This is a genomic window from Bacillus sp. FJAT-25509, from assembly GCF_001420605.1.
Classification (GTDB): domain Bacteria; phylum Bacillota; class Bacilli; order Bacillales; family Bacillaceae_G; genus Gottfriedia.
The window spans coordinates 115,343-173,013 of sequence record NZ_LJIZ01000038.1 but is presented as its reverse complement, the minus strand read 5'-3'; the positions used below and the strand labels follow the sequence as shown (position 1 = coordinate 173,013).

Sequence of the window (57,671 nt, the reverse complement as noted above, 5' to 3'; positions counted from 1 at the left end):
ATCTTCTGCTAAAGAAGCAAATACTTCTTGTGCATTTTCTGATAATTTTTTTGATAAAGGTAAAATTGCTGCTTTATATGGTGCTAATGCAGGATGTAGACGCATTACTGTACGTGAAGTACCATCTTCTAAAGCCTCTTCTTCATAAGCATCAATTAAAAATGCTAATGTAACACGATCTGCACCTAATGATGGCTCGATACAATATGGTACGTATTTTTCATTTGTAATTGGATCATGATATGTGAAATCTTCTGTTGAATATTCCATATGTTGTTTTAAATCATAATCTGTACGAGACGCAATGCCCCATAATTCGCCCCAACCAAATGGGAATTTATATTCAAAGTCAGTTGTCGCGTTACTATAGTGTGATAATTCATCTGCACTATGTTCACGTAGACGAAGATTTTCTTCATTCATACCCAAAGCTAAAAGCCATTTATTAGCAGTTTCTTTCCAGTAATTATACCACTCTATCTCTTCACCAGGTTTACAGAAGAATTCAAGCTCCATTTGTTCAAATTCACGAGTACGGAACGTGAAATTTCCTGGAGTAATTTCGTTACGGAAGCTTTTACCGATTTGAGCGATACCAAATGGAACTTTCTTTCTCATTGTACGTTGAACATTTTTAAAGTTTACGAAGATACCTTGTGCTGTTTCAGGACGTAAGAAAATTTCATTCGTACTTGACTCTGTAACACCTTGGAATGTTTTAAACATTAGGTTAAATTGACGAATATCTGTAAAATCATGGCTACCACAATCAGGACAAGCAATTTTATGTTCTTCAATTAATTTAGCCATTTCTGAAAATGGAAGACCATCAACGATAATTTCCATACCTTTTTCTTCAAGTGCATTTTCAATTAATTTATCTGCACGATGACGAGCTTTACAATTTTTGCAATCGATCATTGGATCATTGAAGTTACCAATATGACCTGAAGCTTCCCATGTACGTGGATTCATTAAGATTGCTGCATCTAATCCAACATTATATGGACTTTGTTGAACAAACTTTTTCCACCAAGCTTTTTTCACATTATTTTTTAATTCAACACCTAGTGGACCATAATCCCACGTATTTGCTAAACCACCGTAAATTTCAGAACCTGGGAATACAAATCCTCTGTGTTTAGCATGACTTACTACGACATCCATCGATTTTTCTGACATTTCATTTACCTCCAATTTTCAATTGTTTTTTGAAAATGCAAGAATGAAATAAAAAAGCTCTCATCCTTAGGCATTTTCTGCCTAGGGACGAGAGCTGTATATGCACCCGCGGTTCCACCCTAGTTGACAATTAAAAAAATTGTCCACTTTAAAAATTAACTCAGGAATGCCTTTCGCTAAAGGTTTTGATTGAGCTCACACCATCCTCAATTCGCTATACAAAATAATCTTTAGGTACTTCTTTCCGTCAACGTTATATGTAATAAATAATATGTTGTTATTTTAACAAAGTGACATTGATTAAGTCAAATATTATTATGAACATTTATGATAAAAAAATACGGTGAATTTTTTGAATATTTTTGGAAAGCAAACATGTAAAGATAAAACCTTTACAGTATGAGCATTAATTGGTATGATAGAAAAGTTGTTTTATTTATATACCTATACTATCAGAAGGGAGTGCTAGTTTTGAGTAGCAGCATTTTTTTAAAGAAAAAGAAACGTTCAGCAGTATTGCTTGATAAACATCATTCCATTCGTTTATTAAAGACAAACAAAAAGCGAATCGTGAACAAAAGAAACAATAAAATAAAAGGGTTCGAACAATTACTTGTTAGAGAATTAAACGAGGAAATGATTTCAACTTCAAACAGTACGGTAAATGAAATTTCTAAAAATGTAAATGTAAATACAGTAGTGATCGAAGGACTTCCAGTAACATTTCTTCTAAAGCTTGGAAAAGAGTTTTTCTCAGATTTAGAAGCAGTGAAGTACTATTATAATAGTAAACATGAAGATTTTTACAAGAATCGTAGTTTACTAGAGGAATCACTTCAAACTTCAATTAACAATGCTTCAAGTGAAGAACAATTAAAAGTTTCGGAATTTATTTCTAATAAATAATAATTTCATATTAATGAGGGAATCCTTAAGGGGTTCCCTCTTTTTATTAGTGTTGAGAAAATCGTAGTTAAAATCCAACCGATCGAACTGCAAATAAACCTTAGGGAGCAGCAAATAAGTGACTTATCTACATCCATTTACATCAAAAAAGGGATGTTCACTTGTCAGTTGACCTGACTTATGAAACACCCCCTATTTTACTTAATCTATTTTTGATAGTTCGTATTGATTAATTGCAGATTCATTATGCTAAATATGCTTTTTTCACTTCTTCATTATTCATTAATGTCTTACCTTCACCAACCATTTGAATCTCACCAGTTTGAATTACATAGCCACGGTGGGCAATTTGTAATGCTTGGTATGCGTTTTGTTCGACTAATAAGATTGTCATTCCTTGTTTGTTTAGTTGCTCAATGATTTCAAATATTTGTTCAACGATAATTGGCGCAAGACCCATGGATGGTTCGTCTAGCATTAGCAATGATGGTCCCATCATCAGTCCTCTGCCAATCGCTAGCATTTGTTGTTCTCCTCCACTCATCGTACCCCCTTTTTGGTTTAAACGCTCTTTTAGTCTTGGAAAATAATCAAATACCATTTCCATACGTGCTGCGATTAGTTTTTTATCTTTAACTGAGAAAGCACCCATCTCTAAATTTTCTTTTACACTTAATTTAGAAAAGATCCTTCTTCCTTCAGGTACATGTGCGATTCCCTTTAAGGCAATTTCATGTGCTTGTAGCTTTATAATTTCTTCGCCTTTGTAAATCAGCGTTCCAGATTTTGGTTTAACTTGGCCACAAATCGTTTTTAGAGTAGTAGATTTTCCAGCACCGTTACTTCCTATTAGTGTTACAATTTCACCTTCATTTACTTCTATGTTAATATTTTTCAGTGCTTGAATACCACCGTAAAAAGAGTTAATATCTTTTAATTGTAATAGCGTCATCTTTTCGTACTCCTTTCACTATGCAGTAGTCACTGCACTTTTTCCTAAATATGCTTCAATTACTTTTTGATTATTTCGAATTTCGAGTGGTTTTCCTTCTGCAATTTTTTCGCCATGATCAAGTACAAATAGATACTCGGAAATTTCCATAACAAGCTTCATATCATGCTCGATTAAGACGATCGTTAAGTTAAGGTCATCTCTCATTTGATAGATTAAATCTGTCAATTCTTTCGTTTCTTTCGGATTCATTCCTGCGGCTGGTTCATCTAAAAGTAAAATTCTTGGTTGTGATGCTAATGCACGAGCGATTTCAAGTCGTCTTTGTGCACCGTATGATAGACTCGATGCTTCCTCATTATATACATCAGCCAATCCTACGTATTCTAACCATTTATATGCTTCTTTCATCGCCGATTTTTCTGCTTTTTTAAATCTAGGTAAATGGAATATTGTTGAAAAAACACCATACTTTATATGCTGATGCATTCCTACCATGACATTTTCTAGTGCAGTCATACTACTAAATAAACGAATATTTTGGAATGTACGCGCGATCCCTTTTTTATTAACTGTATGTGGCTTTAGCCCAACTAAACTCTCATTGCCTAGCAAAATCTCACCACTACTAGGAGTATAAACACCTGTAATCATATTAAAAAATGTTGTTTTCCCAGCTCCATTCGGTCCAATTACCGCTGTAATTGAGCCTTCTTTAATGTCAATATTTACATTATTAACAGCTGTTAAACCGCCAAAGTTTTTCGTTAAATTCGTTGTTTTTAACATTTAATAACCTCCTTTCTTATAATGAAACTGTGCGTGAATTTTCTTCGACTACAGTTTGATCTACGACGTCTTCTTTTGGAACAACCTTATTTTTGGCAGGCAATAATCCTTTTGGCCTGAAAATTGCTGCAAGTACTAAAATAAGCCCAAAAATCATACGCTGCATTTTAGAAGGCGATAGAGCCGGTGGTAAATTAATGACTCCATCTAATGTTAATTGGTTTAAATAGTTTGTTACTTCTGTTAATACTTGTAGATTTAAGATCGTTACAAGTGCTGCTCCAAGGATGACACCTGGAACACTACCCATTCCGCCTAAAATAACCATTACTAAGATCGTAATCGATTCAAGTAACGTAAAGCTTGTTGGGTCAATGAACATTTGCTTTGCAGAGAATACTACTCCCATCATTCCTGAGAAAGACGCACCGATTGCAAATGCAATTAATTTCGTACGTACTAAGTGAATACCTGATGCTTGTGCAGCGATTTCATTCTCACGTACCGCCTTCCAAGAACGTCCAAGTTTAGAATCTTGTAATCTAGTAACAGCTAAAATGACGATTGCTAAAACAACTAACACGACATAATAAAATTGACCAGAACTATCAATCTCTAATCCAAAAATAGTTGGAGCTGGAATAGAAGAAATCCCTTGTGCTCCTCCAGTAATATTTACCGGTTTATCTAAGTTATTAAATACAATTCGTATAATTTCTCCAAATCCAAGTGTTACAATTGCTAAATAATCACCTTTTACACGAAGTACTGGAATACCTAATAATACACCTGCAATTGCAGCGATAATTCCACCGATTATTATAAATACCCAGAATGAGTTTCCTGAAAAAGGAAGGAAATCAAAATGTAAGAAATTCGTAACTTGTTTAGTCGAAAAAATTGCATAAGTATATGAACCGATTGCAAAGAAGGCAACGAATCCTAAATCAAGTAGACCCGCTAAACCAACTACTACATTTAATCCAAGTGCCATTGCTACATAAATTCCAACTAAAGTAGCTACACCCATATATGATTCAAAAGCTGTACCTTGTGATGCAACATACGGCATGATCACCGTTAAAACTAGTATTCCAATGCTCCATTTTAATTTGACTGGAAAATTAGTTTTATATAATAAGTAAAGTGAGAACAAGATTAATAGAAATGCCGTTACAGATTCTTGCAATAGGTATAATCCTAATGATGTAACAACAATATACGCTCCTAAGAAAATTCCTTGAAGTTTGTTTGATTGTTTCAACCCACTTAATAAGCTCTTCATCTAATTCACCTACACTTTCTCAGCTACAGGTTTACCTAATAAACCTTCTGGCTTGAATATTAGAACTAGAATTAAAATTCCAAATGCAACTACATCTTTATATTCTGACGGGAAAATGCCATGTGTTAAAGTTGATAAATTTGTTGCTGCAAACACCTCAATTACACCGATTAATAAACCGCCAAACATCGCGCCACGGATATTTCCGATTCCACCTAATACTGCAGCTGTAAATGCTTTTAGCCCTAAAATAAAACCGATGTACGGATCAATTGTGTTGTACTGTAATGCAAATAGGACACCAGTTGCACCACCTAATCCAGAACCTAAAAAGAATGTTAATGAGATGACTTTGTTAACATTTACAGACATTAATGATGCAGTTTCACGATCCTGTGCAACTGCACGCATTGCTGTACCCCATTTTGTTTTATTGATGAAGTAATCTAATGAAATCATCATTACAACTGCAACGACTAAAATAATAATTGATGCTGATTTAATTTGTGCATTTCCAAATGAAGAAAGAATTGAGCTAGTTTTAATTTGGTGTTGTCCTGAAAATAGTGATGGGCCAGTAATAATGTAATTTCCTTCTTTTAATTCAGCAATAAAACGGACGATATCTTGTAGTAAAAATGAAATACCGATTGCTGTAATTAATGTAATTAATTTTGGTGCTTTTCGTAATGGGCGATACGCTACTCTTTCAATCCCCATTCCAAGGAACCCAGTTGCTAATGAAGCGATAATTAAAACAATTGCTAACACGATAATTGCAGGTAAACTACTTAATAAACCTAACCCAGTAAATGTAATTAATACTGCAGTACCAATAAATGCACCCGCCATGAATATTTCACCATGTGCAAAGTTAATTAGTTCCAATATCCCATAAACCATCGTGTAACCGAGTGCTACGATTGCATATACTGCTCCTAAAACAAGACCGTCTATTAGTACTTGAGGTAGAGTTTGGATTACTTCATTCATGTATTAGACCTCCTATAAATAATATAGTTTATTTCAACTTCCAAAATTTTACAATTTTCTCACCTTAATTAGAGAAAAAGAGTATCACGTTTTACGGGATACTCTTTTTTTGACTGGTAGGGTTTGTTTCTAATTATGGTTTAGTAACTTCCCCTTCTTGAGTACCAGGATATTTAGCTTCTTTAAACGTATAAATAAATACTTTCGCGTATTTGTTGTCACCTTTATCGTCGAAACCAACCTTAGTTACTACACCATCATAATCTTGGACTGCACGTACTGCTTTTTCAACTTGTTCACGAGTTGGCGTTTTTCCTTTGTTATCGTTAATCGCATTTTTTAATCCTTCTAATAAAACGCCAGCAGAATCATATCCGTAAGATGAGAACGATTCGATGTTTTTATTAAATTTCGATTTGTATGCATCAGCAAAAGCTTTACCTTTATCTGTTTTTAACGTGTCACCAGCTACTGAAGTATAGTAGAAGTTTTTAACAGCATCTCCTGCGATGTCAACTAAACCTGAAGAATCCATTCCATCTCCACCCATGAATGGGATGTTCAATCCTTTTTCACGAGCTTGCTTTAATAAAATTCCTCCTTCAGCATAAAGTCCACCAAAGAATACTAAATCAGGCTTTTTCGCAATCGCATTATTTAATACACCACTAAAGTCTTTATCACCGACTGAGATCCCTTCTTCACCTACAATTTTAACGCCTAATTTCACCGCAGCAGCTTTGAATTCATTTGCTAAACCAGTTCCGTAAGGTGTTTTATCTTGTATGATAAAAATATTTTTAGCTTTTAAAGTTTTAACAGCGAAATTTGCACCTGCAGGACCTTGGAAGTCATCACGAGCACAAATTCGGTTAACTACCCCTAATCCACGATCAGTTACTTCATTTGCAGTATTTGAAGGAGATACCATTACGATATGGTCTTTCTCATACTTAACAGAAGAAGGAATTGCTACACCAGAGTTTAAGTGTCCTACAACACCAAGGATTTTATTGTCTGCAGCTAACTGCTCAGCATTTGCTACACCTTTTTTCGGATCCCCTTGGTCATCATAAGGTACAATCTTTAAATCAAAGCCTAATTTTTTGAAAGCTGCTTTTTGATCCTCTAATGCAAGCTGAGCTCCAAGTTTAATGGATTCACCTAAAATTGCATTATTACCAGATAATGGAGTATTTGTAGCAATTTTAATGACTTGGTTTCCATCCTTTGAACTACTAGTACCACAGCCTGCTAAAATACCCGCAGTTAACGATACTGATGCTAAAATTGCAAATCCCTTTTTAAAAACCATATGTACGCCCCCTTAACAACCTATTTTTTTGAAAATTTAAAATTCTTAAGAAAATAGTAAGCTATATTTTTTCGTTAGACAAGTTCTTTTGATTCAAAATATTTCGACAATTCTGTCGATTCTCTGTTATTATAGGCAATTATTACCATTAAATAATCAATAAAAAACTTTTTTCCTTATTTTCGAAATATAAAATTAATAGATTCTAATGTGTTTTCTTTGGTTTATTCCTAAAAAATCATTTTACTAGTATCATTTTACTTTTTTCGACAAATTCGACAAAAAAACCTATTCCAAATAGCTTGGAATAGGTCTTTTTTTTAATTATTTTCTTCTTTTTTATATCGAATGATTGTCTTTATTTCACCAGAATCATCTGTATCCATAACAAATGAACCATTACTATACTGATCACTATTTCTTAAATCAGTTGGGTCAACTGTCTCAAATTGTCCGGATTTACTTAATAAAGCAAACATATCATTTTCATTTATTGCATATACCCCAATTAACATATGAGGATTATTTTTTAAATCTCGAAGTACTTTAACACCACGTGTACCTCTAGAACTTTGAGGAATCGTATCGAGTTTCATCTTTTTAATTGCCCCTCGATGTGTTGCACAGAATATTTCTTTCACTTCATTACTAATCTTGTCTGCAGAAACAACAAAATCATTATCCTTTAAGTTAATCCCTTTAACTCCACCAGCTCTTAAGCCTTGAATACTAATCTCTTCTGCATTAAATATCAATGTGTATCCTGAATTTGTAGCCAACAACACTTGATCAGTTTCTGAAATGACACCAGCAAAAATTAAGGAATCATCAGACTTAATTGACATACCGACAAGTGGTTTAGAATATCGTTGTACTTTTAATTGCTGTATACTTGTACGTTTTACAACACCATTTTTAGTGACAAATAAAATAAAATCTTTATTTTCTTCAAAATTATTTACGACTGTAGCAGAAAGAATTGCTTCATCACGCTCAATAGGAATAATATTAGCAACATGTTGCCCCATATCTTTCCATCTGATATCCTGCATTTCATGAATTGGTAAATATAAATAGTTACCTTTTGACGTAAATAAAATTAGTGTATCTGTCGTTGTACTTTCTATTTGGTAAATTAAACGGTCGCCTTCTTTCATACCGTAATCTTTACCATTTGAAGCTGAAAAAGATCTTGGACTTGTTCGTTTAACGTATCCTTCACTTGTAACAGTGACAATCACGTCTTCTTGAGCAATTATATCTTCTCTAGCAATTTTAATTTCTTCAATCTCTTCTTGAATTGTCGAACGTCTGTCGTCTGCATATTTTAACTGAATTTTCTTTAAGTCTGTTTTTATAACTGACAATAATTTTGCTTCACTGTTTAAAATTGCTTCAAGCTGTTTAATCTTTTTATCTAACTCATCTGCTTCTTCTTGTAATGCAGTAATATCAGTATTTGTTAAACGATATAACTGTAACATTACAATCGCTTCAGCTTGTTGTTCAGTAAACTCAAATTGAGCGATTAACTTATCTTTTGCATCGCGTTTATCATTTGCAGAACGGATTGTTGTAATCACTTCATCTAAAATCGATAAAGCCTTCATTAAGCCTTCTACAACATGTTGGCGAGCTTTTGCTTTTCTTAAATCAAAGTTTGAACGATTTGTAATAACTTCTTTTTGATGTTCAATATAAGCATCAAGAATTGCAGGTAATGACATCTGTTTTGGTGTACGATTATAAATCGCAACCATATTGAAGTTATAAGGTATTTGAAGCTCAGTATTTTTATATAAATAATTTAAAATTGCTTCATTATTTGCATCTTTTTTCAGTTCAATGACAATACGTAGTCCAGTACGATCTGTTTCATCACGTACTTCCGTAATTCCATCAACTTTTCGATCAAGACGAACCTCATCCATTTTCTTTACTAAATTCGCTTTATTCACTTCTGAAGGAATTTCTGTAATGATTAATGCCTGTTTTCCACCGCGTAAATCCTCGGTATGAACACGACTTCGAATAATGATTTTTCCTTTTCCTGTTTCATAAGCTTTTTTTATTCCATCTACACCTTGAATAATCCCTCCAGTAGCAAAATCAGGACCGTGAATTACAGTCATTAATTCATCTACTGTACAGTTTTTATTTTCAATGCGCATAATCGTCGCATCGATAACTTCTCCAAGGTGGTGCGAAGGTATTTCTGTTGCATATCCAGCAGAGATTCCCGTGCTACCATTAACCAATAAATTTGGAAACATTGATGGTAAAACCACTGGTTCCATACTTGTATCATCAAAGTTGGGCACAAAATCAACTGTTTCTTTATCAATATCTCTCAATAGTTCACTTGCTATAGATGATAACCTAGCTTCCGTATAACGCATAGCTGCTGGCGGGTCTCCATCAATACTACCGTTATTCCCATGCATTTGAACTAATACATTTCGTAATTTCCAATCTTGACTTAGACGTACCATCGCATCATAAACAGAAGTATCACCATGAGGATGGTAATTACCAATTACGTTTCCGACTGTTTTAGCAGATTTACGGTAAGGCTTGTCTTGCGTGTTTCCTTCAACGTGCATTGAATACAAAATACGACGTTGAACTGGCTTTAATCCGTCACGAGCATCCGGTAATGCTCGTTCTTGAATAATATATTTACTATATCGACCAAAACGGTCACCTATTATATCTTCTAAAGGGATATTATATAATTTTTCCGATGATTGCATCAGACATTGCTCCCTTCTGATTCTACTTCAACTTGCTCATTGTTTAAAATTTTATCTTCTTCATCTAAATCAAATACTACATTTGATTCAATCCACTTACGTCTAGGTTCAACTTTGTCGCCCATTAAAGTAGTTACACGACGATCCGCTCTAGCGGCATCATCAATTTTCACACGAATAAGCGTTCTAGTTTCTGGATCCATCGTTGTGTCCCAAAGTTGGTCAGCATTCATCTCACCTAGTCCTTTATAACGCTGAATCATATACCCTTTACCAACTTTTTTGATTGCATCTTGTAGGTCTACCTCTGACCAAGCATATTCAATTACTTCTTTTTTTCCAGTACCTTTACTTACTTTGTATAAAGGAGGTAAGGCAATATACACTTTACCAGCCTCTACTAATGGCTTCATATAACGGTAAAAGAAAGTTAATAAAAGTACTTGAATATGCGCTCCATCTGTATCAGCATCGGTCATAATAACAATTTTGTCATAGTTAACATCTTCAATGTCAAAATCACTACCTACTCCTGCACCAATCGCATGAATAATTGTATTAATCTCTTCATTTTTCATTATGTCCGCTAGTTTTGCCTTCTCGGTATTGATTACCTTACCACGTAAAGGCAAGATTGCTTGAAAACGTCGATCACGACCTTGTTTAGCACTACCACCGGCTGAATCACCCTCTACTAGGTATAATTCATTTTTCTGTGGATTACGTGACTGTGCAGGTGTGAGCTTACCGCTTAAAGAAGTTTCTGAACGCTTTCTCTTTTTACCACTTCTAGCTTCTTCTCGTGCTTTTCTTGCAGCTTCTCTTGCTTGGTAAGCTTTTATCGATTTTTTTACTAATGAAGTTGCAATGTCTGGATTTTCCTCCAAGAAATACGCTAATTGATCTGAAACAACTGAATCAACAGCTGATCTTGCTTCACTAGTACCTAATTTACCTTTTGTTTGTCCCTCAAATTGAAGCAGCTCTTCAGGAATTCTTACAGATACAATTGCAGCTAATCCCTCACGAATATCCGCTCCATCTAGATTTTTATCTTTTTCTTTTAAAAGACTCACTTTTCTTGCATATTCATTAAATGCTCTTGTTAATGCGGTTTTTGCACCAACTTCGTGCGTACCACCATCTTTTGTACGAACATTGTTTACGAATGAAAGCATCGTTTCTGAATACCCATCGTTAAATTGGAACGAAAATTCAACTTCTATTTTATTTTGTAATCCTTCAAAGAAAACAACAGGATGTAATGCTTCTTTTTCTTCGTTTAAATACGATACGAATGCTTCGATACCGTTTTCATAATAAAACTCTTCGAACGCATCATGTCGTTCATCTTTAATTGTAATTTTTAAACCTTTTAATAAAAAAGCTGACTCTCTAAGTCTTTCACATAAAGTATCAAAGTTGAAATTTGTTGTACTAAAAATAGTCGGATCTGGTTTAAAGTGGATCGTCGTACCAGTTCGTTTTGTCTTACCAACGACTTCTAATGAAGTTACTGCTTTACCTCCATTTTCAAAACGTTGCTTGTAAATTGCTCCCTCACGGTGAATTTCAACTGTTAACCATTCTGATAAAGCATTAACTACTGATGCACCAACACCATGTAGACCACCACTTGTTTTGTAGCCGCCTTGTCCAAACTTACCACCTGCGTGTAATACAGTTAAAATAATTTCTGGAGTCGGTTTTCCCATTTTGTGCATTCCAGTAGGCATCCCACGACCATGGTCTTTTACGCTTAAGCTATTATCTTTATGAATAATCACATCTATTTGTGTCCCGTGACCAGCTAATGCTTCATCTACAGAGTTATCTACGATTTCATAAACTAAATGGTGCAGACCTCTACTATCTGTGCTGCCAATATACATTCCAGGTCGTTTACGTACAGCTTCTAAACCTTCTAGTACCTGTATCGCATCTTCGTTATATGTTGTTTCATTCTTTGCCAACACCATTTCTCCTTTCTAACTAAACACTTACATAAGAACATCTGTTCCATTATATCATATTATAAATAAAATGTTTCTTCTAATCGTTCATGTTAATGGTTTTTTTCCTAACTTACAAGTCGAACATGAAAAAAAAAATAGGGCAAGTTCATAAAAAGCTGGATTTTAGAATCAAGAAAATACAGGTTTAAAGTTGAAAATTGATAAATTAGCTAACAAAATTCAAATTTAAACTGGCACTTTAATTGCTTATATAATTTGAAGTTTGTCTACTCAATATCTCGGTATTTCCAAATTTTCTTAATTCCTACTCGATCTTCCGTTAAAAAAACTCACTGATTAACAGTGAGCCAAATTTTAAAACAAATTGCAAAAATTTGATTTTCAGACTGCTTGCAGGCGCAAAGGCTAGTGAGAAGCCGTGTTACATGAAACGAGAGCGTTTGGCGGCTAGTCTGAAACAGTGAGCTTTTTTAACGGCCTATCTAGTCATTGCATGCTCTACTTTAATACAACGATCCATAATGACTGTTTTACCATTTTCTTTTAACAATTGATATGCTTCTTCGTTTTCGATTCCAAGCTGTGCAAAGAAAACATCACAATCAATTTTAAGAAACTCTTGTGCTACAGGTAATAGGTGTTCAGGTCTTCTAAATACATTTACAATATCAACTTTTTCATTTATTTCTGTTAAACTCGCTACCGCTTTTTCACCTAATACAGTATCAACCGTTGGGTTTACTGGAATAATTTTATATCCAGCATCTTGCATTGCCTTACTTACCATATAGGACGTTTTAGACGGGTCTCCTGATAATCCAACAACTGCAATTACTTTACTTGATTTTAAAATTTTGCCAATTTCTTCTCTTGATGGGTATTTACTCATTCGCTAATCACCCTTTCTGTTTGCATAAATAAGCGAAAAGATAAACTTTTCGCTTATTTATTATTCTTTTATCATATTTCTTAAGTCAATTGCCTGTCAATCATTGACTAGAAGCTAATGTTAATGTTGAATTCGTTAATTTACCGTTACGGTAATAAGTAATCTTTAATTTATCTCCAACTTTTTTGTGTGAGTATAGGTATTCTCTCACAGAAATTACGTCACTTACTGGTTTGTCATCAAGTGCAACAATAACGTCTAATTGTTTCATTCCAACTTTCGCAGCAGGAGTATTTGGATCAACATGTGTAACAACTGCACCTTTAGTCACTGAACGAGGTAATTTTAATGTTTCTTCGATATTAAATTGCGGTATTTCATCAAGTGATTTTAAGCCTACACCCATTACAGGTCGAGTCACTTCACCGAATTTTTCGATTTGATCTAAAGCTGGTTTTGCAATATTCATTGGGATTGCAAATCCAATACCTTCAACAGCTTGTTCGGCAATTTTACTTGAATTAATCCCTATTACTTCACCTTTTGCATTGATTAAAGCGCCACCACTATTACCAGGATTAATCGCAGCATCCGTTTGAATTACTTGAGTTTGGTAATCTGCAACTCCATCTCCATCGATATCTTGTGGTATTTCACGAGCTTTACTACTTACAATTCCTTCTGTTACAGTACTTTCTAAAAATCCAAGTGGGTTTCCAATTGCAATAGCAGTTTCACCTACGTTAATTTTTTCTGAATCACCTAATTTTGCGATATTTGTAACATATTTTGCATCAATTGCTACAACAGCTAAATCTAATAATTCATCTGTTCCAACAAGTTTAGCATCAATTAATTGACCATCTGCCATTTTTACTTTTAATTGTTTTGCACCAGCAACAACGTGGTTATTTGTAGCTACTAAAGCTTTATTTCCGACTTTTTTATAGACAACACCTGAACCAGATCCAGCTTCTTCAGTTTCCATTGAAAATGGATTTGATGATTGATAATTATTAACGCCTACTACAAATTTACGAGCATTTTGAATCGTAGTTGTTAAATCTTCCCTTGTTACATTAATAACTTGTGTAGGTACGGTATTCGTATCATTTGATAAATTTGCAGGTTTATTTGTTAAGTTAAAAATATCTGGGGATACGATTGAGATTGTAACAGCTCCAATTATCGCTCCAATAAAGCCTGTAACAAGAGGATACCCTCCACGTCTGCTTCTCTTTTGTCTTTTATGATTATTTTCATCGTTTAAATCTGTTTCATCATAATATCCCATAATTCATTCCTCCAATATGTAGGTATCTTTAATTGATATTAATTTAACCCACGCATGTGTATTTGCTGTGAACTTTTTGATTTAATTCAAATATTTTTTCAAATTAAAAATAAATTCAACTCCATCTTTCTTATTATGAACTTTTATAGTTGAATGATGTAAGTCAAGGATTGTTTTTACGATTGCTAAACCTAAACCTGTTCCACCATTTTGTCTATTTCTAGATTCATCAATTCGATAGAATCGATCCCAAATTTTATCAATTTTGTCAGCAGGAATTGGATTACCTTCATTAAAAATAGAGATATTTACATATTCCCCTTCATCTAATAAATTCATTTTTATCTCACTACCTGGGTTACCATAATGGATTGCATTTGAAAGGATATTAATGATCACTTGTTCTACTTTTCTTTTTTCACCAATTACGAGTGTATCTTCATCTAGATTAAAATTGAAATTACAATGATTACTACTATTTTCAAACATGCGAATAATCACATTTTCGATGCAATCCACAATTAAGAAAGGTTCACTTTTAAGTGTGTATGTACCCGATTGAAGTTTGGAAAGTTCTAGCATATCGACAACTAAGCCGTTCATCCGATCAACTTCTTCAAGGATTACATCTGCATAATAACCATTTTTTTCAATATTTAATCCATCTTTTAAACCTTCTGCATAACTTTGCACAATACTCAGTGGCGTTTTCAGCTCATGGGAAACTCCACTAATAAACTCTTTTCTTGTTTGTTCTAACTGCTTTTCTTTTTCAATATCCTTCATTAATTTAACATTTGCCTGCTGTAAATTTTCAATCGTACTAGCTAAATTCTCAGATAATGAATTAATTGATTTTGATAATTGTCCAATTTCATCATCTGATTGAATATCAATTTTCTCGTTAAAATTTAACTTTGCTAATTGATCTGTTACAGAGTTCATTTTCAATAATGGCTTCGTAATCAATTTCGAATAGTAAAAAGAAACGATCACAATCAATAATAAAGCAATTATAAATGCGTAAATATAAAAATCTTTTAAAACGTACATTGCTTCATTTACTGGTTGTAGCGATGTAATCGCAAAAATAACTTCTTTTGAACCTTTACTAGTATTAATTGGGTAAATAAAAACTTTATTTTCTAATCCATTTACTCGGTCTAAATAGCGATAAATTAATGGAAAATCCTCTTGAGTATATTTAGAAAAATCTTCATTGCTCTTTGTCCAATCAGTTATCGCACCCATTAATGAGTTCATTTGAGCTGAGTATGTATATTGATTTGCAATTGGTAAATGTAAATTAACAACTTTCCCTTTAATTTCAATATTCACCATTTCCTGAAGACTATCTTTAGTTGACAATTGAATAGGGTTAGAAGGTTGATTTTCCTCTTGCCACACACCTATATTCGTTTTTATATAAAGTGGAATAAAGTAATCATCTTGAACATAACCTCGGATTGTAATCTTCGAATTTTCTTTAATATTAAGACCTAAAATACTATCTATTTGATCCGAATATAATAAATTATTTAAAGGTACATATACCTTTTTCCCTTCATTTGTAAGAACAGTTAAATCAAAATTATTCTCAGCTTTTAGTACCCCTCTTTTATCTAAAACCGCTAAAGTTGTATTGTATTTCGAATATAGTTTTGATAATTCTTGTTGAAACTGATTACTGTTAAATTTACCTGCTTTATACCCTTTAGCAAATTGTGTTAGTTCCTCTGTTACAATATTTACTTTCTTATTCGTGTAAAAAGATTGCATAAAGATTGATTGACCAACAAATACAATTAATAAAAAAATAACTAATAATAACGTTATTGATAAAAAAAGTTTACGGACTATACTATTTTTCATCTTCTTACTCCTCAAACTTATAGCCAACTCTAATAACTGTTGCTATATGCTTTGCTTTGTCTCCCAATTTATGTCTAAGTTTTTTTATATGTGTATCAACTGTTCTTCCATCACCAAAATAATCAAAGCCCCAAATATTATTCAATAATTGATCTCTTGATAAAACGATGCCTTTATTATCAATTAAATAACATAATAATTCGAACTCTTTATTCGTAAGTTGTAATATTTCATTATTAATTGAAGCTGTCCTTGATGACGTATTGATCGTAATTCCACAAATCGTTTTAGAATCTTTATCTTCTTCTTTTAGATCAGCTGTTCTTCTTAGTACACTCTTTGCTTTTGCTACTAGAATTTTAGGACTAAATGGCTTTGTCACATATTCATCTGTACCAAGATCAAACCCAAGTAATTGATCTTCTTCTTCTGAGCGAGCAGTGATCATGATGATAGGAATACTTGATTGCTCCCTAATTAACTTACAAACTTCCCATCCATCTAATTTCGGTAGCATTAAATCTAAAATAATTAAATCTACTTGATTTTCGTTAAATTTTTTTATGCCCTGTTCTCCATCTTCTGCTTCGATCACAGTAAATTGATCGTTTTCGAAATACTCTTTTACGATTTCTCTTAATCTTTTTTCATCTTCAATGATTAAAACTGTCGGGTTCATATTTTTTTCCTTCCGTTAATATTGGTATATATAAGTAATTTTACCTAAAATAAAATGTCCTTTATTTCCTCATTTGAATTAATATTCTAAAGCAACTATCTATATATTCGCTTAAAATTGTGATAAAATCATATGATACTGCACTAATTTATTATTGTTTGAAAAGGAGCTAGAAAATGAGTTTGGTCATTATTGTACTAGCCTATTTAATCGGATCTGTACCATTCGGTTTAGTAGTTGGAAAAATATTTTACGGAGTAGATATTCGTCAACACGGTAGTGGAAATCTTGGTGCGACAAATACATTCCGCACATTAGGTAAAAAAGCAGGCATTATTGTAACGCTTGGAGATATTTTAAAAGGAACACTAGCAGCTTCTCTACCTGTATTATTCCATTATCATGGAATTCACCCTTTAATTATCGGCCTAGTTGCTGTTGTTGGTCATATGTACCCAATATTTGCCGGTTTTAGAGGTGGTAAAGCGGTAGCAACCTCTGCAGGGATCTTGTTATATGCATCGCCACTACTTTTTATCTGCTTAATTATTATCTTCGCAATTAGTTTAAAAACAACAAAGTACGTTTCACTTTCGTCAATGTTAACAGCTTTTATAGGTACAATTTTAGCTTTTATAATGGAATACACAGGACTAATTAAAGACAATGGGTATATAATAACTTATATTTTGATTGTACTTACAATCTTTGTCGTATATAAACATCGTCCAAATATAAAAAGAATTAAAGAAAAAACAGAACCAAAAGTAAAATTTTAAAAGCAAGATTAGAGATTGAAGATTAATGTTCTTTTCGTCTCTAATCTTTTTTTCATTCATGCTGTTTTTGCTTCTTCTATCGCTTATTCCTGTCCCATCGCCTTCTCGTATGCTTCATACCAGTCAGGGAACATTTTCTTAAATTTAATCGGTCTAAAAGTTTCTTTATGAACAAGGACATGAGTTGAATTTCCTATACAGCAAATATCGCCTTCTTCATTAACGATTTCATATTCATAGATCACTTTAAGTGGTGTAAGTGATTTTATTTTTGTTTTTACTTTAGCAGACTGTCCATATCGTAGACTTTTCTTGTATGAAACATTCAAATCAATCACTGGAGAAATAACACCTTGTGATTCCATTTCTGCATAATTAAAGCCCAAATCTTTTATTAATTGAGTTCGTCCAATTTCAAACCATACTAAGTAGTTTGCATGGTAAACAACACCCATTGCATCTGTTTCTGCATATCTTACTTCAACTAATTTTTCTGAAATTAACATATATTCACCTCTTATTCTTCTACAGAATACTTTACCAAAAAATTAATAATTGTTCTATTTTTTAACTTATCCTAAATGTTATAATTTTCTTATAATAAATTAATAATTTTCTAACAATAGAAATTTGGAGGTCGATCTTCTTGAAGGTTCTAGTGGGCTCAATCTTAATCATCCTTCTTTTTTTATTCGGGGTATGGCTTCTTCTTTCTCCTACATTTGAAAAAATTGGTGAGAAATCAGCTAAAGTAAAAAATATTTTAAAAGATAAGGGGGACAAACATAATGGAAATTCGTCCAAATGAAAAAAGGAAATCATTTTTTAGCCGTAAACTAATTGGAGGAATCATTGCAGGTATTGCACTGATCTTAATTGTAGCAATTCCAACTTTATTTATTGAAAAAATTACACCTGGTTATGTAGGGGTTGTCTATTCACCAAATGGAGGTATTCAGAAAAATACCTTATCACAAGGTTGGAATTTTGTAGGTTTATTCGATAAAGTTACTGAATATCCAGTCCGACTTCGTACTGTAGAATATAAAGACGTTGCATTAGCTACTTCAGACGGTAAAAGGATTGAAATGGATTTATCATATACATATAAAATTGATCCTTCTAAAGTAGTATCAATGTTTAACGAGTTTGGACCTGTGTCAATCGAAGAAATTGAGGATACATATTTAAAGAAACGTTTACAAGATGCAGCCCGAATAGCCGTATCAAAATACACAGTTTTACAATTATACGGCGAGAAATCAAGTAATGCCTCAGCTGATATAGAAACAATCTATAAAGACGATGTAAAAGTACTTGGTTTCTTTGTTGAAAATTTAACACTAGGAACGCCTAAACCAGACGCAAAAACACAGGATGCAATTGATGCACGTGTTCAGGCTGCCCAAGAAAATGATCGTAAAAAAATTGAACTTGAAACGGCTAAAATAGAGGCAGAAAAGAAAAAAGTAGAAGCAAAGGCTGATGCCGATTCACAACTAATCCGAGCACAAGGTCAAGCAAAAGCGAACCAAGTAATCCAAAAAACATTAACCAATGAATTAATTGAATACAAAAAAGCAGAAAAATGGGATGGAAAACTCCCTACTGTCTCAGGCAGCAACTCAAATATCATTCAATTCCCACTTGATCCAAATAGTGATAAAGAATCAAAAAAATAAATATTTCTCCTAAAAACCTAGCTTTTGGCTAGGTTTCGGTTTGTATACGAAATCCCAAAAACTTGATTTTCAGACTGATTGCGAGCGCTTGTCTTTCGAGGCGCGAAGACTGATGAGGAGCGGAGTTACCTTTGACGGTAATGAGCACCGCAGGCAGACGAAGCAACGAAGAAAGCGAGCGTTTGTCAACAGTCTGAAAGCTAGGTTTTTTATTTTCAAAATCAATTTGCTTTTCCACCTATTCTCTTCTAATCCAAACTCTTTGGCATATATTTAATAGAGACGAATATCTACGTTTAATGGAAGGAGATAAACTTGATGCAAATTCATGTTGTAAAAAGTGGAGAAACAGTAATGAGTATTGCAGATTTTTATGGAGTTGAACGCCAAGCACTCATTAATTCAAATGCTCTTGTAGCTCCTTATAAAATAATAAAAGGTCAATCGCTTGTTGTACCAACTACAGGAAACGAATATTTTGTTCAACCCGGTGATAATTTATATGATTTAGCTTTAACCTATGGTGTAACATCAAGTCAAATTGCAACTTTAAGTGGAATTAGTCCGTATGCTTCATTAAATGTCGGCCAAAAGCTACATCTTCCACCACGGAAAAAAAGAAATATCGAATCAATTGGTTATTTACAACCTACTTCAAACCCAATAAAACCAGCACTTGAAGAATCAGCTCGAACAGAAGCTAAATATTTAACGTATTTAGCACATTTTAGCTTTGATGCAAAAAGAGATGGTACACTATCAGAACCGCCGCTTGGAAACATTCCTCAAATCGCAAAGGATAATCGCTGTATCTATATGATGGTTGTCTCAAATCTTGAAAATGGACAGTTTTCAACATCACTAGCTACCGATATATTACAAAGTCCAGCAGTTCAAGATAAACTGATAAATACAATTATAACTACTGCTAATAAATACGGATTTAGAGAAGTAAATATAGACTTTGAAGACGTTGCTTCAACTGATCGTGTAGCTTATATTAATTTTTTAAATAAAGTAAAATCAAGGCTACCACAAGGATTCATATTGAGTGCTACTTTAATACCAAAAACAAGTTCACACCAAAAAGGTAGATTTTACGAAGCGCATGATTATGCTAACATAGGTAAAGTTGTGGACTTCGTTGTAATCATGACATATGATTGGGGTTGGCAAGGCGGGCCACCAATGGCCGTATCACCGATTGATCAAGTTCGTAAAGTAATCAACTATGCAAAGACGGTAATTCCTGTACCAAAAATTGTAATGGGCCAAAATTTATATGGATTTGATTGGAAAGTTCCATTTAAACAAGGTACTATGGCTAAAGCATTAAGTGCTGAAGCTGCTACAAATTTAGCAATTCAAATGACAAACGAAATTCTTTTCGATAACAAAGCTAGAGCACCTCATTTCCGATATACAGAATCAAACGGTCAAAAACATGAAGTTTGGTTCGAAGATGCAAGATCAATTCAAGCTAAGTTTAACTTAATAAAAGAAGAGAATATACGTGGTATATCATATTGGAAATTAGGATTACCATTTATTCAAAATTGGGAGCTTCTTGAAGCTAATTTTAATATAGTTAAGAGAGCATAAGAAAAGCTAGGTATTTATGAGGCTAACTCTAAATACCTAGCTTATTTTTTTAATCAGTCATTCGTATTATTAAATGCTTGTTCGTCTTTTAGTTCACTTTCTAGTGCTGCGATAGATTCTTCGCGACGTTGATTTTTAGCTAATGCATTTTGACGATCTTGTTCATTTCCGAATTTCATTGAAGCTTCTGCTTCGTTAATATTTTCCCTCGTGTTGTTTATATTATCTTGAATTTTTTTTGCATTATCACTACGATCATCTGGCTTCGGTGTATTTGTATATTCCATCATAAATCACTCCAATTTAAAATTTGTGTTATGGATTTTACCCGTTATCTACAATTGGTTGTTTGCCAGTAGGATCTTTATACTGCATTTGTTTACCCTTATTCCCACCAGCTGCTTTGTTTTGAGTACCTATATGATTTGGTACAAAATCTTTAGGATGTTTTTTTGGATTTCCCATTTTATCGCCCCCTAGCGATAGTATGAGTTTTGTTGCTGTAAATATGTAAAAGGAAATTAAAAAATGACCGATTTTGACAACAAAAAAAGAAGGAAATAATTCCTTCTCTCAGACTGCCCGACAAACGCTCGCTTTCTTCGTTACTTCGCCTGTATGCGGTGTTCATTACCGTCTAGGGTTCCGCTCCTCACTTGGCTTCGTGCCTCGAAAGACAAACGCTTACAATCAGTCAGAAAATCAAGCTTTTAGTATTTTGTCTACAAACTAAAAGAAGGAAATAATTCCCTTCTCATTGTCTATAAATAAAATTCAATTTTCGAAAATGACTAATTTACTCCGCTTTAGCTTTTCTTTCTAAACGTTCTTCTAGTCGATCATATATTTTATTCAAAGCTTCTTCATCATTTAATAGTGAATTTTTATTTTCAAGAATTAATTCTTGAAACGATTTATGTCTTTTCTTTCTCAAAACAATCACCTCTTCTTTTTATGTTGTTAGTATTGCCAAAAAAAAGAGTTTTCTTACATTTTAGTAAATTTTTTCTTATTTTAAAAATGCATTTAATTGTTTTTCAGTTAATGGCCCAATTTGCTTAAAAACTACTTCTCCATTCGGGTTAATAAAGTATGTAGTTGGTATAGAAATCACACCATATTTACGAAAATTATCACCGTTTTCATCAATTAAAATTCTATAATTCATACTATTTTTATTAACAAAGTTCTTGATAAAACTTAAATCCTTTTTCTCACCAATATAATCTGCAACACCGATCATTTCAATATCCTTATGCTCTTGATGGAATTTCTCTAAAGCTGGTATCTCATCCTGACAAGGAGGGCACCAAGTAGCCCAAAAGTTTAAGATTACTTTCTTACCTTTAAATGAAGATAAATTAACCTTCTTTTCATCTAAAGTCATCAATTGTATATCAGGTGCCTGCTGTCCAACTTGAACACCTAATTTTTGAATTGAAGCAATATAGGCATCATTATTATTACTGACTTTTTTCTCTTCTTCTTTTTTCTCATATAATTGAAAAATTGAATATCCCAACGCAACTAAAAGTATCAGCACAGGAATTACTTTTTTCATACAAATCACCCTTTTAATGAACTATCTCTATTTAACCATAATAAATACAAAAGTGGAACAAGCTCGCCTATGTTCTTAGACAATATCTCTTGTGATTAGCTTGTATATACTTATTCCATTCAAATTATCTTAATATAGATCCACTTTTATTATATTTTTTACATGAATGCTCTATTAATTCGTAATTTTTTTATCCATTTAGTACATTTTTGTGTAGGGTTAATCGTTTCTGTTTGTTTAATTACTGATATGCAGTTTTTAATTGTGATTTTTGGTTTTTATTTGGGATTCTACAGATTTAATTGCGGTTTCTGGTTTTTATTTGGGATTCTACAGATTTAATTGCGGTTTCTGATTTTTATTTGTGATGCCATCTTTTAATTGCGATTCAACGTTTTTAATTGCGATGCCATCTTTTTAATAGCGATTCAAAGATTTTAATCGCTATCCACTTACCCAAACAAAAAAAACACGGTCCAATAAAGACCGTGTTTTCTATACAAATTAATGAGTTACTTTAGAATTATTTAATTTATCACGTAATACCATTTGTAAGATACCACCATGACGGTAGTAGTCAATTTCAACTTCGCTGTCGAAACGAGCAACTACTTCAAATTCAACAGTTGTACCGTCTTCTTTTGTTGCAGTTACTTTTACAAGATCACGTGGTTTAACATTCTCATCTACATTAACAGCAAATACTTCTTTACCATTTAATCCAAATGTTTCAGCATTTTCACCATCTTTAAATTGAAGAGGTAAAACACCCATTAATACTAAGTTACTTCTGTGAATACGTTCGAAGCTTTCAGCAAGAACTGTTTTTATACCTAAAAGATTTGTTCCTTTAGCAGCCCAGTCACGAGAACTTCCCATACCGTAGTCATTTCCAGCTAAAATCATTAATCCAGTACCATCTTCTTTATAACGCATTGCTGCATCATAAATTGACATTACTTCGCCAGTTGGCCAGTAAGTAGTGTATCCACCTTCTGTACCTGGAGCGATTTGGTTACGGATACGGATATTAGCAAATGTACCACGCATCATTACATCGTGGTTACCACGACGAGAACCGTATGAGTTGAAGTCTACAGGTTTAACACCTTTACTTTGTAGGTAAAGTCCTGCAGGAGTTGTTTTACCAATTGAACCAGCTGGTGAAATGTGGTCAGTTGTTACTGAATCACCGAATTTACCAACGATTTTTAAACCAGCTAATGGTTTAACTACGCCTGGCTCTTTTGATAATCCTTCAAAGAATGGAGGATTTGCAATATAAGTTGATTCGCTATCCCATTTGTATAATGAATCATCAGTTGTTTGAATTTCGTTCCAACGTTTGTTATCTTCAAATACTCTTTCGTATTCTTTTTTGAATAATTCAGGAGTAACTGTAGATGCAACTACTTCTTGAACTTCTGCAGATGTTGGCCAAATATCTTTTAAGAATACATCGTTTCCATCTTTATCTTGACCGATTGGCTCAACTGAGAAGTCGATATTTACATTACCTGCTAACGCGTAAGCAACTACTAATGGTGGTGATGCTAAGTAGTTACCTTTAACTTGAGGATGAATACGTCCTTCGAAGTTACGGTTACCAGAAAGTACAGAAGTTACTAACATATCATTTTCAGCAATAGCTGTTTCCATTTCAGGTGCTAATGGACCTGAGTTACCGATACATGTAGTACATCCATAACCAACGATGTTAAATCCTAATTGATTTAAGAAAGGAATTAAGCCAGCTTCTTGTAAATATCCACTAACAACTTTAGATCCTGGAGCTAATGAAGTTTTTACATAAGCAGGTACTGTTAAACCTTTTTCAACAGCTTTTTTAGCTACTAAACCAGCACCTAACATAACGTATGGGTTTGAAGTATTTGTACAACTTGTGATTGCTGCGATTGCTACTGCACCAGTTTTAAAAGTTGTTTCAGTACCGTTTTCAAATTTAACGTTTACTTCTTTATTTAATGTTTCATCAGTTAAACCGAATCCTGCATTACCCATTGGAGCAGAAACTGCTGCTTGGAATGCTTTTTTCATTTCAGATAATGGGATTAAATCTTGTGGACGTTTTGGACCAGAAAGATTTGATTCAATTTCTGAAAGATTGATTTCTACTAAATCAGTAAATGTAGGATCTTCTAAGTCAGCTGTATAGAATAAATCATTAGCTTTGCAATAAGCTTCAACTAATTGAATTTGCTCTTCAGAACGACCTGTTAAACGTAAGTAGTTAAGTGCCTCAGCATCAACTGGGAAGAATCCACATGTTGCACCGTATTCAGGAGCCATGTTTGCAATAGTAGCACGGTCTGCTAAAGGCATGCTTTGTAAACCTGGTCCAAAGAACTCAACAAATTTATTTACTACACCTTTTTTACGTAAAACTTCAGTAACTTTTAACGCTACATCAGTTGCAGTTGTTCCACTTGGTAAAGCACCGATTAATTTAACACCGATAACTTCTGGAACTGGGAAATATGATGGTTGACCAAGCATACCTGCTTCAGCTTCAATACCACCTACACCCCAACCTAATACACCAATACCATTAATCATAGTAGTATGTGAGTCAGTACCCACTAATGTATCAGGGAATGCAACAACTTCACCATCTTCATTTGCAATTGCATGTACTACATTTGCTAAGTATTCTAAGTTAACTTGGTGTACGATACCAGTTGCTGGTGGAACTGCACGATAGTTATTAAATGCTTTTTGAGCCCAGCTTAAGAATTGGTAACGCTCTTCGTTACGAGAAAATTCTAAATCCATATTGAAATCTAATGCATCCACTGAACCAGCTTTATCAACCATTACAGAGTGATCAATTACTAGATCTACTGGAATTTCTGGATTAATTACTTCAGGGTCTCCACCCATATCAGCCATTGCCTTACGTAATGAAGCTAAGTCAACTACAGCTGGAACACCTGTGAAGTCTTGTAAAATAACACGAGAAGGTTTAAACGGAACATCTACATCTTGTAGCTCGCTTGTTCCCCATTTTGCTAAATTTTCAACATGATCTTTTGTAATTACTCTTCCATCTACTTGACGAAGAACTGACTCTAGTAACACTTTAATCGAATAAGGTAATTTACCGATTTTAGCTACTCCAGCTTCCTCAATTGCTTTTAAGCGATAATAATGATAAGTTTTATCGTTCGCAGTAAATGTCGAACGAGATTGGAAAACGTCATTTTTCCCCATGTGTTCTTCCCCCTATTAAGCAAAAAATGTCTGAATATATTTTATATCCAAACTTTTCAATACCTTACAATAATATATTATTACAATGTATATCATAAGTAAATAAGAAGTAACTTATCATTTGCAATAAGTATTACTTATGACCTTTAAAACAATTAGTTCATTTAATAATCTTTAACTCAATTATATCATCATTTAAATCCATAGATTTTAATTGAGTTTTTAAAAGTTCGTGAACAAGATGTGAACATAATGTGATTTTTGTTAACGTGAGACTTAAAATGTGTGAACCAATATAAAGACTCCTAAATCTGTCTAGGAGTCTTATATTTATATATTTATTATAACACCTTCTTGATATTTCACTCTGAATACACCCAATAAATTAAAAAGAATATTTTATCCTTATTCAAAATTTTTCATTAAATCGTTTGCAGATTAAAATAAAATCACTTGTAGGAAAGTATTAATTTTATAATATTGTTTTTCTAGTTAGCAGCCTAATCCAGAATATCTTCAAATTTTTCTAGTGTTAATTCTTTACCCATACTCGTTGCATAACTCATTAGTCCGCAATACATGTAAATTTCAATGTCATCGGGATCTAAAATTTTCAATTGATTCATCAATTTGAAGTGAGTATTACCAGACATCGCTTTTAATTGCTTTAGTGCTTTATGTCCGAGGTCTATCCATATTGATTTTGAGCAAAAGAAAAAGACCACAAAAATGTAGTCTCCTAGCTATTTTTTCTTTTGGGATGCACTACAAAATCCAGAGAATTTCTTTATAAGGCTGGGTATTTTAGTTTCCTTTTTATTAGCACTATTAGTAATAAACATATTGGGATAATAATTTGAAGAGGTATCTGTAGTAAAAAGGGGACAACATCACTTGCTTCATTACGTAATGCAAGATAATTCGTTGTCATCCACATTGAACAAACTAACATAATAACGGAAGTAGGATAAACTAATTGCTTACTTTCCTTAATGCCAAATAAATCTGCTGTTCCTGACACCGCACAATAGAAATAAATAGTAATCTTCACGAAATAATTACATACCGAAACTACTATAATAAAGGTATCCAATCTTTGAACAAAATCAGCAATACTAATATAACTAACAGCTGTAAGAAGTGGATATATGCTTCTTTCTATGTCAGAAACGCCCATTATGGAAGTATTTAACATTGAAGATAAAGTCAATATAAGCCCAGAAAATAGATAGGATGCTATTCCTACCTTTACTACTTTCTTTTGTTTATTTAAATATGGCAAAATCATTGTAAAGGTAAATATCTCACCAAAAGGATTTGAAATTAATATCGGAGTTGCCTTTAACACCGGTTTCCATCCACTTTCTAATACAGGTCTTAGATTATTAATATTGATTAAGCCAGAAATAATTTCTAATCCAATAATTATAAAAGTAATAAACATTATAAATAAAAAAATAAATTCATTTGCACGTGCAAATGTTTCAATTCCTTTATGACTTGCATATATGACTACAATCATCATTAATATTCCAATCGAAATACGTGATGAAGCATTATAAAGAGTAATAACCATTAACTCCTCAAAATTACGCAAAACTCGTGCACCTATATAAATAAAATATATTATATAGATTAGTGCTAACAATTTTCCAACATATTTACCTAAAATATTTTGTATATATTTTGTAAATGGTACATCAGGAAAAAATGAATATAACTTTATATATACAAAAAATAATAGACACCCCATAGTAAGTCCTATTAATAAACTCATCCATGCATCTTGCTTGGCTAAAGAATAGATTTCAATTGGTGGCGATGTACCATTAATAAACATAAAAATCATACATAATAATTGAAAACCACTTACTTTCAATTTACGATTCATTACAGTACCTTCATAATACTTACTTCCTCTATATTCTTTTTTAATGCATGTTTATTTTTACCATTTAGAATCTAAATTATGATTTATATTACAAAAATACCCTGTATCCGGAATGGACACAGGGCTTATTTATAATGCAAATTTAGCTTCAACTTACACTCTTTATTATGACACCTTTAATTGACTGATTGTATTTTCTGTAACGACTGGCTTTCCTTTCCCATTTAGTAATCTGTTTAAAATTGGGATCTTTTTAATGAAAAACGATAGTGAGATAGGGATTATTAATCCAAATGCAAAGTATATGGACCAATGTATCGTTCCTACAACATAAAGTTTATCTATAAATTTCAATGTTGCGATAGCAAATCCAACATGGAAAATTAAAATTATTAAGGATTCTCTACCTAAAAAAGTAAAAAACTTTGTCGGTAATTTCATTTTTGACAACAATTTTGCAAACGATAATGTTGCAATGCTTCCGGAAATGCCTGCTGTATAAAATATAAAAAAGTTATTATAAATCCTATTGTTCATATCTGCATCGTTGATATAAGTAGCAATTCCGAATATTATTAAAGATAAAATTGATACAATTCCAATTGGTTTTATTTTATTTAATAACTGATATTCCTTAAATTTATTCCCTAAATACATGAAAAGAAGAGCTACTAAAGCGATATCTAAACCCCATGGTAAAAAAACAAAACGACTTATACCATAGCCAATAAATCCAATAATTAAGTAAAAACCTATTTGGGTGTAAACATTAAAATCACCAATTATTTTTTGTGAGTAACAATAGAGTAATTGAACACAAAATAAACAAACTAAAAACCATAACGGTACATTTAAGCTTAACCATCCATTAGCTCCATTTCCATATAAAATGCCAACAAGAGGCTTATACCATATAAATTCAGTTCTTAAAGGATCTGCAATTTTTAAAATTAACCAGTAAAAATAAGATAATATCCCTACTGTAAAATAAGGTACAAGTAAAGCATAAAATTTGTTGATCCATAATAGACGCGTATCATTTAAGTACTTCTGACTACTAAAAAGATACCCTGATACTAAAAAAAACAATGGCATTCTAAAATCTCTTAATATGTTATTTAACCAGATTGGAATAGCCGTATGTCCCATTACTACCAGTAATATAGTGATCCCCCTTGCAATGTCTATTTCGATAAATCTTTTCATCTGTATCCTCCTGAAATGCTTCAAGCACCAATAATAAGTTTTTTGTCCAATAAACATCATATTGGAGGATTTGAATTTTTACAATCTTATATTTTTTTTTATACTCCATTCGTTAAAAACTGCCTTTTTCGTAATGTAAGCTATATGTAACGTTATTCCAATATGATTTGATTAGTCGCATATTAAAACAAACCCTGTACAATACTTATACAGGGTTTGAACTAGATTTTATTTTTACAATTTGAAACTTTGAATGTTATTTTACTAAATTTAGTAATAAGATTTTACCTTTTCTTAAACAAATAATTTTGCCCAAGTTTTTGGGCCAACTTTTCCATCTACGGTCAGGCCATTTTTCTTTTGAAAATTCCTTACCGCCCGATCCGTAATAGGACCGAATATACCGTCTGCTGTAATTCCTAATTCTTTTTGAACTAATTTAACACTATTTCCTTTTGAACCTGATTTTATGATCGTTCCTGGATATGCAGGTGGTTTAGCTTCCAATGCTTTATCAGTACCATATCCTTTGTATTCAAATTGTAAATGTGGCTCATCTACAAAGCTACTCCAGTCCCCACCCCATGTGAAGCCAATGGATTTTGCATAATTAATAGCCGATTTAAACGGTTCAGAATTGTATGAGTTCCACCCTTCTTTACCATTTACAATCGGAACAAAGTCTAATGCTTGACCTACAATATGATATGACTTTCTAGTTTGGGACTTGCCATTATCAACTAGTTCTTCTTGTCGTTCTCTTGTTCGAGTCGTTTCGTAAATTAAAACATCGATATTATTTTTTATACAATAATTGTACCACTTTAATGCTGCTTGCTTTGTATTTGGAGCTAACTTATTTATATTTGATAAATTTCTTTCGTGATAAGTTGGATTTGTCATTTATGATTTCCCCTTTTAAATAAATTTAAAAAGCCAACCTACTTAGGAAGACTTATCCCGTAAAATAACTTCGCTTGCTTTTAATAAACAATCAAACATACACATAAGCCAATATATTCACAAAATTGAAATACGGTTTGAATAAATAGTCTAAAAGATATCGTTTTTTTCTCCTGGACATGTCTTTAATCCTGTTAGTTTTTTATTTCTTGTTCAATCTCGTCAATTCCAGCAACGACAAACATAAAAAAACACCTTTATAAGGTGCTGACATTGAACAATTTATCATTACGTTCACATTAATTACCAAAAAAATTTTTAGGGTACTATAAAAAATATAGGAAAGAATATCGATTATAAAAGGTAATTTTCAAACCTATTCCAAAAATATGTTTACGAAAATGGCCTTATATAAGGAGGAATATCATGTCTAGACGTAAAAATAATTCTGGCAGCGGAATGTCAGCTTCAATCGAGCAAGGAAAAGCTGCTGGTTTTAATGAAGAAACTGCACAAGAGCCACTTTCAGCAGATTATAAGTTAAACAATAAAAAGACGAAAAAAAGACAATAAAAAAATAGCAAGCAATTTATAAGAATTGCTTGCTATTTTTTAATATTTTTTGATCATTACTCAAAATCATCTTTTCGCTTTCGTAAAATACCTTTGTTCAATGTCGATTGAGGCATTAAATAAATAATATCTCCTGTTCTTTTCGTATCTCTATTAACATTACTTTTTCTACGATTATAGTATAGGAAAAAATTAATCACATTTTTTTGTCTCTTATTATATTGAACTTTCTTGAACAAGAGATAGAGTAAGATCACACCCGAATATATAAGACAAACTGTTAGTACTTGCATAATCAGTATCAGTCTCCTCTTTCATTTTGACTATTACTAGTATTGGTCAAATTACTTGTTTCATACATCAAAAGAGTCAGACAAACTAAAAAAAATTAACTTTTACTCTATTAATTTCTTAGATTTAATTGTTGTTTGTCGTTTTTTATTATGAAAAATAATTTTCTCAACATTCAATTTTTAGTATTAATATTAGATAAATTAAATCATTAGAAATACCTCCCTTTCATTAATTTATTTATATATATGGAAAATGGTTATCGAAAATTATTAGAAAAAAATGATTAAAACGCTTTCAATTATAAATTAGTAAATATTTCTTTTCGGCATATTTTTTCGCTTACGACTAAAGCTATTCTTAAAGGAAGGTGACAAGAATGACAAACAAATCATCAAAAAGAAATAGCCCTATCGATCATGAAAGTGGACAACCAAAACCATTAAGCGGTTCTCATAAAGTAAAGAACCAAAATCATACAAGACAGAAAAAACATAGTAGCCACGACATGTAATTTAAATTAGTTAGTTATAATGGAGGGTTTAATTTGAAGAATAAGCAAAGTACTTTCAATTCTAATTTTAATAAGAATGTAAAGCCTGATGGACTCGATGTTGAGTATTCAGCGGAATTAGCAGATCATGAGGATATAGAGGCTCAAGAGCGTTCAGCTCAAGCAGATGCACGTGTAAAGAAAAAAATGTAATTTGCTATACAAAAAAGGTATGCGATAATTCCGCATACCTTTCTTAATTATTTGTTTATTTCAGCGTCAATAGCTGCTTTAATTGATTCTAAGCTAGGGTTGTCCACTGCTTTACCATTTACAAATATTGTAGGTGTTCCGTTAACACCATAATGGTTTGCAATTGCAACGTCGTTTGCAACTTGTTTCATTGCATCTTTTTTGTATAAATCTTTTTTAAATTGTTTTTCATCTAAATTCGGAATAACAGATTTCGCAATACTTGCAAGTTTATCAGGTGTAGCCCAAGTAGTTGTTTCATCTTCTTGTTTTAAATAGATTTGCTCTTGAAACTTCCAAAATGAATCTTTATGAGTTTTATAAACTACTTCTGATGCAAGTGCAGCTAAATTTGAATCTTTCGAAATAAACGGATAGTTAATAAATGAAAAATTGATTAAACCATTATCAATATAATCGGCTTTAAGTTGAGGAAAAACTACTTTATTCCATTGAGCACAAATTGGACATTTATAATCACCAAATTCAACTACTTCAACTTTTGCATTTTTATTGCTAAATGTTGGTTGATCCTTCGTGTCAAACCCATCAACTTTTACTTGATTTACTCCTGCAATTGCTGGATAAACTTCTTCAGTCTTTTTATCTTGCAATTTTGAAACTAAAAATAATGCTCCAACTAAAACAACTATTCCAACAAATACAGAAATAGCAAACGTTTGATTACCATTAGATTTTTTCTTTTTACTCATTAGTGCTATATTCCCCCTACAATTATGTACTGTACATCATTGTAACATAAACTAAAGTAACCTAACTATTCATAACACTTGTAATTGAAAATTATTCTTAATTAAAGTTTTAAATACTTATTAATGTCCATTAGTAAATTAAGATATTGCAATTAGAAGTTAAAAAAAGGCAGTCAAAGTAAACAACTTTTAGGAACTCTAAAGGAACAATTGCACTGAATTAGTTGCATAAGAAATACGTTAAATATTTTTTATATTTGTTTTAATTCTAGCAATCCAAATGGGTTAAAATACAAATCCTCTTGATCATATCTATCATCATTAATTGCAGTTATCTTTAATACATGACCGTCTTCGCTGATACTAAATGTTTCACCATTATTAAAAGTTGGGTTCTCAATTATATTATAGAAATTAAAATTATTTAAAATGTCAGCTGCTTCTATAGGGTCAATTGTAGACGGAGTTACAACGTCTGGCAGACAAAATGCCTTCATACCACATGAGAAATAACACTCCTCTCCTCCAATTAGAGTGACAAAATGTGAATAGAGAGGAAATATCTCATTATTCGAATTAAGTTCGTTCCACTCCTTTTTTGTATAAGCAACACCAGAAGATTCAATTTTAATGGCTAATCCTCCTGCTTTTAATAAGGCATCCCCTACATCTTCAACTTCTTTTACATCTTCTATATTTCCTACATCTGCAATTATATATATGGTATAAGTTTGTTATCTAGTAATGATTGTTGAAAGGAATCTCTGCATGCATAAATGAATGATTCCTTTAGATTTGGTTCATGATCATAGACTTCAACTTGAAATCCAATGTTTTTTTGTGCGTTATGTATGATATTTCCAGCCAGCAAATAACCTTCACTTTTAGTAGCAACGGTCTGTATTAATTCAGTTCTATTTTTCCAAATACCAGGAATTCCAATAATAATTTGCGATTCAGTCATAAATATTTGACCACTTTTAAGTTTAATAAGTATATATTGGTTATTCTTAATGATTCGATTGAATCATTCTTTGCACCGCATTTTAGCGGCTCGCGAACTTCAAGTGTTGAATGCTTTCGTTCAATCGTGTTTTACTCATTACGAAAATCGTAAGTTTGATTTGGAACAATTAGTTTATGACCATTTATTATCACAGTGTTATTCTTTATCCATTTTATATTTGCTTTCTCTTCATGATAATTCCAATAAATGTTTTTAGGTTTAATATCTTTTTTGTTAAAGATTAATTCTCCCCTAATAGCATAGTCTGTTGTTGCTCCTCCGCTCGATACGTACGCTTTTAAAGTATAATCTTGATTTGGAGACTTAATTTGTTCGATTAATTTACCTTTTGGAATATAGCTTAAAGTAGGTGGTGCGAAGAATGTCATATAAATATGGTATGAAATCCAAATTAGAACAGGTAATAAAATTATTATTAATCCAATCGTTATTTATCTATATTTCTTAGCCAAAAGTTCTCCCCCAGATGGACGTTTTATTAATTAATATAACATATAATCATTTGTTTCCTATGCAACTATCCTGCCATTTCCTCGAAAAAAAAAAAGCTACCGAAGCAGCTTAAAGGTTCTTCAACTATTGCATGCGTTAAATCGATAAGTTATCTTATTTAACCTGCTTACCATCTTTTTCAAAATACTCATATTCAAACCTAAAATCATGGCCATTTAGGGGCTTAGGCATATTTTCTAATTTAATTAATGAGGCAGATTTTGGATGTAAGTTAAATACAAATTCTTTTGTTGATTCACCAATAACTGTTAATTTCATTGTTGTAACAGTTGTATCTACGTTTGTAACGATAAGTACGTGATCCATTTTCATGACTTTTCCTAATTTAATAAAAAAAAACGCATGAGAAGCATTTGTACGACTTTCACTATATGTCATTTTATAGTTTCCATCTTTATTTTTAAAGAAATGTATATATCCTGGAGAATTATTATATAGGAATGCAACGGTTCGGTCATTGCCATTATTAGAATCAAAAATTTTTAGGATTTCAATTGTATCTTTACTTTCATTACCTTTAATTGATTGAATACTTTTTACAATATTTTTTTCATTATTTCCATTCTTTTGAAAAGAAGTTCTTATGAAAAAGCATAGTGCAAAAAGTATTAACACAGCTAAAAAAATGATGCCTTTTTTTGATTTAAGCATAACACTCCTCCTTTATTATGTTTTTTCAAAAGGTGGGGATTAGCTATACATTCAGGCTTATATAGCAGTGTTTTCAGTAGAAAAACTACTTTAGATACTATTATTATGCAAATAATCTGACTTATACCACATTAAAAATAGCCGCATATTTGATGTGATTTTACTCTTTCGTTTTCCCAAAAAAATGTGTAGGAAACACCATACTGTTTGGATTCATTAAAAGGTTATCCTACATCAAATCCAAGGTGTTCCTTAAATGAACAAATACCAAATCACCAAAAGCACAACCAATCTAAACTTGAGAATAAAGAATGTCGCTTTTTTCATCTGAATGTTGATCGTCTCCTGTATGATCTACAGGAAGCATGAAATCTCGACTTACATAAACTTTTTTTATAATCATAGTCTAAATATGTTATTAAATCGGGTTTCACTTAATAAAGACTTCACTATTTTACAAAACAAAAAGCCAAGTCTACATTTAAATAAACTTGGCTTTCATTTATTAATTATTTTTATTTACTAAAATAATCAATTCTTCATCAAATATTATGTCAGAATTTAAATTTAAAAGTTCACTTATAAAGGCTTTTGGATTTTCGAGGGTTAACATAATTGGTTGTACTGACTCGTTAATATGAATTAATAAGGTTATTATTTCTTTATTTTTTCCAAAAACTTCGACTAGTTGCTTTATTTCTGTAATATCATTGACCTTCAGTTTAACTGTTAGAATGCCTTTATGAATAATAATTTCATCCTGGATTAAGACAATATCACTTCGAATTAGGCGGAAAGCTGTAATACTTAAAACAATAACGACTACAGCGATTTGCAAATAAGTCTTAATTTCATTTCCATTTCCTACTAGCATTGATATTAACTTGTACAGAATGACTAGGAATATTGAGCTTGCGGCCAAATAAAATAAAACACTCAGAAAAGTAAAGTGAGAAGAGAATTTAGTTTGTTTCACATTCTTTCGCCTCCTCTACGACTTTTTTCTTTATTTTTTCTACTATATGATTCAAATACTTAAAATGAAACTAGTACTTAAAAATAAATGGTCATTTTTTGACAAAAAACATATGTACTTGCTTGATACTTGTCATATTTTCTTACTATAATAGTGGTATGTTTACCTAATACAAGGAGGATACATATGTTTTCGTTCTTTTCTCAAATTATGATTGTCTTATGGACAATTTTCTTGTTAGGAATGATGTCAATCGGCGGATACTTTATGTTCAGAAAGTTTTTAAAAAGATTACCTAAAGAGGATGGGAAATCGATTTTAGATTGGCAGGAAGAATATTTACAACAAACAAGACATTTATGGTCAACTGAACAGAAAGAATTACTTGAAGAATTAGTAAAACCTGTTCCAACTTTATTTAGAGATATAGCTCGAGATAAAATAGCAGGAAAAATTGGTGAGTTAGCTCTAATAGCTAACGCTCCGCAAATTACACAAGGTTTAATTATTGAAGGTTATATCAAAGCAACCCCTAAACGTGATCATGCATTTTTAGTTAAAACATTGAAGAAAAAAGAAATTGATTTTACTGATTATAAGCATTTACTTGCAAAATAAAAACGTGTACCGATAAGGTACACGTTTTTTCATGTAATAATTGTATTTGATGGAAGCTGTCTTCTCATTTTTTGATATGATTTGTACATTGCTAAGCGCCAAGGAACAATCATTGAAAATGCTAATAAGAAGAACATACCACTTAATTGGCCTACATCGATTGATGAACTTAAATATAACTTCATCACGATTCGAACTACTAATAAACCAAGTAAGATAAAGACAAATGCTTTTGATCTTTTTAAATAAATTTCATTATCTACAATTTCAAATTTAGACGTTTTAATTAAAAATAACGAAAAAAATACTCCCATACAAACAGCTTCTAATACTTCAGAACCAGTTAATCTAAACTCAGGTACTAAGTACATTAAAGCTCCACTACTCATAAAAAATGGAGGTAAAATTATTTTTTTTAAATTTGTTGGCTTTTTAGCAGCTTTTAGTCTAACGACAATAACACCTAAAGCCATACAAGTTGCTAAAACTGTGCTAAAAATTATACTCATATCTTTACTCATTTTTTTCACTACCTTTTTCTCATTCTTAAAGAATAATAATACTTATATGCTGATACTTATTAATACTGTTTTGTGAATAAAAAGCACTTAATCTTTGCAACCTTTGTTCTTTAATTATTATATAATACTGCTTCTACCACATCGATTGCAAATCCAATTACTTCAAATCCTGCATTTTTTTACATTGGAAAAATAATGTTTAAAATCCAGTAAATCCACCAAAAAATCTAGTAAAATAAATTGTAATTTTAGTTAACCAATCAAAATATAACATGATTCCCATTATGATCATGAGATATCCACCAAAAACGACGATTTTATGTGAATACTTTTTAATCCAACCTAGCGAGCCTAAATAAAAGGATAAAACAAAAAATGGAATAGAAAATCCAAATGTGTATGCTAACATATAGAATAAACTTGAACCTGGATTACTAACTGCAAGGGCAAATACTGAAGTTAAAATTGGTCCAGTACAAGGTGTCCAACCTGCCGCAAATGCTAATCCAATTAAAGTAGAACCTAAAAATCCTGAAGGACGTTTTGAAAATTGAAATCTACGATCATTCATTAAAAACTTCGGCTGAAATATACCCGTTACGACTAATCCTAAAAATACAATTAAAATCGCACCAACTTGACGAATAAAGTCTTGATAACGCATAAAAAAAGAGCCAATTATGGAAGTGCTAAAACCTAAAACAATAAAAATAATTGTAAAACCTAATAAAAAGAACAAAGTATGTAGTAAGATTTTACTTTTATGTATTCTTTTTTCATTTTGTAAATCACTTAAAGATACCCCTGTAATATACGATAAAAACGCTGGATAAATCGGTAGACAACATGGAGAAATAAAGGAGAGAAATCCCGCTCCAAATGCAATACCAATATTTAAATCCCCCATTAACTTACATCCCTTCCCATCTTTACATTCTAGTTAACATTATAACAGAATTGCTTTTTATTTAGTATTAAAAGTAGTTAATAGACCGTATCGTACACATATTTTAAGAACCTCTAATAATTCATTAATTACCAAAAATTGTAGAATAGTGATTAAAATGGAATATTTTCTCTTAAGTTTCGGCACACTTGTTAATAAACTAAATTATTATTAAGGTGGAAAAATGTTTAAAAAAATATGGCCAAGTATGTTTTTATTATTAATCCTTATCATTTATTATTGGAAAATATTACCTATAATTTATAAATTTCATGAATAAGTCAAAAATTTTTTATAGCATTTCAAAAAACTCCTCTTTTTTTTAACTTCAAATGCACTTTAATTTTAAAATTAAAAAAGTGCTTAAATATAAAAAAATATATTTTTACTATTATGAAAATTTTCTCATTTTTATAGTATAATCATATGACACTCTTTGATGGCCAACCAATTTTCAACAATACATAAGCATGTATACGGAAATATAAGGTAAAGGAATGATTTTCAAAAGCTGTCATCTCAACGTTCTAATTTTACTAAAGGATATTTTAATTGAAGGGAGTTTATAACTTAACATGTCTACTGTTTTGCAACAATCAAAAACTACACACACAAAAGCGAATCGTAGTAAGGAAATGAAGGACGGATTTTTAGCGTCTGTTCCTTTAATTATTGGCTATTTACCAGTTGCTTTTACATTCGGATTAATTGCAAAGCAAGCTGACATTGATGTACTAAATACTCTTTCATTTAGTGCGCTTGTATATGCTGGAGCTAGTCAGTTTATGGGATTATCCATGTATTTGGCAGGAGTTAGTTTTTTCCAGATCTATATTGCTACATTTATTTTAAATTTTAGAAACTTTGTTATGAGTCTATCATTTAATCATCAATTTAAAACCCTACCATTTTGGCATAGAGTCTACTTATCTATCACACTAACAGATGAAAATTTTGCTGTTACTACTTTAGGTAAAAAAAGCAATTCAGCAGGTTATTCATCCACTTATTTGATTACATTACATACAATTGCTTATTGTACATGGATAAGCGGTACTATTTTAGGGGTTGTTTTTTCTAAACTTATTCCAAAGATTATTAGTGAAAGCATGGGAATATCTTTATACGCTATGTTTATCGGGTTACTAACCCCAGCCATTCGTACAAATTGGAGAGCGTGTTTAATCGTATTAGTGAGTATGCTTCTAAATTTCATCCTTTCTTCTTTTTTAAGTCAAGGTTGGTCATTAATTTTGTCTTCCATTCTTGCTAGTTTACTTGCAATTGTATTAATGAAAGGAGATCACAAAGAATGATTGTCTTTTTACTTGTTATAGGAATGTGCTTAGTGACTATGATTCCCCGTATTATTCCAGTATTTATTGTTGATCGGATTCAATTTCCAAACTGGGTATCCTCTTGGTTAAAAGGCGTTCCATATGCTGCATTGGGTGCATTAATTTTTCCAGGAATATTAAGTGTTCAAAAAGGAAATATGAGTGTCGGACTGATTGGTGGATTAGTTGCAATTATCTTATCATTACTTAGATTACATATCATTTTCGTTGTTTTTGGAGCAATAGGAACGGTTTTAGTGATGAAACTTTATTTTATTTAGTTATTATCTATTCATAAGCTAGTCTAAATAATAAACAGCGTGAAGAAAAACAACCTTGTCGATTAAATTACCAAATTTTCGTAAAAGGAGTCGAATGATGTTGACTTCCACTACAGGATGCTCGCTTTCCATGGGGCGAGACCTGAGCCTCCTCGGCAAGCCTGCGGGGTCTCAGCCTTCCCGCTTATCCCATAGGAGTCGAGCACCCCTCCGTTCCAATCAACTTATTCATCAAAATACAAACTGCAATAAAACCTTATCAAATAGCCTTTACTTAGAGTATCCTAACTGTTGTATATTAATCTGCTTGTAGGTCAATTAATATCGAACATTAATTAAACTAATCAACTAATTTGTTTTTCTAAAATATAGCTCATAATATTTTTAACTACCGAAAAAATTCATTACTAGTGACTATTGGAACATGAATTTCTCAAACATATTAACATTTAAAACCATTAATAGATCATCCAAAAAAATGATAATTTCATCATTAAATAAATGTTCAGATAATCTCTATTTTCCCTATTGACCATTTTATATTTCAATACTCAAAAAAAGTCGCAATAATATGCGACTTTTTCTTTTTTAAATTTATTTATCTGAAGTACCAAATTTATCAGCTAATTTTGCTACATCAGGTATTCCAAGTCCTGTAGCTTGGTTATAAAGCGTGCCTGGTGTACCAGAATAGAATAGATTATCGTTTTCAGCACCTGATTTGTTTAATGGTGTGAAAGGCGATGAGCTTTGTTGTGCGAAGCGGTAAATTTGCGGATTCCAGAAACCAACTTGAGTGTGATCTGCACTATTAATTAGCGCCGATAAACCATTCAGTTGAGGTGATACGAAACTAGTTCCGCCAAATACAGCATATCCAGAATTTGAACCTGGTTTACCTGGATCACTTAAATACACATAATATCCAGTGTATGGATCTGCAGCCATTGATAAATCTGGAAGGTTACGGCCTGTACCTTGTCCAGAAATAACAGTAGGTTGTTTGTATGTGACATTTGATAAATCTGGTGAAATAGTAAACTCATCTATTGCAGTAAAACTGTTAACTCCACTAACTCCTTTTTGATAGTCTGGAGTTTCAAAATGAGTACTGAAACCTCCACCACCACCATTAACTAAGTTAGCATCTGGTAGTTTTCTAGCTTTGTAATAATCATGTAAATAATCCCATCCCCAAGCACGTTCTTCACCTACTTTAACATCAACACCTGTTGAGCTAGAGTGGAATTGGAAAGGTAATGTCGTACCACCTGCTACAGTGATGTAAGGACTTGCTGCTGGGAAATCCGCTGTCAGTTTAAATACTTTATCTGTACCTCTAGTTTCATCATAAGCACCTGCATCACCAGCTGCTGCAAACATCGAAATACCTTGTGCTGCTGCTTGCATAAATAGTTGATTAAATGTATCTTCGTACTCTGGTGCTTCCATTTGTTGCTGTACGTATGAATCAATACTCAATTCACTTGAACCCCAACTTACTGAAATTTGTTTTGCTACATTATCATTAATTGCATTTGAAAATGCATCTACAAATCCAGTATCTGAGTTTGGACCTACATACACATTCATATTTGCATCAGGAGCAATTGCACCTGATTGCTGAACATCTAAAGTAGTTTCTTCATAGCCATCCCATCCAGAACCGCCATCTACTTCAGTTACTTTAATACGGTTAGGCTTTGTTTGAATCCCCATATTATCCCAGAATTTATAAGCATCATCTGTATTAAATTCTGCTAAGGTTACAATACCGATTGTTTGGCCAGCACCATCTGCGCCCTTTTTATAAAGTGGATTAACATTGTAATGACTTTGTAAATCCTGTGGTGTTAAACTAAGAGGACCAGTTGGTACATCCTTCTTATCAATAATTGTTGGTTGTTTAACAGCTCTTGATTCTAAATTTGAATAATTATTTAAACCTAAAATACATAAAATATTATCTGAAATTACTTTTGGTAAAGTTGGCTTCTTTTTAGTAGAGTGAATTTTTTTTCCTTTATAACTAGCATTTTCTAATTCTACATTTAATGCTTTGTTTAATTGAGCTACTGTTCCTGTTGCTGTAATTGTTAAATTATTTGCATGTACATCAGCTTTAATACCATATGATTGCAGGTAAGACGTAACGGAATGGATATAAGCTGGATTTGGTGCATATTTAGCTTTGAATTCATCAACACTTAAATATTTACGATAATGAGGAGAATATGGTGTAACTGTTTCTTTTATATATTTTTCTAACGCATCTTTGTTTTGAAGTTTCAAAACAAAATCGATTGATAAAGTAGTATTAGGATCCATGTCTCCAAAATAGTTAGTTCCGTCTAGTACAGCAGCCCCTGTCCCTTGGGCTACTTCCTTATTTACTTGTGCAGCTACTTTAAAGGTTGGTGCATTAACTAATAATAAAGAACTTGCCGCTGCTACTGTCATTAATGGTTTTTTCCAGTTTTTCAAAGCATATTCCTCCTTGTTGAGTACGTCTAACTTCAATATCGAAAGACTAGTATAGTAGAATAACAATTTAATATCCTTTAATTTTTTATTTAAATTCAAAAATACTAAATCTATTCTCTGTTATCGATTATAATTCTCGAAATAATCTAACAAAAGAAATATTATTCGATACAAATAGCTAAAAACCACCATTTTTCGAACAATTACAACAAACCTCGTAATATTTTTAGTAATATTTTCCTTTTTAAAATTTACTTTAATTGAACCAAATTAGAAAAAGTTTATTAAGTTTTTAATATTAATTATTTCATCTAATCAAGTTTTAATTATTACAAAATAATTATTTTTAAATTTTTTAGTATATTTCAGTAAAATTCCCCACTTAAGCTAGTGCATTCTAAAATACATATGTTAATCAGTGATTACTAGAATAATATTAGGCATCAAACTAATGACAACCGCATTTGATCTATTAATCAGTACTTTATGGTTTTATTAATTATGGGTTAATTTTTATTAATATCCTTTTGAATATAGTTCCAAATAAAAAAGTAGCTAGAAAATCCAGCTACTTTTTCATTACTCGGCCAATAATAACGACCCTTTATTTTGTAATAGATACATATTATAGTATAATCCTTGTTTTGCAAGAAGCTGTTGATGGTTACCTTCTTCTACGATTTTTCCTTTGTGCAATACATATATGCAATCAACATCTTGAATTGTTGATAAACGATGAGCGATGATAACCGTAGTTCTACCTTTTCTCATCTCAGTTAAAGCTTCTTGAATTGCTTCTTCTGTTTCACTATCAATATTTGCAGTTGCTTCATCTAAAATAAGAATAGTAGGTTTTGCTGCGATCGTTCTAGCAAACGTGATTAATTGGCGCTGACCACTTGATAATGTTGAACCTCTTTCAACAACTGCTTCATCATAACCATTTGGTAATTTTTCAATAAATTCATTCGCTCTTACTAATTCGGATGCTTCTTTAATTTCGCTCTCAGTTATTTTGTTATTATACATAGAGATATTCCCTTTTATATCTCCAACAAATAAATAAGGATCTTGTAAAACTAATCCGATATTAGAACGTAATTCACTTTCTTCAAATGTTGATAGTTTTTGATCATCAATCTGAATTTCCCCGTCTTTCACATCGTAAAAACGTAATAATAAATTCATGATTGTTGACTTACCACTTCCTGTATGACCAACAAAGGCCACTGATTGACCAGGTTTAACTGAGAATGAAATATCATGAATTACTTTATGCACCCCGTCATATGCAAATGAAACATTCTTAAAATCAATACTTCCTTCTTTTACTTTTGGTAAGTCAGTTCCTACTTTAGTAGGAGCTTTTTGTTCTTCATCCATTAAGTCAAATACTCTAGATGAAGATACAACAGCTTGCTGTAATAAAGATAATTTCATCATCATTTGCGTGATTGGTTCAAAAAATCTTTCTAAATAACTTACAAATGCATAGACTGTACCAATCTCAACTGGATTACTAAAAGAAGTAATTCCAAAGAAGCTCAGAACAAACATTATACCAATTGTATAAATTAAATCTGTTGCTGGTCTTAAAAACAGAGAATCTAATCGTATTGTTTTTACACCTGCATTATAGTGAGATTTATTAACTCCCTCAAATTCATTTTGTAATCTTTTTTGTTGGTTAAATGCTTGTATGATGGACATACCTTGTAAGTGTTCGTTCAATTTAGCATTTAAATTACTTAATTGCCCTCTAGTTTCCATAAAAAATGGAAAACTCTTTTTTCGATAGGTTAATATAATAAAATAAACAATTACAACTAACCCTACACAAATGGTTGCTAATTTAGCGTCTAATGAGTACATCGCAATAATGATTCCCACTAAAAAGACAATTTGCTGGATAAACGTTGCCAGCACACTAACATAAAAATCTTTTATAGCTTCTGTATCATTTGTAATTCTTGATACAATACTTCCAATTGGCGTTTTATCAAAAAACGAAAATGCTAATGAATGTACATGCTCATAAACTTTCATTCTTATATCTTGAACAACTTTAAAAGCAATTTGTTGAAACATTAAAAGCTGTAAATATGATAAAACAATTTTTCCGATTGTTATTGCAACATATATAGAAAATAACGTTATGATTGTATCTTTTGGAAAATACCTCTTCATTAAATGATCATCTAGAAATCTTTTAACTAAGATTGGACCATACATTTCACATGCTGTTGCAAGGAATAAGAAAATAAATGCAAAAGTCAGTAAAACTTTATATTTTTTTAGAAATGAAAGAAGACGTATTAAATCTTTTTTCTGCCTTGTAGCATCGATTTCAATCTCCTGATTCATTTTATCTCCCTCCTTGCTCTACTAGTTCTTCTAGTTGTTGTCTTTCAAACATTTCTTTATACCAACCATCAATTTGAACTAATTCATCATGTTTACCTCGTTGAATAATTCTTCCTTCGTCTAAAACGATGATTAAATCACTATGCATGACTGCACTCATACGATGAGAAGTAATAAATGTTGTTTTCCCACTTCTTTCATCCTTTAAAGAGTGTAATATTTTTTCCTCTGTTTTCGCATCCACTGCAGATAAACAGTCGTCTAATATTAAAATATTAGGGTTTTTAATTAAAGATCTAGCGATTGAAATTCTTTGTTTCTGACCTCCAGATAATGAGACTCCTCTTTCTCCTACAATCGTGTCGTAGCCTAACGGGAATTCTAAAATATCTGCATGAATATTAGCAATCTCGGCAGCTTTATGTACTGTCTCGATTGAAGAATCAATTTGGCTAAACGCAATATTTTCCTTAACCGATGATGAAAATAAGAAATGTTCTTGAGGTACATAACCAATATGTGATCTAAGAGATAATAAAGTAGTATCTTTAATATCTAAATCGCCAACTGAAATACTCCCGTTAACTACTTCATATTCTCTCAATAAAAGTTTTAAAAGGGTTGTTTTTCCTTGACCAGTTTTACCAACTATTCCAATTGTTTGACCTTCTTGAACATTAAAATTAATGTCCTTTAATTCAAAATTTGATTCTTTATTAAACTTAAATGAATCAATTGAATAAGTAATTTCACCCATCGGAAGTTTTTCTAATGCATTTTTTTTATTTTGAATTTCAGGTTCAACACTTAATAAAGAACGTATTCGGTCATAAGAAGCGCGGCCTCTTTCGACAATATTGAATAACCATCCAATTGCAAGCATTGGCCATATTAATATTCCTAAATAAGTAACAAATGTAATTAATTGCCCAACAGTAATATCATCTGCAATAACTAATCGAGAACCATAAACAACCGCAATAATATAGCAAATCGAAACGACCAACATGATTGTTGGATCAAAAAGTGCATCAATTCTAGCAACTCTCATATTGTATTTCACTACTAAATCTGCTTGATTTTTAAAAGCGGTTACATCTTCTTTTGTTTGCCCTAAACTTCTGATAACCTTTAAACCACTCATACTTTCTTGAACTTTATTATTTAATTCTGAAAATGATTCTTGCGCTAAATGAAAACGTTGATGTAATAATTTACCATAATACTGAGTCAAAATGGCCATAACAGGTAATGGCAAAAGACTAATAAGGGTTAACTTCCAACTTATTGACACTGCCATCATAATTAATACCGATCCACCTAAAATAATAGAATCAACAAAAGTTAAGATCCCTGCCCCAGCTGTCTCGCGAACTGCTTGAACATCATTTGTTGCGTGAGCCATTAAATCTCCAATTCTATTTTTTTGATAAAACGATGGAGACATTTTTGAAAAATGATTATATAAATCATCCCTAAGCTGTCTAGCTAATTTTAAAGAAGAACCAAATATTAATCTCCTCCACCAATATCGAAATGCATAAAGAAGTAACCCATTAATAAAAATTAAACCTACCCAAAAAAGTAAGTTTTTACTATTAAGTGAGTTTTTTATCATTTCATCAATTACATAACCAATAACTTTCGGAGGTAGTAGCTCTAAAATTGCAACGATTACTAAAAGAGATATTCCCCATACATAGCTTCTTTTTTCTTGTTTGAAAAACCAAAACAAATCTTTAAAAACTGACATTCCTTCACCCCCGCAATGCTGATTAACTAATTTTAAAATATTTAGAAAACTCAAAACAATGTTCATTATAACATAAAGTTTAAATGTTTTTTAATAATTTGCTCATTTAAAAAGGTTGTTAATTTTCGGTAAAATATAACATTACATTAAATGGATTCACTCTTAAATTATAACTACTTAACCTGCATGAGAAAAAATTTTATCTCATACTCAAATTTTAATAAAATAAAAAAAGGGTCTCCTTTTTGGAGTCCCTTTTTTAGAACCAGTTTAACCAACGAAATACAAAGATTTTCAATAATGGTGGCAATAGTCCAACCAATATTATTTGAAAAATATTTTGTGGAGTTGACACCGCAATGTGAAACTTACATACTTTTTCTCCGCATGGTTTAATAACCATCTCGCCACCACATTCAATCTTTTTTATCTCATTTTTCATTTTAATACCCCCCAAGTTTATTTTCACCAAATCCCCAATTATGTAATAAATTTTTCAGAGATTTAAAGATTTAGGTCCTTAAAACTCTGGCATTACCCTTAAAATCTAATTTCATAGGATTATGTATTTTTATGTTACTTTTCGTAGTCAAGGTTTCTACGATATGTTTTGGTTATTCGTTATTGGTTATTGATCTTGGCACTTGGGGTTTAAACTATTAATTTTAAAGGATATTTGGAATATTCTGGTTCACTAGGTAGATTATAGTATATTTTTATAAAATCTACAATAATACTGCAGTAAAATTTAGGTAATGTTTGAGCATCATATTATAATATATAACTGGTCTTCCTTCTTCTTGCTTCAAATTTATTTTAAGCTTACAATTCTTTTTTTCTACAAAATGAAAAAAATCAGTTTAAAAATATTACCAGTATGTTTCTTATAACTTAAAAACCACTCTCCTTTGGTATAGTATCCAATAGAAAGTGGTTTCAATTTTGCCAATTAGTGTAAAAAATAGATGATTTCACATTCGTTGTCAACGAACTACTACCTACTAACCCTTCAATTTAGATGAAGTGGGGGCTTGTGTCTGCCGAGATTCGCCATTGCTTCTACCCTAGCAGATAGCGAATACACTTATTCCTACGCAGTAGTCCAAACGTCATACGAATCTTTTAACATTAGAAACCTAATTATTTCAGGTGGGACAGTCTCACTCTTGACCATCCTGATGTTTATGATCGCTATGAGTCTCATAAACTTACCATTTCCGAGAAAATTGATACGAATAAGCAAAACCTGATCTTTGTTTATTATCACCCTTACCGGGTCATCCCTAGCACAGGTGGACTATCACGAACAGTAAATCAAATCTATTGCCAAACCTCAATCATTGCATCGGCGTTCGCTTTTAAATTATTGTACGCTTTTGCAGAAACCTTTTTCGAAGCATTTTCATTATCTAGAAAACCTTTAAAATCTTTAATATGTTTGACAACCTTATCCGCAGAGCCTTTCTTTTCAAATTGTTCTACTGAATTCAAATGTGCCTTCAATGCTTGCGCAGATCCTGCTTTGAAAGCTCCCGCATTTTCAAAGCTATCGATCATAGAACTTACACTTGTTGCATTTAGATTGTTCAGCACAAGATTGTTATCGGTAGCGCTTTTATTTGAGTCTGTTTCTGAAGTTGCCGTAAAGTTAATATTGGCCGGAGCTGTCATACCTTTAGGGATTTTCACATAAACAGGTACATCAACTGTTTTACCCGGTTCAACTGCTACAACTTTGTTTTCAAGTTGAACTGTCCAATTATCACCTGCAGAAGCGTTAACACGAATAAGATCCTTTGCTTCACCAGTATTAGTAACATTAAAATGATAAACTGCCACTTTGCCCGCTACAGCCGGTTGTATAGTGCCAGCGCTTACATTTACCCCGCGTTTATAGGCACCTGAGCCCTCCGTGTTACGTACGGCAACCTGGTAATGTAGTACACCGTCATTGCCTTTGTACTTCCCTAAAATATAGAATTGTAGTTTATTGTATGGATCGATGTACTCACTGACAACATCGTCTTGGCTAATAGAACCATCGAATTTACCGCCAACCAAACTTGCCCCATTACCTGCATGGAATAAAGAATCCAGGGCTTGACGTGGGTCACCTTTTGTAACCGATACTGTTGTACCGTCAGGCTTTGTAAAGTCCTTCAGTCTGATATCTTCTGGATGTGAATCAACTGGCCAAATGAACGGTGCAGTTTCTGCATTTTTCGTTTTTGAAATCAATACACCTGAATCGGCCGCAAAGGAATCCGCACCAACTCGGTCTACAACTTCTAGAGTGTAGTTATTGTACTTAGCGTTGTTTACGTTACCGATCATATCGTTACGCCAGTCACCGCTTAGGTAATTGCTTGGTGTTAAATCGCTCATACTGATGTTGATTCCGTGAAGTCCAGTTCGACCAAATTTACTGCCAATTGGTACTTCGCGTGCGATAATATCCGCAAACACAGGTCCAGATTCTTTTAATTCATCACGGTTGAGCTGCAGGACTTCATCATTGGATAGGAATCCCTGTTTCATTTTATTTCGAAGCGTATGTGGTGCTGGTAACGAAGATCCAAGGGTTGCCGGAATCATCCAGCGTGTATGCGTTCCACCTGGACCATTAAATGACCCACGACTCATCGTTTCCCAATAACCCGAGTAGGTTCGAGGGTCTAGAGCTGCATTATTATAGTTATCGCCCAGTCCCTTAAGGTGACCAAATTCATGAGCAAATGTTGACATGCCATCACTTTCACCTTGAATCGAAACACGAATCGATTTGCCATTTAATGTTGCACTCGATGCAGCAGACCAAATAGATTTTGCTGCAAACCATGAAGTCCAAGGTACATAACGAGTTTTTGCCCAGTTTAGCATATTCTCAAATCCAGTTAAATTCTTCGGTGGCCCAAATTCAGCAGGCACCGAGTTCTGATTCATAAACTTCATTTCTCCCAGTTCTTGCCAAACGGTTGATTCATCATAGCCAGCATGTACAATGAACGCAAAGTCATAGTTTTTTCCTGATGCGACTATGTCTGATGTTGCTGCATTTATACCATCCTGGAAGAGATTCCCTGTTTTATAATTACCTGGCAGTGAACCAGGATTAAAACTGTCAAGACCATATTGAAATTCGTATTTATCCAAGCGATAAGGACCGTAAGAATCAAGGGTTACGCCCCATTTTCCATATGAGTTCTCTTTCCAAAAGCCATCGATTGTCTGATAATGATTTAGCTCACTTGGAACATTCAAGTAATTTGTCCAAAATTCCCCGAGTTTTTCGCGAGGAACGGCATTGACTTGAGGATTACCGATAGGATCTTTCCCCTTAGGCAAGGTCAAAATAAAATCCTGACCTGGAAAATCGACCAAGATCAAAGCTCCTTTAAGGTTTGATTCCGGTTGAATACTCTTATCAGTACTCCAATTTACACCAGGGACTGGTTTATAATCATTCCAGGTCATATCGTCTGGATTCACCCATGACTGAGGATCCACTGGTCCGGGCATTTTATCAAGCCCTGGCTCAGCAGCGAATGCGGATGTTGAATACATCGAAATCATTAAAGTGGTCGATAATGCAGCAATCTTATTTCTACGCTTCAAAATGATTCTCCTCTCATTTGTACACTATAATTTATGTAGCTTTCGTTTTTGAATTTGCCCTATCGATTATGTAAAGTTATCATTTCTTTTTTTTGCTTCTATATCGTCACCTCCTGAATCAAGCTAAAAGCCTACTTGTATCCCCCTTTCATGCAATTTACTAATTAATAGAATTCATTGCTAGTTTACGAGAATTTATAAAATGATAAAAAACTATAAAATATTTAATAATTTATTAACAATTCTAAGCTTTTAATAATGAGTATTTTGACAAATTTTGAAAATACCGCAAACTTTTTTATCGACTTTCTCTTTCATATAACTTGTTAAATAGTTAGAAATCGACGTATTAAACAATTTTATTTCGAAGTATTTGTCAACTGTTTATGGATTTTGACATGTTCTGTATAAAAATATTTGTTCTAAAAAAACATACGAATGTATTAATGATTAAAGAATTGCAAGATAAACAGAATTCTTCTAAATACAAAATTTAAGAAAAAGATATAAAAAAACACCAACTTTTCGCGAAAGTCGGTGTTTTTAAATTTTAATTTTTCCCTTTAACTTCTTTTGGTAATCACAAAAATTTTCTCTAAAAACATAAAAAACCACTTGCCCATTGGTTAATTCCAACAGAATAAGTGGTTTTAGATTGTATAATGATTCATGATTTAAATAATTACAAATTCTTGATGTAGGATTCACTTAAAAGAACTGCTTCCAGAAAGAATATGTTCAATATTTATTTCAAAACAAGCTATAAAGCCTTATATTTTAAAAGGATTTATTATTTTGTTTGGTTGTTCATAGCCTTCATCATTTGGTTAATTTTCTTTTGTGAAGGTTTTTGTCCCATTTGAGCCATCATTACTTTTAACATTTGTTCATTAATTGGTGGATTTTTCTTTAAGTAGTTCATTGTATATTGACGAGCTATGAAAAATCCAATCGCAACACCTGCAATTAATGCTAAGATGCCGACTAGAAAGTATACCCACATTTTATTGCTTCCTCCTTAAAATCATCTAGAAACAATTTTACTAAAACTAACCAGTTTATACAAGAGCAAACTGCAATTTAATCGTTTTAAATATACTTTTGATAGGCGATAGGTCTTAGCCAGCCAAATCGCTGATCCTTCACATCTATTGCAATGAATGTTGAACGAAATTTTCTTAATAGCTCAAAGAATATTGTTTCTGCCTCTAATGATCCTTCTGCATATAAAATAAGTTCGTGAGGATAAAGTTTTAGCTGAGCTTTTGCACCATCAACAAGTTCGAGAAGATACTCTCCAGTTTCCTCATAAAAGTAGATCTGTTGAGAATCAAATTTGCGAATAAATGTATGTAGCTCGAATAATGGTATTGGTTCTGTTATATATTCTAATTGTTTTTCGATTATTTTCCTTAGTTCAATCGATGAATAATAATACTCATATACTAGTTGATATATTTTATGCTCTTTTCCATAAAATTCTATAGACAGTGGTTCTCGAATTAAAAAAATTTTATATTCCCTCATATCTTGTCCACTCCCAACAACTATCTGTAAGGAAGATTATATAAAATTCCATTCAAAATATTTGTCATTTTTAAGGAGTGAAAATCAACTAGTTTTGTCGAAAAATCTTTAATAAAGCATTATATTGAAAAAAGGTTTAGGAAATAGGAAAAGAATTTAAAATTCTTTCCCTACTTTTCCCATCTTTACCTTTATTGTAATACTTTTTTTGCTGCTGAAACGACATGATCAACAGTAAATCCGAATTTTTCCATTAATAAGTTACCTGGAGCAGATGCACCAAATGTATCGATTGAAATTACTTCTCCATCGAATCCTACATATTTATGCCAGCCGAATGAAGAACCCATTTCTACTGCTACTCTTTTCGTAACTTCTTTTGGTAATACTGATTGTTTATATTCTGCAGATTGCTTTTCAAATAAGTCCATTGAAGGCATCGAAACAACCGATGCAGAAATTCCTTCTGCCGCTAATTTTTCTTGTGCTCCAACTGCTAATTGTACTTCACTACCTGCTGCAATTAATACAACATCGATTTTATCTTGTTTCGCAGGAGAAAGAACGTAAGCTCCTTTTGAAACTTTATTATAAATATCAGTAGTAGTACCCTCTAAAGTAGGTAAATCTTGACGAGACAATACTAACATTGTAGGAGCATCTTTAGCTTCTACTGCCACTTTCCATGCTGCAGAACTTTCATTTCCGTCTGCTGGACGAATTACATTAAGATTAGGCATTGATCTGAATGCTGCTAGTTGCTCAACTGGTTCATGAGTAGGTCCGTCTTCACCAACTGCGATACTATCATGTGTAAATACATAAGTAACAGGTAAATTCATTAAAGCAGCTAAGCGAATTGCTGGTTTTAAGTAATCAGAGAAAACAAAGAATGTTGCGCCAAACGCATGAACTCCACCATGTAGAGCCATACCATTTAATGCTGCACCCATTGCAAATTCACGTACACCGAACCAAATATTTCGTCCATCGTAGCTTTCTCTCGTAAAGTCACCTTTACCATTCATATACGTTTTATTAGATCCAGCTAAGTCTGCAGACCCACCAAAGAAACTAGGTAATACGTTTGCGATAGCGTTAATTGCTTCACCTGAAGATGAACGAGACGCAATTTTTTTACCTACTTCATATTTAGGTAATGCTGTTTCTAAATCTACAGTAATCTTACCTTCAATCGCATTCTTTAATTGAGCTGCTAATTCAGGATATTTTTCTTCGTATTTAGCAAAAGTAGCATTCCACTCAGCTTCTTTCTTTTCCCCAGCTTCAACAATTACTTTATTAAAATGTGCATACACTTCTTCTGGTACGTAGAATGCATTTTCATAACCCCAAGCATACGCTTGTTTCGTTAAAATCGTTTCTTCTTTTCCTAATGGCTCACCATGAGATTTTGATTTACCAGATTTATTCGGAGAACCGTAACCGATTGTTGTTTTCACTTCAATTAGAGTTGGTTTTGATAATTCTTCTTGTGCTTTTTGGATCGCTGCAGTAATTTCATCTAAGTTATTTCCATCTTCTACTCGAATAACTTGCCATCCATAAGCTTTAAAGCGGTCTTCTACGCTTTCAGAGAATGAGCGATTTAATTCTCCGTCTAATGAAATATCATTTGAATCATAAAGAACTACTAAGCGTCCTAATTGTAAATGTCCCGCTAATGAAGCTGCCTCTGCTGAAACACCTTCCATTAAATCTCCATCACCACAAATTGAGTATGTAAAGTGGTCAACTACATTTAAGTCTTCTTTATTATATGTACCTGCTAAATGACGCTCTGCTAAAGCCATCCCAACAGCCATCGCAATACCTTGTCCTAATGGACCTGTTGTAGCTTCAACACCATGTGTATGTCCATATTCAGGATGTCCTGGAGTGTTGCTACCCCATTGACGGAAGTTTTTAATATCTTCAATAGAAACTTCGTAGCCTGATAAATGTAACATGCTATATAGTAACATTGAACCATGGCCTGCTGATAACACAAATCGGTCTCTGTTAAACCATTTTGAATTTTTTGGGTTATGATTCATAAATTTTGCAAACAATGCATATGCCATCGGTGCAGCGCCCATTGGCATTCCTGGGTGACCAGAATTTGATTTCTCGATTGCATCAATTGATAATGTACGAATCGTATTAATTGCTAATTGTTCAATATTATTAGACATAAATTTCGCTCCTTTAGCTTATTCATAGATATTATCATATAATTTACCATGATTTATTACAATAACTAACACTTAGTTTTGACATTTTTAACAAATTCTTTCCAAGAAATAGAAAAAAGCAGAATATTCTTCTGCTTTTATTTGTTATTATTTACAAAATATGAAATTTTATATTGTTAAATCTTTTTTAATGTAAATTTTTTTTACGCATTGCTTTTTCATATTTTAACTTTGCAGGAGTAATATCATTCCCTTTTTCATCAACAATTTTAAGTGAAGTTAATTCATCCATCATTCGAGAACGGAAATCTGCTAAATATTCTTTTCTTAATTGATCTTGTTCAGCTTTCTCTTCAGGATTTAACCCTGCTTCTTTTGCTTTTTTTGATAATTCATTTATTCTATCTAAAGTTTTTTTAGTAACCATTAGTAACCTCTCCTTTATTTATATCTTATCTATTCATTGTTAGTTCCATCACTTTTATAATCAGACGAATAAATAGATGTCTTTCTTGACAAAAAGTCTGACGAAAAGCGGAGTAAAGAGCACTCCCTTAGCAGGCTATGCATCGAAGAAATCGATCGTTAGTTAGAGTCTGATATTCTATTCAATGTATCTCATCTTACAATAAATTGCATTAGCTTTCAATATTGGAGATTTCTTTCATATGTTCATTATACCTTCTATTGACAGTTGCTTTTGAAACGTTATATCCAAATCCTTTTAAGGTAGCTGCAATTTCTTCAAATGTTAGGTCGTTTTGACGTAATCTTACAATTTCGGAAATCGGTAATTCCAACTTATCTCTACCACCTGCGTTTACACTACCTTCTAAGTTTTTTTGAGGCTTATACCCGTTTTCAACCGCCTTTCTCATACCTCTTTTTATTTTCAGTTTAGCTACTTATAATATTAATTGTTAAAAAACAAACCCCCTAATTTTAGATAAACCTTTAATTTTCTAATGTTTTTTTATTGATTTTTATGGTAAACAATTTTTATTATAATTAAACTTCTGTATATTTTTAGGATCAATCTATTATTTAATTCTAATTTCTCATTTGATTTATTGAATAAAGACACTATTAAAAATATATTTACTTATTAATAAATAAAATAAGACCATTTTATTTTAAATAACAAATTCAAATATTAGAGTAAAGGTTGTAAAGAAGAATGTACATTTTTTATTAGTGGACAAAGCCTGCCTGCGAGGACAGCACTCCACTAAAACGATAGTTCGAGGACCTTAAACTTTAGGGATTTAATGGGTAGTAAATGACAATAACACAATGAACAAAACAATTAAGGGTATATTGCAAGGTTGTTTTCTTTAGAGAACTTCAAACAGATAATGGAACTATGTACAATCTTATAGAAGAATGAAAACTTGTACTTTAGAATATCTTACGTGCTAAACGTGATAATTCAGCAAATAATACTCATAGATTCAAATATGAGTATCGTCAAACGACACTAAACTTAGCTCGCCAAAATAACCCTCATATTCGTTAAAACTACACTCATATTGTTCGAGCGTTTTGTCGTCCTTACCTTCGACTTATATTAAGGTCATTAGCCGTATTAATCAAATTTTTTTGCGCTATACACCTTCGTTTTAATACGTTTTCCTTTAAGCGAATTATTAGTATTAGCAACGAAAAAGACCCCCACTTATCGTAATTTATCGTTGTAGAACCCTGCATGTAAAAACAAGTGCTAACGGATAAGCTATCGATAAGCAAAGCGCCTAAGACAACGGCATGATCCCCTGGACTTGAACCAGCTACCCCTACCCTGTCAAGGCCAAATTTTTTAGCAGTTATTAGCTATGGGTATCCGACTGTAAATGGCCAAACATTTTGCAAGCCAATATTCAGAAGCTAAAAAAGAAGGTAAAAGAACCAAAAAGGCTGATCTCTTTTTTAAACACTATTCCACTTATAGCTAATGCAGAAACATCTACTCCCCCCAACTTACCTTGCTTTGAATAACTGAATTAATAACTCGTCTAACTCTTGACTACATTGAATAGTTTTGGCATGAAGAAGCCCATATTGCCTATAAATATCATATAATTCATATCTCTTTAACTCTATCTTAGTTGTTACTTGTTTAAAAAAAATAGCCATTCTATAGCCCTCCATTTAAATAACTCTCCAATAAGATTTTTATCTTTCTGTGACGGACGAATTATTTGCCCCTTTGGCACCTGTTACAGAATAATCAGCACATATTGAACACTTTTGATTTTTCAATTAATCTTATTGATTAATTGAAAGTCGTGCCTCATAATATCACGTCGCTTGATTTTGTCAGCACTCAAATCCAAAGTACTATGTACATTGACTTTTCAATCTTTATTACTACAGAAATGAGATATAAAGAGCAAAAAAACCGGCACCGTCATATTGAAGCGTCACCGATTCTTGGTTATCATGTAATTTATCTAGGAACAATTTATAGTTTACACATAAGAAGTTATAACGTACCAGTTGTTTTACTTTTTATGTTTTTGATGCATTACCAATCAAACGAAGAACGTACTCTAGGTTTTTTTCAAGCTCATACCGTTTGACCATATTGTTCAGCTTTACATTAGTAAACAAGAACACTCTTTGTGTAACTCTATTGTCCAATGTATCCATTATTCTTTCGTACCATTTTCTAGCGCAATCTGTTATGATCGCTACATTACTCGTATAAAGCACCATCTTCTTTTTGTTTAGCTTTAACAGATAGTTTTGCAGAGTATGTTACGACTTGGTAATCATTATTTACAGAATCATCAAGCTTTTCACCAAATTAAATATCAATATATTCATTTGTTTCAAAATTCCATAATTCATTGTCTATCCCTGATTCTCTCTTTTTTGCCAACAGGTGCAGCGGAATTAACTGCTACAGAGGCAACTGACTTTCCTGTTACAGGGGCATTCAAGTAGCAAGTTACCATTTATTTATGAGTTAAATTCCATAGAATCCCCGATTCCCTTTTTCGATTAATTATTCAGAATAATTGTAATCAAAGCTCCTTTCTTAAAATTCCGAATTTTTAATGTAATATAAGTTGCTTCTGTTCGCGTTCTTGGCTGCTGCATCTTATATTAAAACTTTAAGATTTTATGAATTTTTTGTAAAATCATGAAATATTATGGTAACCATAACATTTTTTTATTGATTGTTAAATCGGTATTGGATAAGCTAACTTTTATCTTTTTTTATTTCACGAGGTTTGGCCCATATAAAGAAAACTCGCCGATTGGCGAAGACAGAGGAGTATTGCACTTATACTTAATTCCTAAAATTAGCAAATACGTCGAATTTCCTTCTCAGCAGCTAATTTATACTTTCTTAATCTGCGAAAAAAGCCAGGGCTTATTTCAATAAGCGCTTGGATGATTTGCATATCGTTTAACTAAGTAAGAAGTTAATAGTATTTCTTTTTGAATCGACTACACGCACGATTTTTTTGTTTTTCTATACCAATCACACAGACTATTTAGATTAATAGTATTTGATTGTCCAAGATTTAGAGATTCATTGTAATTGTTCAAAATTATATCATCAGAATCTCTCCTCTTGTCCCCTGTTCCACACCACCAAACTAATAAACAGTGTTATATCACTAAAAAATATCGTAAAGCTTTTTTACTCTAAAGTATGAATATTATTCCAAATTTTTTGGATTATCTTAATAAAAGATTGAATTGTTACTAAGTTTTCTTTTTCCTTCAACGTAATGATAGAGGTTTGTATTTTTACCTTGTTCTCAGTAACTAGGATTGGGACTAAATCACCATTGTTAATTTCTTTTTTTATACAGACACTAATTCCTACCCCCACTCCGATATTATTTAATACTGCCTTTTTGATCCCGTCTAAACTTCCATATTCGATTACGTTTTGTAGTGAGAGATTCTTTCGCCTCAAATATTTGCTAATAATCGATTCAATATATCCGTCATCATGATATTTAATGAAAGGGAACTTCATTAGTAGTTGGTCTTCCGGGTATCTAGTATATAAATCTTTAGAAACGATTAGAATTATATCGTCCTCTCCAATGACGATGTTTGTAATTTCATTTTTACTGAGTTCGCCCGAAATAATCCCAATATCGTATTTATTTGATTCAATCCCTTTTATAATTTCATCCCTTTTGCAGGAATACAACTTAATCTGTAGATTGGGATATAGCATCAAGTATTCAGAAATGATATAAGGAAAATAATTCGTACAAAGGTTTTCACTTGCGGCAATCGATACATTGCCATACGAATTTGGATGTTCGGTGAATGATGATTCAATCTTCTCTACAATGGAAAAAAGCTGATCCGTGTATGTTTTAAGGATTTCACCTTCTGGCGTCAAATAGGTCTTCTTACCTACCCGTATAAATAGCTCCTGTTTCAATTCATGTTCGAGCGTCTGAATTTGTGCAGTTACAGCAGGTTGAGTGAAATTTAACTGTCTCGCAGCCTTTGTAAAATTTAAGTACTCTGCTACGTATTTAAAAGTTTTCAGATGTCTTAATTCCATGTAGTTGTTCTCCTATGTATTTTGATAAATACGATATTCACCTTTAAAATTCAATAAAGTGTTTTTCTTTTCATAAAAAAGACCATTTCCAAAATGAAACTGATTTAAAACCAATAAGTTTTGAAGAGAGCCGCCCCCTCTTCGTATATTTTAAGTTCATTTAAGGTCATGACTTAAAATAAATATATGTTAATCATTTTATGTCGTCAAGTGTACGAATCGGAAAATTTGAAATAAATAAAGAAACTCGCCGATTGG

The 57,671-nt window shown here is 32.3% G+C and carries 52 protein-coding genes, 2 pseudogenes and 1 other annotated feature (1 of these 55 cut by a window edge); of the genes and pseudogenes, 11 read left to right on the top strand and 43 right to left on the bottom strand.

Annotated elements, in window-relative coordinates; genetic code table 11:
- Positions 1–1,182 carry the 5' portion of a glycine--tRNA ligase gene (locus AN960_RS22740; RefSeq protein ID WP_056476794.1) on the bottom strand. It extends 204 nt beyond the left edge of the window, so 1,182 of the gene's 1,386 nt are visible here — the first part of the coding sequence; the start codon lies at positions 1,180–1,182; the stop codon falls past the left edge of the window.
- Positions 1,183–1,262: 80 nt separating this feature from the next.
- Positions 1,263–1,442: a binding site (T-box leader), on the bottom strand.
- A 211-nt stretch (positions 1,443–1,653) separates the two neighbouring features.
- Between AN960_RS22740 and AN960_RS22735 the strand changes: the two genes are divergently transcribed.
- The gene (locus AN960_RS22735) at positions 1,654–2,088 is read left to right on the top strand and encodes a hypothetical protein (RefSeq protein ID WP_056476792.1); all 435 of its coding nucleotides are present in this window, start codon (positions 1,654–1,656) and stop codon (positions 2,086–2,088) included.
- Between the two features lie 244 nt (positions 2,089–2,332).
- On the opposite strand, the gene AN960_RS22730 is transcribed toward AN960_RS22735, so the two are convergent.
- The 11 genes from AN960_RS22730 to AN960_RS22680 form a co-directional block, all read right to left on the bottom strand.
- Positions 2,333–3,040, bottom strand: a complete 708-nt coding sequence (locus AN960_RS22730) for an ABC transporter ATP-binding protein (RefSeq protein ID WP_056476791.1) — start codon at positions 3,038–3,040, stop codon at positions 2,333–2,335.
- A gap of 18 nt (positions 3,041–3,058) precedes the next feature.
- Positions 3,059–3,829: an ABC transporter ATP-binding protein gene (locus AN960_RS22725; RefSeq protein WP_056476790.1), complete on the bottom strand. Its 771-nt coding sequence runs from the start codon at positions 3,827–3,829 to the stop codon at positions 3,059–3,061.
- Positions 3,830–3,845: 16 nt separating this feature from the next.
- Positions 3,846–5,114, bottom strand: coding sequence for an ABC transporter permease subunit (locus tag AN960_RS22720; RefSeq protein WP_056476789.1), 1,269 nt, complete (start codon positions 5,112–5,114; stop codon positions 3,846–3,848).
- Between the two features lie 9 nt (positions 5,115–5,123).
- Positions 5,124–6,107, bottom strand: a complete 984-nt coding sequence (locus AN960_RS22715) for a branched-chain amino acid ABC transporter permease (RefSeq protein ID WP_056476786.1) — start codon at positions 6,105–6,107, stop codon at positions 5,124–5,126.
- Positions 6,108–6,240: 133 nt separating this feature from the next.
- Entirely contained in the window at positions 6,241–7,422 is a 1,182-nt protein-coding gene (locus AN960_RS22710) for a branched-chain amino acid ABC transporter substrate-binding protein (protein ID WP_056476785.1), read from the bottom strand.
- Between the two features lie 320 nt (positions 7,423–7,742).
- Positions 7,743–10,175, bottom strand: coding sequence for a DNA topoisomerase IV subunit A (gene parC / locus AN960_RS22705; RefSeq protein ID WP_056476784.1), 2,433 nt, complete (start codon positions 10,173–10,175; stop codon positions 7,743–7,745).
- A complete protein-coding gene (gene parE, locus AN960_RS22700; RefSeq protein ID WP_056476783.1) occupies positions 10,175–12,148 on the bottom strand; it encodes a DNA topoisomerase IV subunit B in 1,974 nt (657 codons plus the stop codon). The genes parC and parE overlap by 1 nt, the downstream gene beginning before the upstream one ends.
- A gap of 481 nt (positions 12,149–12,629) precedes the next feature.
- Positions 12,630–13,040: a CoA-binding protein gene (locus AN960_RS22695; RefSeq protein WP_056476782.1), complete on the bottom strand. Its 411-nt coding sequence runs from the start codon at positions 13,038–13,040 to the stop codon at positions 12,630–12,632.
- 100 nt (positions 13,041–13,140) lie between these two features.
- Entirely contained in the window at positions 13,141–14,334 is a 1,194-nt protein-coding gene (locus AN960_RS22690; protein WP_056476780.1) for a S1C family serine protease, read from the bottom strand.
- A gap of 81 nt (positions 14,335–14,415) precedes the next feature.
- On the bottom strand, positions 14,416–16,206 hold the full coding sequence (locus tag AN960_RS22685; protein ID WP_056476778.1) for a sensor histidine kinase: 1,791 nt from the start codon (positions 16,204–16,206) through the stop codon (positions 14,416–14,418).
- A gap of 4 nt (positions 16,207–16,210) precedes the next feature.
- Complete coding sequence (locus AN960_RS22680; RefSeq protein ID WP_056476776.1) at positions 16,211–16,885, bottom strand: response regulator transcription factor; 675 nt, start codon at positions 16,883–16,885, stop codon at positions 16,211–16,213.
- 176 nt (positions 16,886–17,061) lie between these two features.
- On the opposite strand from AN960_RS22680, the gene plsY reads away from it, so the two are divergent.
- Positions 17,062–17,664 (top strand): glycerol-3-phosphate 1-O-acyltransferase PlsY, encoded by a 603-nt coding sequence (gene plsY, locus AN960_RS22675; RefSeq protein WP_056476774.1) that lies wholly within the window; start codon positions 17,062–17,064, stop codon positions 17,662–17,664.
- 83 nt (positions 17,665–17,747) lie between these two features.
- Here the strand turns inward: plsY and AN960_RS22670 are convergent, their stop codons facing one another.
- A complete protein-coding gene (locus AN960_RS22670) occupies positions 17,748–18,170 on the bottom strand; it encodes an acyl-CoA thioesterase (protein ID WP_056476772.1) in 423 nt (140 codons plus the stop codon).
- A 140-nt stretch (positions 18,171–18,310) separates the two neighbouring features.
- Between AN960_RS22670 and AN960_RS24840 the strand changes: the two genes are divergently transcribed.
- The gene (locus AN960_RS24840; protein WP_172795449.1) at positions 18,311–18,472 is read left to right on the top strand and encodes a DUF8570 family protein; all 162 of its coding nucleotides are present in this window, start codon (positions 18,311–18,313) and stop codon (positions 18,470–18,472) included.
- Positions 18,453–19,346, top strand: coding sequence for a prohibitin family protein (locus AN960_RS22665; protein ID WP_056476771.1), 894 nt, complete (start codon positions 18,453–18,455; stop codon positions 19,344–19,346). The genes AN960_RS24840 and AN960_RS22665 overlap by 20 nt, the downstream gene beginning before the upstream one ends.
- 28 nt (positions 19,347–19,374) lie before the next feature.
- Here AN960_RS22665 and AN960_RS22660 read toward each other — a convergent pair whose 3' ends face one another.
- Complete coding sequence (locus AN960_RS22660) at positions 19,375–19,584, bottom strand: hypothetical protein (RefSeq protein WP_056476770.1); 210 nt, start codon at positions 19,582–19,584, stop codon at positions 19,375–19,377.
- 77 nt (positions 19,585–19,661) lie between these two features.
- Between AN960_RS22660 and AN960_RS22655 the strand changes: the two genes are divergently transcribed.
- Complete coding sequence (locus tag AN960_RS22655) at positions 19,662–20,948, top strand: glycosyl hydrolase family 18 protein (RefSeq protein ID WP_056476769.1); 1,287 nt, start codon at positions 19,662–19,664, stop codon at positions 20,946–20,948.
- 53 nt (positions 20,949–21,001) lie between these two features.
- On the opposite strand, the gene tlp is transcribed toward AN960_RS22655, so the two are convergent.
- The 9 genes and pseudogenes from tlp to AN960_RS22615 form a co-directional block, all read right to left on the bottom strand.
- Positions 21,002–21,235: a small acid-soluble spore protein Tlp gene (gene tlp / locus AN960_RS22650; protein WP_056476766.1), complete on the bottom strand. Its 234-nt coding sequence runs from the start codon at positions 21,233–21,235 to the stop codon at positions 21,002–21,004.
- 37 nt (positions 21,236–21,272) lie between these two features.
- Positions 21,273–21,413, bottom strand: coding sequence for an acid-soluble spore protein N (locus AN960_RS22645; RefSeq protein ID WP_056476763.1), 141 nt, complete (start codon positions 21,411–21,413; stop codon positions 21,273–21,275).
- Between the two features lie 331 nt (positions 21,414–21,744).
- Positions 21,745–21,882 (bottom strand): FbpB family small basic protein, encoded by a 138-nt coding sequence (locus AN960_RS24205; protein WP_082459651.1) that lies wholly within the window; start codon positions 21,880–21,882, stop codon positions 21,745–21,747.
- A 75-nt stretch (positions 21,883–21,957) separates the two neighbouring features.
- Complete coding sequence (locus AN960_RS22640; RefSeq protein WP_056476758.1) at positions 21,958–22,509, bottom strand: TlpA family protein disulfide reductase; 552 nt, start codon at positions 22,507–22,509, stop codon at positions 21,958–21,960.
- 504 nt (positions 22,510–23,013) lie between these two features.
- Positions 23,014–25,740, bottom strand: a complete 2,727-nt coding sequence (gene acnA / locus AN960_RS22635) for an aconitate hydratase AcnA (protein WP_056476757.1) — start codon at positions 25,738–25,740, stop codon at positions 23,014–23,016.
- A gap of 787 nt (positions 25,741–26,527) precedes the next feature.
- Positions 26,528–27,631 carry a GerAB/ArcD/ProY family transporter gene (locus tag AN960_RS22625; RefSeq protein WP_056476755.1) on the bottom strand — a complete coding sequence of 368 codons (1,104 nt, stop codon included), beginning with the start codon at positions 27,629–27,631 and terminating at the stop codon, positions 26,528–26,530.
- Positions 27,632–27,796: 165 nt separating this feature from the next.
- A complete protein-coding gene (locus AN960_RS22620; RefSeq protein WP_056476754.1) occupies positions 27,797–28,837 on the bottom strand; it encodes an acyltransferase family protein in 1,041 nt (346 codons plus the stop codon).
- Between the two features lie 294 nt (positions 28,838–29,131).
- Positions 29,132–29,344, bottom strand: coding sequence for a peptidoglycan-binding domain-containing protein (locus AN960_RS25490; RefSeq protein WP_390311451.1), 213 nt, complete (start codon positions 29,342–29,344; stop codon positions 29,132–29,134).
- 6 nt (positions 29,345–29,350) lie between these two features.
- A pseudogene (locus AN960_RS22615) lies at positions 29,351–29,740 on the bottom strand (M15 family metallopeptidase); the annotation flags it as partial.
- Positions 29,741–30,166: 426 nt separating this feature from the next.
- Here AN960_RS22615 and sspO point away from each other — a divergent pair.
- The 3 genes from sspO to AN960_RS24190 all read left to right on the top strand — a co-directional run bounded on the left by sspO (position 30,167) and on the right by AN960_RS24190 (position 31,310).
- Positions 30,167–30,313, top strand: coding sequence for a small acid-soluble spore protein SspO (gene sspO, locus AN960_RS24200; RefSeq protein WP_069032362.1), 147 nt, complete (start codon positions 30,167–30,169; stop codon positions 30,311–30,313).
- A 670-nt stretch (positions 30,314–30,983) separates the two neighbouring features.
- On the top strand, positions 30,984–31,118 hold the full coding sequence (locus AN960_RS24195) for a small acid-soluble spore protein P (protein WP_082459649.1): 135 nt from the start codon (positions 30,984–30,986) through the stop codon (positions 31,116–31,118).
- Positions 31,119–31,151: 33 nt separating this feature from the next.
- On the top strand, positions 31,152–31,310 hold the full coding sequence (locus AN960_RS24190) for a YfhD family protein (RefSeq protein WP_082459648.1): 159 nt from the start codon (positions 31,152–31,154) through the stop codon (positions 31,308–31,310).
- Between the two features lie 47 nt (positions 31,311–31,357).
- Here AN960_RS24190 and AN960_RS22605 read toward each other — a convergent pair whose 3' ends face one another.
- The 6 genes from AN960_RS22605 to AN960_RS22585 all read right to left on the bottom strand — a co-directional run bounded on the left by AN960_RS22605 (position 31,358) and on the right by AN960_RS22585 (position 35,229).
- On the bottom strand, positions 31,358–32,062 hold the full coding sequence (locus AN960_RS22605) for a DsbA family protein (protein ID WP_056476749.1): 705 nt from the start codon (positions 32,060–32,062) through the stop codon (positions 31,358–31,360).
- 251 nt (positions 32,063–32,313) lie between these two features.
- Positions 32,314–32,559, bottom strand: coding sequence for a DUF4261 domain-containing protein (locus AN960_RS25240; RefSeq protein ID WP_286131783.1), 246 nt, complete (start codon positions 32,557–32,559; stop codon positions 32,314–32,316).
- A gap of 215 nt (positions 32,560–32,774) precedes the next feature.
- Positions 32,775–33,026 carry a hypothetical protein gene (locus AN960_RS25235; RefSeq protein ID WP_286131782.1) on the bottom strand — a complete coding sequence of 84 codons (252 nt, stop codon included), beginning with the start codon at positions 33,024–33,026 and terminating at the stop codon, positions 32,775–32,777.
- 131 nt (positions 33,027–33,157) lie between these two features.
- Complete coding sequence (locus AN960_RS22595; protein ID WP_502692568.1) at positions 33,158–33,502, bottom strand: DUF5412 family protein; 345 nt, start codon at positions 33,500–33,502, stop codon at positions 33,158–33,160.
- Positions 33,503–33,695: 193 nt separating this feature from the next.
- The gene (locus AN960_RS22590) at positions 33,696–34,253 is read right to left on the bottom strand and encodes a hypothetical protein (RefSeq protein ID WP_056476747.1); all 558 of its coding nucleotides are present in this window, start codon (positions 34,251–34,253) and stop codon (positions 33,696–33,698) included.
- A gap of 505 nt (positions 34,254–34,758) precedes the next feature.
- Positions 34,759–35,229: a hypothetical protein gene (locus AN960_RS22585; RefSeq protein WP_056476744.1), complete on the bottom strand. Its 471-nt coding sequence runs from the start codon at positions 35,227–35,229 to the stop codon at positions 34,759–34,761.
- A 186-nt stretch (positions 35,230–35,415) separates the two neighbouring features.
- Between AN960_RS22585 and AN960_RS22580 the strand changes: the two genes are divergently transcribed.
- Positions 35,416–35,847: a DUF2621 family protein gene (locus tag AN960_RS22580; RefSeq protein ID WP_056476741.1), complete on the top strand. Its 432-nt coding sequence runs from the start codon at positions 35,416–35,418 to the stop codon at positions 35,845–35,847.
- 29 nt (positions 35,848–35,876) lie between these two features.
- Here AN960_RS22580 and AN960_RS22575 read toward each other — a convergent pair whose 3' ends face one another.
- A complete protein-coding gene (locus AN960_RS22575; protein WP_056477344.1) occupies positions 35,877–36,356 on the bottom strand; it encodes a CcdC family protein in 480 nt (159 codons plus the stop codon).
- A 211-nt stretch (positions 36,357–36,567) separates the two neighbouring features.
- A complete protein-coding gene (locus AN960_RS22570) occupies positions 36,568–37,275 on the bottom strand; it encodes a cytochrome c biogenesis CcdA family protein (protein WP_056476738.1) in 708 nt (235 codons plus the stop codon).
- A gap of 614 nt (positions 37,276–37,889) precedes the next feature.
- Here AN960_RS22570 and AN960_RS22565 point away from each other — a divergent pair.
- Both AN960_RS22565 and AN960_RS22560 read left to right on the top strand, forming a co-directional pair.
- Complete coding sequence (locus AN960_RS22565; protein WP_056476735.1) at positions 37,890–38,630, top strand: AzlC family ABC transporter permease; 741 nt, start codon at positions 37,890–37,892, stop codon at positions 38,628–38,630.
- A complete protein-coding gene (locus AN960_RS22560; protein ID WP_056476732.1) occupies positions 38,627–38,932 on the top strand; it encodes an AzlD domain-containing protein in 306 nt (101 codons plus the stop codon). The genes AN960_RS22565 and AN960_RS22560 overlap by 4 nt, the downstream gene beginning before the upstream one ends.
- A 594-nt stretch (positions 38,933–39,526) precedes the next feature.
- Here AN960_RS22560 and AN960_RS22555 read toward each other — a convergent pair.
- The 12 genes and pseudogenes from AN960_RS22555 to AN960_RS22505 all read right to left on the bottom strand — a co-directional run bounded on the left by AN960_RS22555 (position 39,527) and on the right by AN960_RS22505 (position 57,413).
- A complete protein-coding gene (locus AN960_RS22555) occupies positions 39,527–41,416 on the bottom strand; it encodes a S53 family peptidase (RefSeq protein WP_056476728.1) in 1,890 nt (629 codons plus the stop codon).
- A gap of 579 nt (positions 41,417–41,995) precedes the next feature.
- Positions 41,996–43,780 (bottom strand): ABC transporter ATP-binding protein, encoded by a 1,785-nt coding sequence (locus AN960_RS22550; RefSeq protein ID WP_056476727.1) that lies wholly within the window; start codon positions 43,778–43,780, stop codon positions 41,996–41,998.
- 1 nt (position 43,781) lies between these two features.
- Positions 43,782–45,533 (bottom strand): ABC transporter transmembrane domain-containing protein, encoded by a 1,752-nt coding sequence (locus AN960_RS22545; protein ID WP_056476725.1) that lies wholly within the window; start codon positions 45,531–45,533, stop codon positions 43,782–43,784.
- A gap of 259 nt (positions 45,534–45,792) precedes the next feature.
- On the bottom strand, positions 45,793–45,975 hold the full coding sequence (locus AN960_RS22540) for a hypothetical protein (RefSeq protein ID WP_056476724.1): 183 nt from the start codon (positions 45,973–45,975) through the stop codon (positions 45,793–45,795).
- An 878-nt stretch (positions 45,976–46,853) separates the two neighbouring features.
- Positions 46,854–49,148, bottom strand: coding sequence for an FIMAH domain-containing protein (locus AN960_RS22535; RefSeq protein WP_056476723.1), 2,295 nt, complete (start codon positions 49,146–49,148; stop codon positions 46,854–46,856).
- A 790-nt stretch (positions 49,149–49,938) separates the two neighbouring features.
- Positions 49,939–50,151 carry a YneF family protein gene (locus AN960_RS22530; protein ID WP_056476721.1) on the bottom strand — a complete coding sequence of 71 codons (213 nt, stop codon included), beginning with the start codon at positions 50,149–50,151 and terminating at the stop codon, positions 49,939–49,941.
- An 86-nt stretch (positions 50,152–50,237) separates the two neighbouring features.
- Entirely contained in the window at positions 50,238–50,675 is a 438-nt protein-coding gene (sirA, locus tag AN960_RS22525; RefSeq protein ID WP_056476717.1) for a sporulation inhibitor of replication protein SirA, read from the bottom strand.
- A 191-nt stretch (positions 50,676–50,866) separates the two neighbouring features.
- Complete coding sequence (gene tkt / locus AN960_RS22520) at positions 50,867–52,870, bottom strand: transketolase (RefSeq protein WP_056476710.1); 2,004 nt, start codon at positions 52,868–52,870, stop codon at positions 50,867–50,869.
- Positions 52,871–53,057: 187 nt separating this feature from the next.
- Positions 53,058–53,297 carry a DUF896 domain-containing protein gene (locus tag AN960_RS22515; protein WP_056476708.1) on the bottom strand — a complete coding sequence of 80 codons (240 nt, stop codon included), beginning with the start codon at positions 53,295–53,297 and terminating at the stop codon, positions 53,058–53,060.
- 211 nt (positions 53,298–53,508) lie between these two features.
- A pseudogene (locus tag AN960_RS22510) lies at positions 53,509–53,775 on the bottom strand (YneB family resolvase-like protein); the annotation flags it as partial.
- 1,072 nt (positions 53,776–54,847) lie between these two features.
- Positions 54,848–55,003: an aspartyl-phosphate phosphatase Spo0E family protein gene (locus AN960_RS24185; RefSeq protein ID WP_286131792.1), complete on the bottom strand. Its 156-nt coding sequence runs from the start codon at positions 55,001–55,003 to the stop codon at positions 54,848–54,850.
- Positions 55,004–56,522: 1,519 nt separating this feature from the next.
- Positions 56,523–57,413: a LysR family transcriptional regulator gene (locus AN960_RS22505; protein WP_056476705.1), complete on the bottom strand. Its 891-nt coding sequence runs from the start codon at positions 57,411–57,413 to the stop codon at positions 56,523–56,525.
- Between the last annotated feature and the right edge of the window lie 258 nt (positions 57,414–57,671).

Bases quoted from the DNA above. Each gene is read 5' to 3' on its own strand.
- AN960_RS24185 (WP_286131792.1), bottom strand. From the start codon at position 55,003: ATGGCTATTTTTTTTAAACAAGTAACAACTAAGATAGAGTTAAAGAGA.
- AN960_RS22730 (WP_056476791.1), bottom strand. From the start codon at position 3,040: ATGACGCTATTACAATTAAAAGATATTAACTCTTTTTACGGTGGTATT.
- AN960_RS25240 (WP_286131783.1), bottom strand. From the start codon at position 32,559: ATGAAGGCATTTTGTCTGCCAGACGTTGTAACTCCGTCTACAATTGAC.
- AN960_RS22665 (WP_056476771.1), top strand. From the start codon at position 18,453: ATGGAAATTCGTCCAAATGAAAAAAGGAAATCATTTTTTAGCCGTAAA.
- AN960_RS22540 (WP_056476724.1), bottom strand. From the start codon at position 45,975: ATGAAAAATGAGATAAAAAAGATTGAATGTGGTGGCGAGATGGTTATT.
- tlp (WP_056476766.1), bottom strand. From the start codon at position 21,235: ATGGAATATACAAATACACCGAAGCCAGATGATCGTAGTGATAATGCA.
- AN960_RS22580 (WP_056476741.1), top strand. From the start codon at position 35,416: ATGTTTTCGTTCTTTTCTCAAATTATGATTGTCTTATGGACAATTTTC.
- AN960_RS22560 (WP_056476732.1), top strand. From the start codon at position 38,627: ATGATTGTCTTTTTACTTGTTATAGGAATGTGCTTAGTGACTATGATT.
- AN960_RS22545 (WP_056476725.1), bottom strand. From the start codon at position 45,533: ATGTCAGTTTTTAAAGATTTGTTTTGGTTTTTCAAACAAGAAAAAAGA.
- AN960_RS22515 (WP_056476708.1), bottom strand. From the start codon at position 53,297: ATGGTTACTAAAAAAACTTTAGATAGAATAAATGAATTATCAAAAAAA.
- AN960_RS25235 (WP_286131782.1), bottom strand. From the start codon at position 33,026: ATGACTGAATCGCAAATTATTATTGGAATTCCTGGTATTTGGAAAAAT.
- sirA (WP_056476717.1), bottom strand. From the start codon at position 50,675: ATGAGGGAATATAAAATTTTTTTAATTCGAGAACCACTGTCTATAGAA.
- AN960_RS22575 (WP_056477344.1), bottom strand. From the start codon at position 36,356: ATGAGTATAATTTTTAGCACAGTTTTAGCAACTTGTATGGCTTTAGGT.
- AN960_RS22710 (WP_056476785.1), bottom strand. From the start codon at position 7,422: ATGGTTTTTAAAAAGGGATTTGCAATTTTAGCATCAGTATCGTTAACT.
- AN960_RS22720 (WP_056476789.1), bottom strand. From the start codon at position 5,114: ATGAAGAGCTTATTAAGTGGGTTGAAACAATCAAACAAACTTCAAGGA.
- sspO (WP_069032362.1), top strand. From the start codon at position 30,167: ATGTCTAGACGTAAAAATAATTCTGGCAGCGGAATGTCAGCTTCAATC.
- AN960_RS22570 (WP_056476738.1), bottom strand. From the start codon at position 37,275: ATGGGGGATTTAAATATTGGTATTGCATTTGGAGCGGGATTTCTCTCC.
- tkt (WP_056476710.1), bottom strand. From the start codon at position 52,870: ATGTCTAATAATATTGAACAATTAGCAATTAATACGATTCGTACATTA.
- AN960_RS22715 (WP_056476786.1), bottom strand. From the start codon at position 6,107: ATGAATGAAGTAATCCAAACTCTACCTCAAGTACTAATAGACGGTCTT.
- AN960_RS22550 (WP_056476727.1), bottom strand. From the start codon at position 43,780: ATGAATCAGGAGATTGAAATCGATGCTACAAGGCAGAAAAAAGATTTA.
- AN960_RS22590 (WP_056476747.1), bottom strand. From the start codon at position 34,253: ATGCTTAAATCAAAAAAAGGCATCATTTTTTTAGCTGTGTTAATACTT.
- AN960_RS22625 (WP_056476755.1), bottom strand. From the start codon at position 27,631: ATGAATCGTAAATTGAAAGTAAGTGGTTTTCAATTATTATGTATGATT.
- AN960_RS22605 (WP_056476749.1), bottom strand. From the start codon at position 32,062: ATGAGTAAAAAGAAAAAATCTAATGGTAATCAAACGTTTGCTATTTCT.
- acnA (WP_056476757.1), bottom strand. From the start codon at position 25,740: ATGGGGAAAAATGACGTTTTCCAATCTCGTTCGACATTTACTGCGAAC.
- AN960_RS22685 (WP_056476778.1), bottom strand. From the start codon at position 16,206: ATGAAAAATAGTATAGTCCGTAAACTTTTTTTATCAATAACGTTATTA.
- AN960_RS22645 (WP_056476763.1), bottom strand. From the start codon at position 21,413: ATGGGAAATCCAAAAAAACATCCTAAAGATTTTGTACCAAATCATATA.
- plsY (WP_056476774.1), top strand. From the start codon at position 17,062: ATGAGTTTGGTCATTATTGTACTAGCCTATTTAATCGGATCTGTACCA.
- AN960_RS22670 (WP_056476772.1), bottom strand. From the start codon at position 18,170: ATGTTAATTTCAGAAAAATTAGTTGAAGTAAGATATGCAGAAACAGAT.
- AN960_RS22695 (WP_056476782.1), bottom strand. From the start codon at position 13,040: ATGAGTAAATACCCATCAAGAGAAGAAATTGGCAAAATTTTAAAATCA.
- AN960_RS22640 (WP_056476758.1), bottom strand. From the start codon at position 22,509: ATGAAAAAAGTAATTCCTGTGCTGATACTTTTAGTTGCGTTGGGATAT.
- AN960_RS24195 (WP_082459649.1), top strand. From the start codon at position 30,984: ATGACAAACAAATCATCAAAAAGAAATAGCCCTATCGATCATGAAAGT.
- AN960_RS22725 (WP_056476790.1), bottom strand. From the start codon at position 3,829: ATGTTAAAAACAACGAATTTAACGAAAAACTTTGGCGGTTTAACAGCT.
- parC (WP_056476784.1), bottom strand. From the start codon at position 10,175: ATGCAATCATCGGAAAAATTATATAATATCCCTTTAGAAGATATAATA.
- AN960_RS22505 (WP_056476705.1), bottom strand. From the start codon at position 57,413: ATGGAATTAAGACATCTGAAAACTTTTAAATACGTAGCAGAGTACTTA.
- AN960_RS22690 (WP_056476780.1), bottom strand. From the start codon at position 14,334: ATGGGATATTATGATGAAACAGATTTAAACGATGAAAATAATCATAAA.
- AN960_RS22620 (WP_056476754.1), bottom strand. From the start codon at position 28,837: ATGAAAAGATTTATCGAAATAGACATTGCAAGGGGGATCACTATATTA.
- AN960_RS22530 (WP_056476721.1), bottom strand. From the start codon at position 50,151: ATGTGGGTATACTTTCTAGTCGGCATCTTAGCATTAATTGCAGGTGTT.
- AN960_RS22680 (WP_056476776.1), bottom strand. From the start codon at position 16,885: ATGAACCCGACAGTTTTAATCATTGAAGATGAAAAAAGATTAAGAGAA.
- AN960_RS22565 (WP_056476735.1), top strand. From the start codon at position 37,890: ATGTCTACTGTTTTGCAACAATCAAAAACTACACACACAAAAGCGAAT.